Source organism: Jannaschia rubra (assembly GCF_001403735.1).
Classification (GTDB): Bacteria; Pseudomonadota; Alphaproteobacteria; order Rhodobacterales; family Rhodobacteraceae; genus Jannaschia; species Jannaschia rubra.
On sequence record NZ_CXPG01000016.1, the window covers coordinates 1 to 56,587 of the forward strand.

The window sequence follows — 56,587 nt, forward strand, 5'->3', positions numbered from 1 at the left end:
GCCGTAGCGCCATGCCAAACAGAACCTTCATCGTCAGGCATGTCTGGATGGCGGTATCGCTGTAGATCTGCTGTCGACCACGTTTGCCGGTCGGCGCAGCCTCCCAACTGATCTCGGGATCGAACCAGATAGTCAGTGAGCCCCGGCGCTTGAGCGCTTCATTGTAGGCGGGCCAGTTCCTGGTCTTGTAAGTCGGGGGTATGTGTCTGCTCATCCATCCCAGCTACCGCGCTGAATTCGCGAGATGAATCCCTCACAGGATTTGTGCAACAGAGCCGGATAGAGGGGAAAAGTTTAACGTTCTAGATAGGCCGGGCAAGCTTCGAGAGCAGGCCGGAGTAGAGAGGATCAAAGAACATACGATTCTCGTATTTGGAACTGATGATACACTAGAGATTTTCGGGTTTACCAAAGCTTCAAGAGCTGTTGAGCGAGAAGAAGAGCTTATTAGCGATCCGAAGTGTTCTCACGTGGTCTATGTTAGATCATCTACGCCTGCAATCATTAAGAACTCTTATAGAAATTATCTTACCAATCCAGCAGATTTTGTAAGACTGATGAAGGAGGGGCTGCAGAACGTTCAAACATCCAACTCCCCCGCAAACCGCGCATTCTCACTGATATACTGGAACCGCAGTTCCGGCTTCTTTCCCATCAGCCGCTCCACAAGATCCCCGGTTTCGCCCGGAGCGTCCTCGTCGACCGTCACGCGGATCAGCTTTCGGGTGGCGGGGTCCATGGTGGTGTCCTTGAGGTCTTTGTGGTCCATCTCGCCCAGACCCTTGAAGCGCGAGACGTCGATCTTCCCCTTTCCGCCCAGACCCTTGGCCAGCCAGAGGTCGCGTTCGGCTTCGTCAAGGCAGTAAACCCGCTTGGCCCCCTGCGTCAGGCGGAACAGAGGCGGGCAGGCGAGGTAGAGATGGCCCGCGTCGATCATTGGCCGCATCTGCGTGAAGAAGAACGTCATCAGGAGCGAGGCGATATGCGCGCCGTCCACGTCCGCGTCGGTCATGATGATGACCTTGTCGTAGCGCAGATCGTCGATGTTGAACTTCGTGCCGAGCCCGACGCCGAGCGCTTGCGACAGGTCGCTGATCTCCACGTTGGACGACAGCTTGCCCGAGGCCGCACCCAGGACGTTCAGGATCTTGCCACGAAGCGGCAGCAGAGCCTGCGTGCGGCGGTCGCGGGCCATCTTGGCGGAGCCGCCGGCCGAGTCGCCCTCGACGATGAACAGTTCCGTGCCATCGCGGTTGTTCTGCGTGCAATCGACCAGCTTGCCGGGCAGGCGCAACTTCTTAGTGGCCGATTTGCGCGCGGTCTCCTTTTCCTGCCGGCGGCGGAGGCGTTCCTCGGCGCGCAGGATCAGGAAGTCGAGGATGGCGCCCGCGGCCCTCGTGTCGCCGGCCAGCCAGTTGTCGAACCGGTCGCGGACCGCGTTCTCGACCAGTCGGGCGGCCTCCGATGTGGCGAGGCGGTCCTTCGTCTGGCCCACGAACTCCGGCTCCGCGATGAAGCATGACACCAGCGCGCAGCCCCCGGCGGTCAGGTCGTCGCGGGTGATCTGCGCGGCCTTCTTGTTGTTGGCAAGCTCGCCGTAGGCCTTGATGCCCTTCAGGATCGCGGCCCAGAAACCCGCCTCATGCGTGCCGCCCTCGGGCGTGGGCACGGTGTTGCAGTAGGACTGTATGAAGCCATCGCGCGAGGGCGTCCAGTTGATCGCCCATTCGACCTTGCCCGGCATGCCGAACCGTTCACGGAAATCGACGGTCCCAGCGAAGGCGGCGTCTGCATAGGTCGCAGCCTTGCCCAGCGTTTCCGACAGGTAATCGGAGAGGCCGCCCGGAAAGTGGAAGGTTGCGGTGGTGGGCGTCTCGCCGTCGTCGATCTCGGACTTCCAGCGGATCTCGACGCCCGAGAACAGATAGGCCTTGGATCGGATCGACTTGAACAGGCGGGCGGGTTTCAGGCGATGGCTGCCGAAGATCTCGGCGTCGGCGTGGAAGGTGGTCGTGGTGCCACGACGATTGGGGGCGGCGCCGATTTTCTGCACGGGGCCCAAGGGGATGCCGCGGCTGAACCGTTGTTCCCAAAGCTCCCGGTCGCGGGCGACCTGAACGATCATGGAATCCGACAGGGCGTTGACGACCGAGGCCCCCACGCCGTGCAGGCCGCCGGACGTCTGATAGGCCTTGCCCGAGAACTTGCCACCCGCGTGCAGCGTGCAGAGGATGACCTCCAGCGCGGACTTGTCGGGAAACTTGGGATGCGGGTCGATGGGGATGCCGCGTCCGTTGTCGCGCACCGTGAGCGAGCCGTCGGCGTGAAGCTCCACCTCGATGCGATTGGCGTGGCCGGCAACGGCTTCGTCCATCGAGTTGTCCAGAACCTCGGCCACCAGATGATGCAACGCACGCTCGTCCGTGCCGCCGATATACATGCCGGGGCGTTTTCGGACGGGTTCCAGGCCTTCGAGAACCTCGATGGATGAGGCGTCGTATTTCTCGGGCTCGGCGCCGTGGAGAAGGTCGTCGGGCATGCTGCTGCTCTATCTTGTGTGATCGGGGTGCAAGATAGGCCAGAAGCGGGAGCGGCGAAAGGGGGCGCGCCACGCGCGTCACGCCGGCAAGGATGCGCATGCCCTTTTTTGCCGGCCTTTCGTCCGGCGGACGGGAAGGCTAGGAAAGGCCCGCAAACCGGAGGTTCCATGCCACGTATCTTGTTGACCGGCGGAGCCGGATATATCGGCAGCCATACCTATGCCGCGCTTCGCGATGCAGGGCACGAGGCGACGATCCTCGACGATTTCTCGAACGCCGATCCGTCGGTCATTGACCGGCTCGGGCGACTGACGGGCGGTGAGGTCGATGTCGTGCGCGGGTCGGTGCTGGACCGCGACGTGCTCGACCGGACCTTCGCGTCGCGCACCTTCGACGGCGTGATCCATTTCGCCGCGCGCAAGGCCGTGGGCGAAAGCGTGCTGAAACCGCTGGACTATTTCGAGACGAACATCGGGGGGCTCATCACGCTGACGCAGGCGATGAAGGCGGCGGACGTCTGGCGCATCGTCTTTTCCTCCACCGCGACCGTCTACGGCGAGCCGGAGGTGTTCCCCATCTCCGAGACGGCGCCCCTGTCGCACACCTCGCCCTATGCGTTCACCAAGCTCACCTGCGAGAACATCCTGACGCAGGCCGCGCAGGCCGACCCGTGGGTCGTCGGCATCCTGCGATACTTCAACCCCGTGGGCGCCCATCCGACCGGTCTGATCGGGGAAGACCCGCAGGGCATCCCCGACAACCTTATGCCCTTCATCGCCAAGGTCGCCCTCGGCGAATTGCCCGAATTGCAGGTCTTCGGCGACGACTACGACACGCCGGACGGCACGGCCTGGCGCGACTATATCCACGTGGTCGACCTGGCGCGGGCGCATGTGCAGTCGCTGGACGCGCTGCTGGCGGGGCGGGCGCATACTCTCAACATCGGGACGGGAACGCCCGTATCGGTGCTGGAGATGCACGCCGCCTATCAGGCGGCCGTGGGCCGCGACCTGCCGTATCGGATCGTCGGGCGGCGGCCAGGCGATGTGCCGAAGCTTTACGCCGATCCGGCGCGCGCGCAGCAGGAATTGGACTTCCATGCCGAACACGGGCTGGAGGAGATGTGCGCGTCGAGCTGGAACTGGGTGCAGCGCCAGGCCGAAGGATGGCGCTTCAACAGCTGACCCGCAGGGTCAGGGCGCGCGTGCAGCCTCGATCGCGGGCAGGATCGTGTCGGTGGCCACGGACTGCGTGATCGGCCCCGCGAACCGCAGGCGCACGACGCCCTCGCCGTCGATCACGAAAGTCTCGGGCACGCCGGTGACGCCCCAGTCGATCCCGGTCCGACCTTGATCGTCCGCCGAGATCGCGGCATAGGGGTTGCCGAGTTCGTCCAGAAACGCCTGCGCGGCGTCGGAAGTGCCGTCGCGCGAGTCCTTGTAGTTGATGCCATAGACGGGAACGACCTCGGACAGGGCTTCGAGCTGGGGATGTTCCACGCGGCAAGGGACGCACCAACTGGCCCAGAAGTTCACGAGCTTGACCTGTCCGTCGGTCAGCATGGCGGGAGTGAGCGGCGTCTGTCCCGGCATGACCGACAGGGTCAACTGCGGCGCGGGTCGCCCGATGAACGCAGACGGAAGGGCATCTGGGTCATCGCGGTAGAGGCCGGATACGAAGAACCCGCCGAGCAGGGCAAACAGGGCCACGGGGATCAGGGCGAGCCATCTCATTTCTCGGCCTCCTCCAGCCTTTTGCGGGCGGCGCGGGACGCCAGTACGGATTGCAAGACAAGGCCCAGGATCAGGATGCCAGACAGCCCGTAGGCCAGCAGGATGTCGAAGGCGTACTTTCCCAGATCCATCACGCCAGCCGCTCCCGCGCGGCCAGCGCCTGGATGCGGCGGCGGCGGATTTCCGTGCGTGTCCGGACGAGCACCAGTGCGATGAACAACAGAACGAACCCTGCCAGCGACACCACCAGCGGCAGCCAGAACACGTCCGCGACGTTCTCTTCGGCATCCAGCGACAACGATGCGCCCTGATGCAACCCCTGGTTCCAGAAATGAGCAGCATAGCGGGACAACACCGCGAAGACCGTACCCACCAGGCAGAGGATCGACGTCAGGTCGGCCGCCTGATCGGCTGCCTCGATCGCGGACCAGAGGGCGATGTAACCCAGATAGAACAGGCCCAGGATCAGGAAGGCCGTCAGGCGCGGGTCCCATTCCCAATAGGTGCCCCACATCGGCTTGCCCCAGATCGCCCCCGTCAGCAGCGCCACGGCCGTCATCACGAGGCCTATGGGGGCGGCGGCACGCGCGGCAAGCGCGCTGACGTGGTGGCGGCGCACAAGCCAGATCAACGAGGCGACCAGCATCATGAACCAGGCGTTGATCGCGATGAAGGCCGAGGGGACGTGCAGGTAGATGATCTTGACCGAATACCCCATCCGGTAGTCTTCGGGCGTGAAGAAGAACCCCCAGATCAGCCCCGTCGCGCAAAGAACCGCCGCCGCCGTCCAGACCCAAGGCAGGACAGCGGTCGATGTCGCCATGAATCGGCGGGGGTTGGCGTATTCCCAGATTGACATGGAGGTGTCCTAAGTAGTCGGGGGCAAGGCGGCAAGCGGCCTCACTTCAGATTGATGCGCAATGCCGCGGCCGTGGCGAACGGCAGCAGGCCGATGCAGCCCAGCGTGATGCCGGCGAGCAGGGCCAGCGGGGTGGCAGGCGACAGGCCTTCGGCCCCACGGCGCACGACCTCGGCCCCGAAGACGAGAGTGGGGATGTAGAGCGGCAGGACCAGCAGCGACAGGAGGAGCGACCCGCGCCGCAACCCCACCGTCAGCGCCGCCCCGAACGTCCCGATCCAGGACAGGGCGGGCGTTCCAAGGAGGAGCGACAGCCCGAGCCATGGCACAGCCGGCGCAGGCATGAACAACAGAAGCGAGAGCGCGGGCCCTGCGATGGCCAGTGGTAGGCCGGTGGTCAGCCAGTGCGCCAGCGCCTTCGTCGCCGCCACGCCTTCGAGCGGCAGTGGCGCCGTGGCCAGCAGGTCCAGCGATCCGTCGTCGAGGTCGAGCGCGAAGATCCGGTCGAGCGACAGGAGGCAGGCGAGAAGCGCGCCCAGCCAGAGGATGCCGGGCGCGATGGGGGCCAGCAGGTCGGGCTGCGGTCCCACCGCCAGCGGAACCAGCGTGGCGAGGATCAGGAAGAAAGCGAGCCCAAGACCGAAGCCGCCCCCGGCGCGGATCGCAAGGCGCAGGTCGCGCAGGAGCAGGGCGATCATTCCACGGCCTCGGCGAAGGGATCGTGGGCATCGGGCGCGTGGCTTGCGGCGAAGCGCGACACGTCGAGCGTGGCCGCGCCCGGCAGCCCCAGGTCGATATGGGTCGCGATGACCGCGCTGCCGCCGCCGGCCAGATGCGCACCCGCGGCCGCCGCGAACCGCGCCACGTTGTCGGCATCGAGCGAGACCGTCGGTTCGTCCAGCAGCCAGACCGGCCGCCCGGTCAGCGGCAGGCGGGCAAGCGCGGCGCGGCGCTTCTGCCCCGCCGACAGGTCCGCCACTCTGCGCGACAGAAGGGGGGCCAGGTCGAAGGCGACCACGGCCGGCGCGATGTCGCGGGTGCCGAAGACATGCGCCCAGAACGTCAGGTTCTCGGCCACCGTCAACTGTCCCTTCAGGCCGTCGGCATGGGCCGCATAGGCGCAGAGGTCGGGCACGACCGATCCCGTCATCGGCGGCGTCAGCCCCGCCAGCGTTCGCAGCAGCGTCGTCTTGCCCGCCCCGTTCGCCCCGCGGAGGACGAGCGCCTCGCCCGCGCCCACGGCGAAGGTCACGCCGTGCAGAACGGTCGTCTCGCCGCGGCGGCAGGACAGGTCGGTGATGGTCAGCGTCATCCTGCCCCTCTAGCTGCCTCGACCGGGAAAGGGGAGGGGCCCGATCACATTGTATGCGATTGCATACCGGAACCCCTTGAACCGCGACGGACGTTGGGGCATGACCCTTTCAAGCATCCCAGCCATATCTCCGGAGACAGCCATGACCGTTCAAGTCGGAACCGATACAGCCAAGACCCGCCGCAGCCTGAACGCCGGCGGCGCTTCGGTCAGCTATTATTCGATCGCGGCGGCGTCCGAGGCCGGGCTGGGCGATTTCAGCCGTTTGCCCGCCGCGCTGAAGGTCGTGCTGGAGAACATGCTCCGGTTCGAGGACGACGGCCGTACGGTCAGTCTGGACGACATCAGGGCCTTCGCCGAATGGGCCGAAAAAGGCGGTCGCAACCCGCGGGAGATCGCCTATCGCCCGGCCCGCGTCCTGATGCAGGACTTCACCGGCGTGCCGGCGGTGGTGGACCTTGCTGCGATGCGCGACGGCATCAAGGCACTGGGTGGCGACGCTCAGAAGATCAATCCGCTCAACCCCGTGGACCTAGTGATCGACCATTCGGTGATGATCGACGAATTCGGCAATCCGCGTGCGTTCCAACACAACGTGGATCGGGAATACGAGCGGAACATGGAACGCTATCAGTTCCTGAAGTGGGGCCAGACCGCCTTCGACAACTTCCGCGTCGTGCCGCCGGGCACCGGCATCTGCCACCAGGTCAACCTGGAATACCTCGCCCAGACTGTCTGGACCGACAAGGACCAGAACGGTGAGGAAGTTGCCTATCCCGACACGCTCGTCGGGACCGACAGCCACACCACCATGGTCAACGGCGCCGCCGTCCTCGGTTGGGGCGTGGGCGGCATCGAGGCTGAGGCCGCGATGCTGGGCCAACCCATTTCGATGCTCATTCCCGAAGTCGTGGGCTTCGAGCTGACCGGTCGGATGATGGAGGGGACGACGGGCACGGACCTCGTCCTCAAGGTTGTCGAGATGCTGCGCGAGAAGGGCGTCGTCGGCAAGTTCGTGGAGTTCTACGGCAAGGGTCTCGACAACCTGCCGCTGGCCGACCGGGCGACCATCGCGAACATGGCGCCGGAATACGGCGCGACCTGTGGGTTCTTCCCGATCGACGGCGAGACGCTGCGCTATCTGGAGAACACCGGCCGCGACAAGGGCCGCATCGCGCTGGTCGAAGCCTATGCCAAGGAGAACGGCTTCTGGCGCGGCGACGATTATGCGCCGATCTATACCGACACGCTGAGCCTTGACATGGGGACAATCGTTCCCGCCATTTCGGGCCCCAAGCGGCCGCAGGACTTCATCGCCCTGACCGAAGCGGCAAGGGCTTTCGGCGAATACGTCAAGGGCATCCGCTCGGGTAAGGATGCGACGCCTCGCGCCGAAATTCGCTGGGAAGGGGAAGGCGGCGCGCCCGAACCGGTCGAGATTCCCGGCGACGAAGGCCACCACGTTCGTGGCAACGTCGAAAGCCCGGACGGCAATTACCAGCTGCACGACGGGTCGATCGTCATCGCCTCGATTACGTCCTGCACCAACACGTCGAACCCCTATGTCATGATCGGCGCCGGCCTTGTCGCCCGCAAGGCGCGGGAGCGTGGCTTGACACGGAAGCCTTGGGTCAAGACGTCCCTCGCCCCCGGATCGCAGGTCGTGTCGGCCTATCTGGAAGCGGCCGACCTGCAGGAGGATCTGGACGCCATCGGCTTCAACCTCGTGGGCTACGGTTGCACGACCTGCATCGGCAACTCCGGTCCGCTGGCGCCCGAGATCAGCAAGACGATCAACGATGCCGACCTGATCGCGACGTCCGTCCTTTCAGGCAACCGCAACTTCGAGGGCCGGATCAGCCCCGACGTGCGCGCCAACTACCTCGCTTCGCCGCCGCTGGTCGTGGCCTATGCGCTGGTCGGCGACATGAACGTCGATATCAGCAAGGCATCGCTGGGCAAGGACAAGGACGGCAACGACGTCTACCTCAAGGACATCTGGCCCACCTCGAAGGAGATCGCGGACCTGGTCGAGAAGACAGTCACGCGCGAGTCCTTCCAGGAGAAATACGCCGACGTCTTCAAGGGCGACGAGAGGTGGCAGGCGGTCGAGACACCCCAGTCCGAGACCTACGACTGGCCGCCGACCTCCACCTACGTCCAGAATCCGCCCTATTTCCAGAACATGGACCCGAAACCCGGCAAGATCGAGGACATCAAGTCGGCTCGTGTGCTGGCGGTTCTGGGCGACATGATCACGACCGATCACATCAGCCCCGCCGGATCGTTCAAGGAAAGCTCGCCCGCCGGACAGTACCTGATAGACCGGCAGGTCCCGGTGCGGGAGTTCAACAGCTATGGATCCCGCCGCGGCAACCATGAGGTGATGATGCGCGGCACCTTTGCCAACATCCGCATCCGCAACGAGATGCTGTCCGGTGTCGAAGGTGGTTATACCAAGGGACCGGACGGTGAGCAGACGTCGATCTACGACGCCGCCATGGCCTGGCAGGAGAAGGGCGTGCCGCTCGTGGTCTTCGGCGGTGAGCAGTACGGTGCCGGATCGTCGCGCGACTGGGCGGCCAAGGGCACTGCGCTGCTGGGCGTGAAGGCCGTGATCGCCGAGAATTTCGAGCGTATTCATCGCAGCAACCTCGTCGGCATGGGCGTCATCCCGTTCGAGTTCACCGGCGGCGATACCCGCACGTCCCTCGGCTTGACCGGCGAGGAGGAGGTATCGATCCTGGGTCTTGAGGACGTGAAGCCCCTGCAGGAGGTTCCGGCGACCATCAAGATGGCCGACGGGAGCGAGAAGCAGATCACGCTGAAGTGCCGGATCGATACGGAAGTCGAGATCGACTACATCAAGAACGGTGGTGTCCTGCACTACGTCTTGCGGAACCTGGCCGCGGCCTGATGCGGTCTGCAGCGTATGACGACGGGGCCCTGCGGGGCCCCGTTTTCGTGTCGGATGCGATTTTTACCGGACCTTAAGGAATTGGTCGCAATGTCCGGCTGAATGGCTTTCAAAATGGCAGACGGATCATGGCTCTGACGACGGAACAGATGATGCTGGTCGAACAGCGGGTGACGAACGAGAAGAAAAGCGCCGGTTTGGCATATCTGCTCTGGTTCTTCCTACCGGCTTTTGGGGCGCACCGCTTCTATCTTGGCTCGACCGGCGCGGGCGTCGCACAGTTGCTGCTCTTCTGGCTCGGTCTTTTCAGCAGCGTCATCCTCATCGGTTTCTTCCTGCTTGCGGTTTGGGGCATCTGGGTTCTGGTCGATGCGTTTCTCATTCCCGGCCTCGTCGACCGTGACGTCATGGAGCGCCGGCAGCGTATCGGACTGGACGTGGGACTGGCCGCACCTGCCTGACGGACGCCGTCGGTTCGTGATCGATATCGCACGCGGCGACGTCTGGCGAAACTGCGACATCGGAAATCAGGAAATCGGTGCCGAAAGGTGGACCTGAAATGTGGATCGAGAACGAGTCGGGGAAAAGACCGGACCGCAGGCCCGTACGCAGCAAGAGCCTTGGCGTGGCCTACGCCCTCTGGCTGATCTTGGGCGTCTTCGGCGCGCATCGCTTCTATCTCGGGTCGTTTCCCGTGGGGTTGGCTCAGGTCTGCCTCCTGATCCTCGCTCTCGTGACGCCCGGAGAGATCGAGGGACGCTTCGTCCTCTCCGTATGGGCCGTTTGCTATCTGGCCGATCTCTGGCGCCTGCCGCGCCTGGCGATGCTTGCCCGGACCGATCCGCTGGCCGTACCTCGTGACCGACCGGCGCCCCCGCCATCTGTGACCTTCACCAAGGGGTGATTGGCTGGGAGCCGGTTCAACGCGTAGATGGGTCAGGCTCTGTCCCTGTTTTGAACACGCTGGTTTTCATGCGCACATTGATCCTGTCTCTCATGGCCTCGTTTACCCTTGGCGGTGCGACCGCCTCTGCCGACCCTGTTGTAGTCGAGCTGTTCACGTCCCAAGGATGCTCGTCCTGTCCTCCGGCGGATGAGTTGCTGGGCGACCTTGCGGCGCGGGAGGACGTTCTGGCCCTGTCGCTTCACGTTGACTATTGGGACTGGATCGGTTGGTCCGACACATTCGCCAAACCCGCCTTCAGCGAACGACAGCGTGCCTACGCCGAAAACGTCAGGTCCAACGTCGTCTACACACCCCAATTCGTAATTGGAGGCATTGATCAGGTCGCGGGCGTATCCGGCATGAAGATGGCAGACCTGCTCGAGGTGCATGGGGCGGTGTCCAAGGACATGCTGCGCATCGCGTCCACGGCCGACGGGCGAGAGGTCGTGGCAATGCCGGGGCCAGGTGCCGGCGCCCTGATCCTGGTGGGCTACATTCCGGAAGCCACTGTCCGCGTCCTCGCAGGAGAGAATGCCGGTAAGGAGATCACCTATCACAACGTCGTCGTCTCTTGGGACGAACTGGCCGACTGGAACGGTGACGAAGTCTCGGTGCCCATCCCCCCTGCCGCGGCGGGACTTCGGCAAGCGGTGATCGCGCAATCCGCGGAAGACGGCCGTCCGGGCGAGATCCTTGGCGCCGTCCGCGTGGATTGACCGACGTTGCCTCGCAAGGATGCCAGCATGATACGCGCGATCCTGTTCGACAAGGACGGCACGCTTACTGATTTCCGTGCGACCTGGGAATGGTGGATGCCTGGCATGATTGCAGCGCTGGCGAGAGACAGCGGGTACGACCCGGTGGAGATCGGTGCGGCCTTCGGCTTCGATATGAAGACCGGCCGCATCCTTTCCGACGGCCTTTTCGTGACGGCGCCCGGTCACATCACAACGGCCCGGGTTGCCGAGCGGATCGGTTGGGAGGTTCACAGGCTTTCGGCTTGGCTGGCGCTTCGGTCGCGCGAAGTCCGGCAAGTTCCGGTGCCCGGCCTCCCCCGCCTGTTTGCGGAATTGCGAGAGGGCGGACTGGCCATTGGCGTTCTGACCAATGCTGACGAGAAGGAGGCCAGGCATCATCTGCAACAGATGGGATTGGCCCCCCTGGTCGATCGCCTGATCGGCTGCGACACCGGTTTTGGTGCGAAGCCCGACCCCGCTGGCGCTGCGGACTTTGCGGATGCCTTGGGCTTTGCGCGGAACGAGGTCGCGATGGTCGGCGACGGCCTGACGGACATGGCGGCCGCACTCGGCGCCGGCCTGTTTCCCGTGGGTGTGCTAACCGGTACGCTCGATCGCGCAACGCTATCGGCCCATGCATCGGTGGTTCTACCGGACGTCACCCATCTGACGGATTGGCTGATCGCACAGGGGATCCTGCGCGCCCGATCTTAACCCGATATTCAGGGCTGACTGCTTCAAAGACCTCGAGGGAAGCTGTTCCGGAGAGTTCAATGTACGGTCTGATCTGCAAGTCCCTCGAGGGGTTCGTTCGAGACAGGCGCGGCGCCGAAGCATGGGGGCGTATCGTCGCCCGTGCGGAACTTCCCTTCGAAACGTTCGAAGCGCTGCGCGTCCATGACAAGGAGATGATGTTGCGTCTGATAGCAGCCGCCGCACAGGAGATGCAGCGCGAAACGCTCGCTCTGATCGAGGACGTCGGCCATTGGATCTGCACTCATCCGCCGCTCGAACCGGTGCGGCGGTTGATCCGGTTTTCCGGTCGAAACTATGTCGATCTGATCCATTCGTTCGACGAAATGCAGGAGCGGGCGAAGCTTGCGCTGCCGGGCATAGACTTCCCGGAGTTCCTGGTGACCGAGGTAGGGCCCGGTCGGTTCGAGGTCGTTGCGCGGTGGGAGATGGCCGGTGCCGCCGCACTTCTCACGGGCATGTTCCGTGCGATGGCGGATGATTACGGCGCGCTGGCCCTTATCGAGACGACGGATTTCCGACGTGAGGACGGTCTCTCGATCGAAGTGATCTCCATCCATGTCATCGAACAGGCTTTCCAGGAACCCAAGGAATTCAAGCTGGGATTAGGAGTGTGAATACCGTCACGCTCCATCAGGATGTTTTGGACGGTATGATTCCGATGTCCATGGTCGTGGATCGGGCCGGGCTGGTCGTTCACGTCGGCCCGACCGTCGGCAAGATCGCCGCCGGCGTCGTGGGCGCGACTGTCGATCGCGCAGTCAGGTTTACCCATCCCACGCTCCCCGCGACTTATGATGCGATGATCGGGCATAGCGGGCGAAAGTTGCGCGCGGAATTGTTGACCGAGAGAAAGGTCGGACCCGGCGAAGAGCGTACATCCCTCCGGGCAATGGTGATCCCGCTGGTCAGTGGCCAGGCCATGATCAGCTTTTCACTCGGTGCGAATCCGGCCCCGGCGCTCAGCCGTCACTCGCTGACGGCCAAGGACTTTTTCGAGACTGATCCGATCGTGGACGTTCTCTACCTGATCGAAGCGCACAAGCTTGTCCTGTCCGAATATCGAAACCTGAGCGGGCGGCTTGAGGAAGCTCGCGTACTCGCCGAGGAGGACGCGGTGACCGACATGCTCACGGGACTGCGGAACCGAAGGGCGATGGACGAGCATTTGTCGCGGCTTGTCGGCAGGAAGGGAGCGCGCTTCGGTCTGATGCATCTGGACCTCGACTATTTCAAGACCGTCAACGACACGCTTGGTCATGCGGCCGGCGATCGGGTTCTGGCGGAGGTGGCCCGGATCCTTCGGGAGGAGGTGCGGCAGGGGGACCTGGTCGCGCGCGTAGGGGGCGACGAGTTCATGCTGGCATTCGACAATTGCGCCGATGTGGACATGCTTCGCGGCATCGCAGGCCGCATCATCTCGCGTCTGGAGATTCCAATCGACTGGGACGGACATGTCTGCCGTATCTCGGGCAGCATCGGCCTTACGATGTCGGGCTTTTATGACGAGATGGACACTGAACGTCTGATTCTCGATGCGGACAAGGCGCTTTACGAAGCGAAGCGGACGGGCAGGGGGCGGCTCGCCGTCTTCACTCCGGTTCAGTCAGGGACGACAGCGGGTGGCAATTGCTAGATCGCCAGTTGGACAGCGGAGATACGTCTATGCTGTCTCGCTGGAGCAACCCCCGGAAACGTGCCGAGGCATCGACATGGCGGCTTTGGGGCCCTTGGTCCGACCGGAAATTCCGATTTCCCTGTTCATTCGAAGAATGAAGTAACGCCGGACGGGAACGACGTCAATTCGATAAACGCGAAGCATGTCGGCGATATCGAAGCGTCAAGCGGGTGGCGCCGGCGGTTCACTCTCTGGCGGAATGTTTGGATGCGAAGACGGGCATTCCTCTTAAGGCTGAAATCCGACAAAGGGATTCTCCTCGCACTAAAAGTGTTGAACTCCACCGGAGGGCAGGTGCCCAAGCAACAGTTCGACTTGAGAGTTTCAAACACTTGTCGCCCGGGATACTGCAGGGGCAAGATGGCAACGATTCCAGCAGTTGACGCGTATGCCGTCACTGTACGGCCCTCGTATCTGACAGTCCTGCGAATGATGTGCTGAGTCAGGCCAAGATCGTCCCCGGAAATTCCGTTCCATCTCGTGCCGCAAAAGCCCAATTCCGGAAGGTAGCTGCCATCGACAGCGTGACATCATGTTCCGGATCGTGCGAGAGAAGGTAGTAGCCGAACCCTTCGAGCACTGTGACGTCCGACAGTCGGACAAGGTGCCCCTGGGCCAGATCGCTTTCGATCATGGCGGTGGGACATAAGGCGACGCCCTGGCCGGACAGGGCCGCCGCGCGCAAAAGGTTGAAGTCCTCGAAAACCGGGCCTTCGAACGTCGCGGGCGACGTGCTGCCGGAGCGGGAAAACCACGCGGACCATCCCGACGTGTCCGTGTCGTGCAGGAGGCCCACGTCGAGAAAACCCCGGCCGGGTGGGATCGTGCCGCCATATCGGTCGATCAGGGCGGGGCTGCAGACCGGCACGCTTGCGCCGGACAGGAAGCGCTCCGTCCGCATCCCGGTCAGGGCAGGCACCGTCGGGGCATAGACGAAGGCCAGGTGGACGGTGCTGACGTCGATCTCATGTCCGAAGAAGGAATAGACGATCCGCACGGGAATATCGGGATAGGCCGCCCGGAAGGCCGGAAGTCTGGGGATAAGCCAGCATACCGCCACGGACGGAATGGCGGCAATGACCAGGGACTGCGATTCGGATTGTGCCCGGGCGCGGTCGCAGGCCGCTTCAATGCCGCCCAGGGCCAGCGTCAGGTCGCGGGCGAGATCCCGCCCATGTGGCAGAAGCCGCGGCCGTGGGCCCCTGCGGTCGAACAGCGGCCGTCCCAGCCAGTCCTCAAGATGACGGACCTGGTGGCTGACGGCCGATTGCGAGACGAACAACGCTTTGGCCGCAGCCCCGAAGCTGCCGAGCCGTGCGACGGCCTCGAACGCCCTGAGCGCGGTGAGCGGCGGCTTCGGCATCTAATCCTCGCTGAAGATTTATTCATGTGGATCATGAAAAGCGGTCTTTTGACAAGGAAAATGACGTTGGGTCATTATTGAAAGGATCAGATACCCTCATATCGACAGGAGCTACCATGGAGCGCGAACGTCTTCAGAACTACGTCGGCAATGGCGACAAGGCTGTGCCGACCTTCACGCCCGCCGAAATGCGGCGTCGTCAGGACGCGATCCGGTCGCATATGGCGGATGCGGACATCGACGCCGCACTGTTCACCTCGTATCATTGCATCAACTACTACTCCGATTTCCTCTACTGCCAGTTCGGGCGGCGCTACGGCCTCGTCATCGACCAGGACCATGCCACCACGATCAGTGCGGGCATCGACGGCGGCCAGCCCTGGCGGCGCACCTTCGGCGACAACGTCACCTATACCGATTGGCGCAAGGACAATTATTTCCATGCCATCCGTCAGCTTGTCGGCAAGGCCAAGCGCATCGGGATCGAGTTCGACCATGTCAACATCGAGACGCTGAACCTGCTGAAGGAGGAGTTTCCCGGCATCGACTTCGTTGACATCGCTGCCGCGTCGATGCGCCTGCGGATGATCAAGTCCGCGGAGGAGATCGACCACATCACCGAGATGGCCCGCATCGCGGACGTGGGCGGGGCGGCCTGCGTCGAGGCGACGGCCGTTGGCGTGCCCGAGCGTGAGGTCGCGCTGCATTCGACGCAGACGATGATCCGCGAGATCGCCAGGACCTGGCCCCATGCCGAGATCCTGGACACCTGGACCTGGTTCCAGTCCGGCATCAACACCGATGGCGCGCACAATCCCGTCACCTCGCGCCGGATCGAGCGCGGCGACATCCTGTCGCTCAACTGCTTCCCCATGGTCGCGGGCTACTATGTCGCGCTGGAGCGCACGCTGTTCGCGGAGGAGGCGAGCGACGAGCACCTGCGGCTGTGGGAGTTCAACTGCAAGGTCCACGATCGCGGCAAGGAGCTTCTGGTGCCTGGCAAGAAGTGCTCGGAAATCGCCGAAGAGCTGAACGAGATGTATGCGGTCGAGAACCTGCTTCAGTACCGCAGCTTCGGCTACGGCCACTCCTTCGGGGTGCTTTGCCACTACTACGGTCGCGAGGCGGGGCTGGAACTGCGCGAGGACTGCGAGACGGTTCTCGAGCCCGGCATGGTCGTGTCGATGGAGCCGATGATCACCATCCCCGAGGGCCAGCCCGGCGCCGGTGGATACCGCGAACACGACATCCTGGTGATCGAGGACGGCGGCAACCGCAACATCACCGGATTCCCCTACGGCCCCGAGCATCTGATCGTAAAGGGCAAGGCCAAGGCCGCCTGACCGCGGCGACCCCCGGCTCCCGTTGCCGATCCTGAACGTCTTGCGGAGGAAGACGGTCAGGGCCAGGCACCGCTGCCGATCCTGCAATGACCAGCCGGGCGGTGTGACTGCCGCCCGGAGTCCACCGGCCCGATTTGGCCGGACCTGAAGTCACGCGCCGATCACGGGAGGACAAGCGCATGATGATATTCGATTCCTGGATCCTGAACTGGTTCGTCTGGCTGAATGCCGCGACGATCCTGCTCGCCCTTGTGATGTTCGTCGCGGGCGCGCTTCGAAAGCCCCGCTGACGGGCATTGGCGACCGGAGGGCCGCCCGGTGCGGTCCGCCCATGAGGAGGAGACACAATGGACGACATACTCTGGCTCAACTGGACCATCATGGCGATTTCCTTCGCGGTCCTGATCTGGCTCGGCTGGCGGTCGAGCACGATCGCCGAAGGCGACGACGAAAGCGGGTTCCTGATCGCGGGGCGGTCGCTCGGCCCGTTCGTGGGCGCTTCGACCATCGTTGCGACGGGCTTCTCGGGATGGGGCTTCATGGGCTCCCCCGGCGTGGCCTACGAGTTCGGGGCGACCGAGCTTCTGGGCAACTTCATGTTCGCGCCCGCCATGGTCATCGCGGTGCTGTTCTTCGCCCGCTACCTCGCCAGGCGCGCGCAAAAGATGAGAAGCTGCACCATTCCCGAATACGCAGCGCGGCTGCATGGCGACGGCAGCCTCAGCCGCTGGGTGCAGGGCGTCGCCGCGGTCATCACCATCGTGCTGCTTCTGGTGTTCCTGACCAGCCAGATCAAGGCGGTCGGCATCCTCGCCGCTGGTTGGCTCGACTTTCCGGAGGAATGGGGCGCAACGCTGATGATCTCGATCATCATTCTCTACACCGTGTTGGGTGGCCTGACGGCGGTCGCCTGGACGGATACGCTGATGCTCATGGGCATGTTGCTGGGCGCGGTCATCATCGCGACCCAGATCTTCGGCGACCTCTCACCCTTCGCCCTCGTCGAGCAGCTTCGCGCCATCGACCCCGCGCTGGTCGATCCGGCGACCGCGCGGCCCTACGGGGAGGCCAAGGGCTCGGTGTTCCTGGTGCTCCCTTATGCGTTCCTCTTTGCAGCGGTGTTGCCGTTCATGGCGGTCCGGTTCCTGGCTTTCCGCCCGGACGTGAAGTTCCACCACGCGGGCATGTTCGTGGCGCCCTTCGCCTGCATCCTGTCGATCATCCCGGTCGTGGGTCTCTACATGCGGGTCAAGATGCCGGGGCTGGAACATGCCGACCAGGCAATGCCGATCTACCTTGAGACGTTTCTGCATCCGGCCTCGGGCGGCTTCATCACGCTCTGCATCCTCTTCGCGATGAAATCGACGGCGAACTCGCTGCTCCATACCGTCGCTTCGGCTGCCTCGCACGACCTGCGCGTCGCGATCTTTCCCGGTCATCACGACCCGCGGTTGACCCTGAACATCAACCGTCTTGCGGTGGTCGTCTTCGGTGTCACAGGGCTCCTCATGATGCTGTTCGCGCCGCCCTTCCTTCTGTCGTTCCTCGGCATCCTGGGGACGGGCACGCTTCTGGCGACGCTGGTGGGGCCGGTCTTTGTCTCGTCCATCTGGCGCGGTAACGCCTGGGGTGCCCTCGCCGCGATGCTGGGCGGGTTCGTGACCTCGGGCGGGATGCTGCTGTTCACCGACGCGGGCTGGGTCGAAGGGCCGCTGATGGGATGCGTCATCTCGACCCTGCTCTACGTCGGGGTCAGCATGGCGACCTTCGGGTTGACCCCCCGGGTCGGCGTGACCGCCTGATCGCAGACAAGGGACAACGGCGGGGGCGGTCCGGCGACGGGCCGCCCCCGATCCGTTAAAGCAACATCGACGGCGCCGTCTTGCGCCGCCAGACCTCCGGCGTCTCGCCCTCCCGCTCCCGGAACACTCGGATCAGGTGCGAGGCGTCGCAGAACCCGGCCTCGGCCGCGATCTCGGTCACCGTCCGATCCGTCCGGTTCAGCAGGAACCGAGCGTGCGACAGGCGCACACGCAGGAACGCCTCGCTCGGGCTGAGGCCGAGGGCTTCCCTGAAGTGCCGTTCCAGCTTGCGCCGCCCTACGCCCAGGCGCTCGGCCGTGCGTCCGACGCTCGTGGCGCTGTCGAGGTTCTGCTGCGCATGCAGAAGCGCGCGACGGACCAGCGGATCGCGGGTCAGCAGCTCCAGCGGCAGGCCGGGCTGGGGGTCTTCCGCGGCCAGGGCTTCGTCGATGATCATGATGTGAAGGCTCTTGCGCGCGGCAGCACGGCCGATATGGCGGTCGACGAGAAACGCGGCCAGATGGGCCGAGCTCGCGCCACCGGAGCAGGTCAGCCGGTCGCGGTCCACGACGAAGACCTGGTCCGAGACCGGCTTGAGCCCCTCGAACCGTTCGAGAAAATCGTCGTGATGGAACCAGCTGACGCAGCAGCGATACCCCTGCATCAAGCCGGCATGATGCAGCACGAAGGCCCCGGTGCAGACGCCGATGAGGGGCACCTTGGCGGCGGCGCCGCGCCGGAGGAACGCCATCTCCTCGGGGCCGAGCGTCTCGGTCCCGTCGATCAGCCCGCCCACGACGACGATGTAGTCGAAGCGCGTCGGATCGCCCAGGCGCTCGTCAGGAAAGACGGCGATCCCGCAGCTCGATCGAAGAGGGTTCAACCGCGCCGACAGGACGCGCCAGCTGCACAGGATCGGACGGGACCGATCGCCTTCGTCCGCGGCCAGTCGCAGCACGTCCACGAAATTCGCGAAGGCGGACAACGTGAAGTCCCGCGTCAGGATGAAACCGACGTTCAGGCGCGGCCGATGGGGCGGTGTCTCGATGAGTGGCATGTCGCAATCCTAATGCGGAAGTGACGCATTGATCCAGCGGTTTCCGCAGCGGAAACGGCATTGTGACGCGGACCGAGAATCCATGAGGATCGCCATGACCCATTTCTCCGCCATGTCCCTGCTGAAGAACGCGCTGAACGGCCACAAGGGCTGGCGCGAGCAATGGCCCGATTCCGAACCCAAGAAGGAATACGACGTCGTCATCGTCGGCGCCGGAGCCCATGGTCTCGGCGCGGCCTATTATCTGGCCAAGGAGCATGGCATCACCAACGTCGCGGTTATCGACAAGGGCTGGCTGGGCGGCGGGAACACGGGGCGCAACACCACGATCATCCGCTCGAACTACCTCTATGACGAGAGCGCGAAGATGTACGACCACGCGCTCGACCTCTGGGAGGGGTTGAGCCAGGAGCTGAACTACAACGTCATGTTCTCGCGCCGCGGCGTTATGATGCTGGCCCACAACGTCCACGACGTGCAGAGCTTCCAGCGTCATGTCCATTCCAATCGTCTGAACGGCGTGGACAACCGCTGGCTGACGCCCGAGGAAGCCAAGAAGTTCTGTCCGCCGCTTAACATCTCCCGGGATGCGCGCTATCCGGTGATGGGCGCCGCGCTACAGATGCGCGCCGGGACCGCGCGGCACGACGCCGTGGCCTGGGGCTATGCGCGCGCCGCCGCCGCGCGGGGCGTCGACATCATCCAGAACTGCCCTGTCATCGCGATCCGCCGCGGCGTGGACGGTGCGGTCGAGGGGGTGGACACCGCGAGGGGGTTCATCCGTGCGCGCAAGGTCGCGGTGTCCGCCGCCGGCCACACCTCCGTCGTGATGCAGAGCGCGGGCGTCCGGATGCCGCTCGAAAGCTATCCGCTGCAGGCCCTGGTCAGCGAGCCGGTGAAGCCCTGTTTCCCTTGCGTCGTCATGTCGAACGCGGTCCACGCCTACATGAGCCAGTCGGACAAGGGCGAGCTGGTGATCGGATCGGGCACCGACCAGTACGTCAGCTATTCGCAACGCGGCGGCCTGCCGCTGATCGAACATACGCTCGCTGCCATCTGCGAGGTCTTTCCAATCTTCACCAGGATGCGGATGCTGCGGAAGTGGGGCGGAATTGTCGACGTGACGCCGGACCGGTCGGCCATCGTCGGAAAGACGCCGGTGAAAGGTCTCTACGTCAACTGCGGCTGGGGCACGGGGGGGTTCAAGGCCACGCCGGGGGCCGCGCATACGCTGGCCCATACGGTCGCGCGCGACGAGCCGCACCCGATCAACGCGCCCTTCACGCTGGAGCGCTTCACAACCGGACGCCTCATCGACGAGGCCGCCGCCGCGGCCGTCGCGCATTGAGGGAGGACATGCGATGCTTCTGATCCACTGCCCCTACTGCGACGAAACGCTGCCGGAGCTCGAGTTCGCCTATGCGGGCGAAGCCCACATCGAGCGGCCGAAGGATCCTTCCGCCCTGTCGGACGAGGAATGGCGCGACTTCCTGTTCATCCGCACCAACCCCAAGGGCACCCATTACGAGCGCTGGCGCCATGTCCACGGCTGCGCGCGCTATTTCAACGCCGCCCGCGACACCGTGAGCGACAAGTTCCTGACCACGTACAGGGCTGGCGAGGCCCGTCCCGATCTGGACCGCAAGGAGGCAGCGGAATGAGCACCTATCGCGTTTCCGGCAAAGGCCGCGTCAACCGCGGCGAGACGGTCCGGTTCACGTTCGACGGCACGTCCTACGAGGGCTATCGCGGCGATACCATCGCTTCGGCGCTGCTGGCGCATGGCGTTCATCTGATGGGCCGGTCGTTCAAGTATCATCGCCCCCGTGGCCCCGTGGCCGCCGGCACCGAGGAGCCGAATGCGCTGGTCGGCACCTCGCGCGGCAAGGGCCGGTTCGAGCCCAACACCCGCGCCACCGCGCAGGAGCTGCGTCGGGGCCTGACAGTCGAGAGCCAGAACAAGTGGCCGAACCTCAAGTTCGACGTGGGCGGTATCAACGACCGCATGTACATGCTGTTTTCGGCGGGATTCTACTACAAGACCTTCATGTGGCCCCGCAGTTTCTGGGACCGGGTCTATGAGCCGATCATCCGCGCCGCCGCGGGTCTGGGCCGCCCGCCCGAGGATCTGGACCCCGACCGTTATGCCTCGCGCTATCTGCACACCGACCTGCTGGTCGTCGGCGCCGGACCCGCCGGGATCGCCGCCGCCTTGGCCGCCGCCCGGGCAGGGGCCGAGGTGACGCTGATGGACGAGCACGCCGAGATGGGCGGATCGCTCCTGTCCGACCCGGACGTGACAATCGAAGGCGCCCCCGCCTGGGAGTGGCTGGCGACCCAACTGGCCGAACTGGACCGCCTGGGCGTGCGGCGGATGACGCGCACGACGGCTATCGGCTACTATCATCAGAACATGGTCGGGCTGTGCGAGAAGCTGACCGATCATCTGGACGATGTGCCCGCCGACGCACCGCGCGAGCGGATGTGGCGTGTCCGGGCGAACCGCGTGGTCCTGGCGCAGGGCGCGCTGGAAAAGCCGCTGGTCTTCGACGGGAACGACCGCCCCGGCGTCATGCTGGCGGGTGCGGCGCAGACCTATCTGAACCGCTACGGCGTCAAGGTGGGCGACCGGGCCGTGATCGTTACCAGTCACGACAGCGCCTATTACGCGGCCTTCGACCTCGCCGACGCGGGCACCCGCATCGCGGCCATCGTCGACACGCGCGACACCCCGCGCGACGACCTGGCGCAGGAGGCGAAGCGGCGCGGCATCGACCTGCTGGCCGGGCACACCGTCACCGGCACCTCAGGCCGGCTGCGGGTGAAATCCGTCCGCGTGGCCCGCGTCAGCGGTGGCAAGGTCACGGACGGGCGAGCCGTCGCCTGCGACTGTCTGCTGATGTGTGGCGGCTGGACGCCCAGCCTGCATCTGTTCTCGCATACGAAGGGCACGCTGAAGTTCGACGATGCGCTTCAGGCGTTCCTGCCGGACTATTCGGCCGAAGACTGTCACATCGCCGGCGCCGGTCGCGGCCTGTGGGGGTATGAGGCAACCTTGTCCGATGGCAATGCGGCGGGCGTGGCGGCGGCGGTGGCACTGGGGCACGAGGCACAGGAAAGCCGCATCGAGGTGCAGGGCGACCGCCCCGGCACCGGCGTCACCCACAAGGAACTGCCGACCGACGGCCAGCCCGGCCGGGCACGCGCCTTCGTCGACTTCCAGAACGACGTGACGGCCAAGGACATCCGGCTGGCGGTGCGCGAGGGCATGCGCTCCATCGAGCACGTGAAGCGCTATACCACCAACGGGATGGCCACGGATCAGGGCAAGATGTCCAACATCAACGGCCTGATGATCGCGTCGGACGCGGTGGGCAAGGCGCCGCCGCAGGTCGGTCTGACCACCTTCCGCCCGCCCTATACGCCCACGACCTTCGGCACCTTCGCGGGTTATCACCGCGGCGGTCATTTCGAGGTCACGCGCAAGACCCCCATCGATGCCTGGGCGGAAAGCCATGGCGCGGCGTTCGAGCCGGTCTCGCTCTGGCGCCGGGCGTGGTACTTCCCCAAGGCAGGCGAGGACATGGACGCCGCCGTCGCGCGGGAATGTGCCGCGACCCGCAATTCGGTTGGCATCTTCGACGCATCCACGCTGGGCAAGATCGAGGTACAGGGACCGGATGCGGTCGAATTCATGAACCGCATGTACACGAACCCCTGGACGAAGCTGGGGATCGGCCGCGCCCGATACGGCCTGCTGCTGGGCGAGGACGGGTTCATCCGCGACGACGGCGTGATCGGCCGGCTGGCACAGGATCTGTTCCACGTCACCACCACGACCGGCGGCGCCGCACGGGTGCTGACGATGATGGAGGACTATCTTCAGACCGAATGGCCCGACCTCGACGTCTGGCTCACCTCCACCACCGAACAATGGGCGACCATCGCCCTGAACGGACCGAACGCCCGTCGCGTGCTGGAGCCGCTGGTCGAAGGGCAGGACATGTCAGCGGAGGCATTCCCGCACATGTCGGTCGCCGAATGCCGCGTGGCCGGTTTTCCCGCCCGCCTGTTCCGCATCAGCTTCACGGGTGAGCTGGGCTTCGAGATCAACGTCCCCGCGCGCCACGGTCTGGCACTGTGGGAGGCGCTGATGAAGTCGGGCGCACAATACGACATCTGCCCCTATGGCACCGAGACGATGCACGTCCTGCGCGCTGAAAAGGGCTTCATCATCGTCGGTCAGGACACCGACGGCACGGTGACGCCCGGCGATGCGAACCTGTCGTGGGCCGTCGGCAAGAAGAAGCCCGATTTCGTGGGCATGCGTTCGCTGGCGCGCCCCGATCTGGTCGCGCCGGGGCGCAAGCAGCTCGTCGGGTTGATGACCGGCGACGGGAAGGTGAAGCTGGAGGAGGGGGCGCAGATCGTCGCCGACCCGAACCAGCCGAAGCCGATGAAGATGCTGGGGCACGTCACTTCGTCCTACTACAGCGCGGCACTCGGGCGGCATTTCGCCATGGCGCTGATCGAAGGCGGGCACGAGATGGAGGGACGGGAGGTCTATGTTCCCATGCCCGACGGAAACCACGCGGCGAAGATCACCACCACGGCCTTCTACGATCCCGAAGGCGAGCGGCTGAAAGTCTGAGGAGGACAGGACGATGACCAACCAGAAGCACGACTTCCCCTGGGTCACGATCGAGGATCTGGCCCCCGACGCCCGCTTCTCGCTGCGCGTGGGCGAGGCGGGGCGGGACCGCGCCGGCCTGACCCTAGGGCTGTCCCTGCCGACCGGCGTGAGCAATGTCGTCCGGCATGGCGAACGCGCCGTCGTCTGCCTGGGGCCCGACGAATGGCTGGTGACCGCGCCGGAGGGCGAGCGGGATGCCATCGTGGAGGCCTTCGCGACCATCTACGACCAGACGCCCCATAGCCTGGTCGAGATCTCGGACCGGGAACTGACGTATCGCATCACCGGTCCCGCCGCGTTCACGCTCATGACCATCGGTTGCCCGCGCGACCTGTCCCGGCTGACCCCCGGCCGCGCGGTCCGCACCGTCTTCGACGGCGCGACGGTGATCCTCTGGCGCGACGCCGAAGATGCGTTCCGCCTTGATGTCTGGCGCTCCTTCGCGCCGCATGTGCGCGACCTTCTGGACACCGGCCGCGCGGAGCTTGCCGCCGGCCTCTGACCGGAGATGCCTTCCGATGTGACGACGGCCGCCTCCGGGTAGCCGCCCCCCACCTCTTCGCCCCGAGAAAGGGAGAGTGACATGCTCGACAAGACCACCGACCGGATCACCGACATCGCCATCGCCGACGCCATCGCGCTGGAACTGGAACGTCAGCAGAGCCAGATCGAACTGATCGCCTCCGAAAACATCGTCAGCCGCGATGTCATGGCCGCGCAGGGCTCCGTCCTGACGAACAAGTACGCCGAAGGCTATCCCGGCCGCCGCTACTACGGCGGGTGCAAACATGTGGACACGGTCGAGGATATCGCCCGCGATCGCCTGAAGAAGCTGTTCGGCGCCGAATACGTCAACGTCCAGCCCCATTCCGGCGCGCAGGCAAACCAGGCGGTGTTCCTCGCGCTCCTCAAGCCCGGCGACAAGATCATGGGGATGTCGCTCGCCCACGGCGGGCATCTTACGCACGGATCGCCGGTGACCATGTCGGGCAAGTGGTTCGATGTCGTCTCCTACGAGGTGGAGGAGGACAGCCACCTGATCGACATGGAAAAGGCCCGCGAGATCGCGCTGGCCGAGCGTCCGAAGCTCATCATCGCCGGCGCCTCGGCCTATCCGCGTCACATCGACTTCGCCGCGTTCCGAGCGATCGCCGATGAGGTCGGGGCCTGGCTGATGGTCGACATGGCCCACTATGCCGGACTTGTCGCCGCGGGCGTCTATCCAGATCCGGTGCCCCATGCCCATGTCGTCACCTCGACCACGCACAAGACCCTCCGCGGACCGCGCGGCGGGATCATCCTGACCAACGACGCGGACCTGGCCAAGAAATTCAACTCCGCCGTCTTTCCAGGCAATCAGGGCGGGCCGCTGATGCATGTGATCGCGGCAAAGGCCGTGGCCTTCGGCGAGGCGCTGGACCCATCGTTCAAGGTCTATGCCAAGCAGGTAGTAGCCAATGCACAGGCACTTTCGGACACGTTGAAGCAGGGGGGGCTCGGCATCGTCTCAGGCGGCACCGACTGCCACATGGTCCTGGTGGACCTGCGCCCAATGGGTGTAACCGGCAAGGCGGCCGAGATCGCGCTCGAGCGGGCCGGCCTGACCTGCAACAAGAACGCCATCCCCTTCGATCCCGAAAAGCCCTTCGTCACGTCCGGCATCCGCCTCGGATCCTCCGCCGGCACCACGCGCGGCTTCGGCGAGGAGGAGTTCCGCAAGGTCGGAACCCTCATCCTGCGGGTGATCGAGGCATTGTCGGCCGACCCGGAGGGCGACGCCGAGGTGGAAAAAGCGGTCCGCGCCGAAGTTCGCGCGATCTGCGACGCCTTTCCGATCTACGGGTGAGTCCATGTTCATCTCGGTCTTCGAGGTCTTCAAGCACGGCATCGGTCCCTCGTCGTCGCACACGATGGGGCCGATGGTCGCCGCCGAGCGGTTTCTCGACGACCTGCGCGGTGCGGCGGAGCCGATCCCCGGCGGTGGTGCGCCCGCGTCGGTGAGGGTTTCGCTGCACGGCAGTCTCGCCTTCACTGGCAAGGGTCATGCGACCGACCGCGCCGTGATGCTCGGGCTGCTGGGACAACGGCCGGATACGATGGACCCGGACGCGGCCGACGACATGCTCGCGGCGCTGGCGGAAAGCCGGACGCTCGACCTGCCGGACCTGCCGCCGTTGGCTTTCGACCCGGCGCAGGATCTGGTCTTCGACTATGGCCCGGCCCTGCCGCATCACCCCAACGGCATGATCTTCCGCGCCTTCGACAAGCGCGGGAACCCGCATCAGACGCAGACCTACTATTCGGTCGGCGGCGGTTTCGTGATGACCGAGACGGAATTGCTGGCCGAGCGCGAAAGCAAGGAGCGCGGGGTCGCCCTGCACGACGCGAAGGCCGGGCGCAGCTATCCCTATCCCTTCGGCACGGCACGCGAGATGCTGGAGATGGGCGCGGCGGCGAAGCTCAGCATCGCGCAGATGAAGCGCGCCAACGAGGTGGCCGGGGGGGTCGCCGATCTGGACGCGAGGCTCGATGAGCTTGCTTTGGCGATGAACGGTTGCATCGACCGGGGGCTCAACCAGGAGGGTATCCTGCCGGGCGGGCTGAAGGTCCGACGTCGTGCCAAGGCGATCCGCGACAAGCTGGAGGCGGAGCGGTTCAGCAACCGCCAGTCGCCCCATGTCGCGAACGAATGGATGGGCGTCTATGCCATGGCGGTCAACGAGGAGAACGCCGCCGGCGGTCGCGTCGTCACCGCCCCCACCAACGGCGCGGCCGGGACCGTTCCCGCGGTGCTGCGGTATTGGCAGGACCATTGCGACGGCCTGTCGGACGATGCCCGACGCGACTTTCTGCTGACCGCCGCGGCGATCGGCGGAATCATCAAGGCCAACGCGTCCATTTCCGGCGCCGAGGTCGGATGCCAAGGAGAGGTTGGCAGCGCGGCTGCCATGGCGGCGGCCGGGCTTTGCGCCGCGATGGGAGGCAGCAATGCCCAGATCGAAAACGCCGCCGAGATCGCGCTGGAGCATCATCTGGGCATGACCTGCGACCCGGCCGGCGGGCTGGTCCAGGTGCCCTGCATCGAGCGCAACGCCTTGGGTGCGATCAAGGCGGTTTCAGCGGCCGCTCTCGCGCTGCGCGGCGACGGCACGCATTTCATGCCACTCGACAACTGCGTCGAGGTCATGCGCCAGACCGGTCAGGACATGAGCACGAAGTACAAGGAAACCTCCACCGGCGGCATCGCCGTCAACCTGCCGGAATGCTGACGTGGTGCGCAACCTGATCGTCACCGGGTCAGGTCGTCCAACCGAGGCCTGACCGCAGCTGTCGCCGGGTGCCTTGCCGACGAAGGCTGCAACATCCTCGACATCGGGCTGTTCAGAGACGAAGCCTCTGGCCGCTTCTTTCCATGGATGATCGTACGCAGCGAAACCGGGTCCGACCACAGCGGGCTTCGCACGGCCCTGGACGAAACCGGTAGATGCGTGTCGCTCTATTTGTCGATGCACCAGGCGGAGCGGCCGAGGCGCGTGATCGTTGCGGCTCCCCGCTTTGTGCACTGCCTAGCTGTTCAGTCCCGGCATTTGGTGGATCGGGTCGAGGATGGATCAATTGGCTCTGATGTCCAGATTGTGCAGATGGATCCGTAGGGCGTGAGACCTCCGAGAGTCCTACGCCATGCGGTCCCTGGAGGTGTTCCTGGTTTCGTGGACGCCTGCCTTGTTCAGTATTTTGCTGCCGTGTCTTGAATTCGACGGGCGACAGCATCCCGTTCGTGTGTTTGCGCTTGGGGTTGTCGAATGTCTCGATGTACTCGAACACGTCCTGCCGCGCGGCCTCTGGGGTCGCGCAGGCCCATGGCCGGATCCGTTCCCGCTCGAGAAGCTGGAAGAAGCTTTCCGCGACTGCGCTGTCATGACAATTTCCGCGTCGGCTCATGCCGGGTTCGAGATCGTGCTGCGACAGGAATGTTCTCCAGTCGTGGCTCCAGAACTGCCTGCCCTGAACTGGGTGAACCAAGACGGTGTCCTTGGGCTTCCTGCGGCGGACGGCCGTGAGCACCGCCTGTAAGGGCGAGCTCCGCTGTCATCCGGGGTTGCATCCAACGCCCGGCAATGGTTCGCCAGCAAACCACGAGAGGGGACCTCGAACTGGCGGTCCAGCCTGTTTTCAGCAGCGACCGCCGGCTTGCCGCCCTGGCCTTCGCCGGCAACCGATCCGGGCTGCGATCCCCGCGTGGCACGGCTTGCGAGCCTCGCGGTTCGGTGAACACGTCTCGCCTTGGGTCCCGTAGATCGTCATGCAGCTTGCGGTAGCCGTAGACCTTGCCGCTGTCAGGCCAGGCATCGCGGATCAGTGAAGTCTGCCGGGCATCTTCCCTGGCCCGCACGCCGAACTCCTCGCGATGCGCCTGAACAAAGGCGTACTTCATCGGAACTCCCGCGCGAAGTACGCGCTGGGCATCGTCCTCGGACCGATGGCGGACAAGCCTCGCCCTTTTTTCCGGGTATCGCGCTCCTCGATCGCCCGCGCCAGCTCGCGCTTCAGACGCCCGATCCCGGTATCCTTTCCACCATCGCCGGGTGACGTCGTCGCGAACTTCCTTTCCAGGCGGAGGGCGAATATGGACCTACCCCGAGCCGCCCCGACACCCCGCTGACCGGGCAACCTCGCTCGGTGATCCGCGCGACCGCATCCCGCTCGAACTCATCGCTGTCACGGCTCGTCCCCTTGTCGACCTCCCGACCTCAAAGTCAGGGGGCGAAGCGTCTGCAAATCTTGGGGCACTTCGGTCATCAGGTTTTCTTGTCCCTGGAACTCCGCTGATCAGGTCAAATGGGAAACGTCGAAATGGGTCGACCAGTATAACAAGACGCGTTTCCACAGCGCTATTCGCTACGTCACGCCTAAAGAAGCAGAGGAAGCCTTCCATGCAAGCTTGAACGCTGCGAAAAAAAGCAGCCTAATCATTGAACTAGAAACTCTCCCATAAATCCGGGGCGGATTTAAGTTAAGGAACGGTGGACTTCTTCCGCCACACCCTCGACGAGGGCGGTCAAGCCTGTCGCGATAGGATGTTGGCTATATCGCCTTGAAACGAAGCAAAAACCGCTAAAACGCGAGATTTCTATCTTCCTTAGCCCAATGAGTGAGTTGCGAGGAAAAATTTTCGCAGATCGGAGCGTCTCGACAGCGAGCGCCAACTTCAAAGACACCGCGAGAGGGGCGACCTGTCGCGACGATCACGGCAGCTCTGGCTTCAGTTGGGTCTCACCGGATAGAATGCGTTATCCTGCAGGGTCGCCCTTTTTTTTGGAACGCTCCGTGCAGCCGTACGGAGCGATCCCGCCGTCGGCGGAATTCGGAACGGTTTTGGGCATGGTTCTGCCGGCACGTGGGCGACAAGCGACCGGATGGCGGAGCGACCCCACCGTCAGGTGGCGAAGAGGGAAGACGTCGCGCAGACCCGGATCGAGGGGCCGGCATGTTGCCGTCCGAACCGTGACAGGAGATCGACCGACATGAAGAAGACACTACTGACCGCAACGACCATCGGCGCCGCGATGATGCTGGCCCAACCTGTGCTTGCCCAGGCCGCGTGGGATACCGACGGCGATGGCGCTCTGGGAGCGGAGGAATTCGTCGCGGGCTTCGGCTCGATGGGGACGTTCGCGAATTTCGATGCAGACGGCAACGGCCTGCTCGACGCGACCGAATGGGGCAGCGGCCTGACCGAGGTGGGTCAATACGAGAACATGGACCTCAACGGCGATGGCGGCGTGGACGAGGCGGAGTACAATGCGCTCCTGTTCAACCGCTACGACGCCGACGGGTCGGGCACGATCGACGCGACCGAACTGGGCACGATCGAGGCCGACATGACGCCGGGCGGCATGCTTGGCGGTTAGGCAGGGCATGGGGGCGGGCGACCGCCCCGATGCGCGCTAGACCAGGACCGATCCCTTGGCGTCGATGACGCCCTGGGTCCCCGCCTCGGCCATCAGCATCTCGTTGTGGGCTTTCCCCGACGGGATCATGGGGAAGCAGTTCTCGTGCTTCTCGACCAGGCAATCGAAGATCACCGGGCCGTCATGGGCGATCATCTCGGCGATGGCCTCGTCCAGATCGGCCGGGTCGGAGCAGCGGATGCCCTTGGCCCCGAAGGCTTCGGCCAGCTTGACGAAATCGGGCAGGGATTCAGACCACGAATGGCTGTAGCGCTCGCCGTGCAGAAGCTCCTGCCACTGGCGGACCATGCCGAGCCGTTCGTTGTTCAGGATGAACTGCTTGACCGGCAGGCGGTATTGCGCGGCGGTTCCCATCTCCTGCATATTCATCAGCCACGACGCCTCGCCCGCCACGTTGATGACGAGCGCATCCGGGTGCGCCACCTGGACGCCGATGGACGCTGGGAAGCCGTAGCCCATGGTGCCGAGGCCCCCGGAGGTCATCCAGCGGTTCGGGTCCTCGAAGCCGAGGTATTGTGCAGCCCACATCTGGTGCTGCCCGACCTCGGTGCAGATGTAGCGGTCATGCCCCTTGGTCAGCGCCTCCAGCCGAGCGACGGCATGCTGCGGCTTGATGGTCGGGCCATCCTGCCGGAACTTCAGGCAATCGACCGCGCGCCAGCCCTCGATCTTCTTCCACCACTTCGCCAGTCCGGCCGCATTGGTTTTCGACCCGCGCGATTTCCACAGCGCGAGCGCATCCTCCAGCACATGCGCCACATCGCCCAGGATCGGGACATCGGCCTTGACCACCTTGTTGATGGAGGATGCGTCGATGTCGATGTGCACCTTCTTCGACTGAGGCGAAAAGGCTGAGAGCACGCCCGTGATCCGGTCGTCGAACCGCGCGCCGACGTTGATCATCAGGTCGCAGCCGTGCATCGCCATGTTCGCCTCGTAAAGGCCGTGCATCCCCAGCATCCCCAACCACGCCTCGCCCGACGCAGGGTAGGCGCCCAGCCCCATCAGGGTCGAGGTGATTGGAAAGCCCGTTGCCCCCACGAACTCCCGCAGGAGCCGGGACGCGGCGGGCCCCGAGTTGATGACCCCGCCGCCGGTGTAGAACACGGGCCGCTCGGCCCGTTCGATGAGCTCAACCATCCGCTCGATCTCGGCCGCGTCCCCGCGCAGGCGGGGCTGATAATGCGAGGTCGCCACGCGCGTCTTCGGCACATAGCCGGCCGAGGCGAACTGCACGTCCTTCGGGATGTCCACGAGCACCGGACCGGGTCGGCCCGAGGTGGCGACATGGAACGCCTCGTGCAGGACGGCTGACAGGTCGGCGGTGTCCTTCACCAGCCAGTTGTGCTTGGTGCAGGGCCGGGTGATGCCGACCGTATCCGCCTCCTGAAAGGCGTCCGATCCGATCATGAAGGTCGGCACCTGGCCCGACAGGACGATGACCGGAATGCTGTCCATCAGCGCATCGGTCAGGCCGGTCACGGCGTTCGTCGCTCCCGGCCCGGAGGTCACGAGCGCCACGCCGATCCGGCCCGTGCTGCGCGCATAGCCTTCGGCCGCATGGACGGCGGCCTGCTCGTGGCGGACGAGGATGTGGCGGATCTTCTGCTGCTGGAAGATCGCGTCATAGATCGGCAGGACCGCACCGCCGGGATAGCCGAAAATGGTGTCCACGCCCTGATCCACCAGCGCCTTCACGACCATATCCGCCCCGGTCATCTGCTTGCCGCCCGTCTGCTTGTTCATCATTCCAAATCCTCCGGCCGTCCGCCTCTCAGTAAAAACCCTCCGGGGGGGGGATCCACCGGAGGGCGCATGGTCACCTTTATGGTCGCCGATCCCTCAGCCCATGCATCCCTGTCCGGTAATTACGAGAAGCGTGGTCATCCGCGTTTCCTTCGCACCTGCGCCATCCATACCGACCGGGCGTCGGGGGTCAACAGGCTGCGGCGGATAAAATTGCCGCAGGGGGATCAAATCTTTCTGATTGTTGCGTCACCTTGGGTGGCGACTCATAGAAGGTTGGGCAAGAACAGCACGATGCCGGGAAAGGCGACCAGCACGATCACCGTTACCACGTCCGCCACGAAGAAAGGCGATGCTCCGCGAAAGACGTCCTGCACTGATATGTCCATCCGCGCATCCTGCGCCACGCCCGCAACCACGAAGCAGTTAAGACCGATGGGCGGCGTTATCAGACAGAGCTCGGCCATCTTCACCACGATGATGCCGAACCAGATCGCGCATTCCTCGGTCGTCATGCCAAGGGCGCCCGCCTCGCCGCCGACCGCGCCATTGAGGGCCATGACGGCGGGAAAGGTGACCGGCAGGGTCAGGATCAGCATGCCGATCGCATCCATGAACATGCCCAGCACGACATACACCAGCAGGATGCACATCAGGACGACGTACGGCGAATAGGGCAGGCCGGCGATGAAGTCTGCGAAATGGTCGGGCAGTTTCGCAAAGCCCAGGAAGCGGACATAGATCAGCACGCCCCAGATCATCGCGAAGATGACGACCGAGAGCTTCGCCGCCTCCATCAGCGCGCCCTTCAGCTCCCGCCAGCGCATCCCCTGCCAAAGCGCCATGGCCAGCACGACGCCCGCGCCCAGGGCGCCCGCCTCCGTCGGGGTCGCCCAGCCGAAGCTGATCGAAAGGACGATGATGAGGACGACGAGAAGGATGGGCGCGGCGCCCGGCAGGCTCTGGAATCGCTGCTTCCAGGTGAAGCCGCCCACCGGTGGGCCCAGCGACGGGCGCAGGCGCGCCAGCCCCATCACCAGTCCGGCATAGATCACCGCGCTGACCGCGCCGGGCAGGAACCCCGCCAGCAGCAGCTTGCCCACGGATTGCTCCACGATGATCGCATAGATTACCAGGATCGCGCTGGGCGGGATCAGCGACGCCAGCGTCCCGCCCGCAGCAACCACGCCGGCCGCGAACCGCTTGTCGTAGCCGAGCTTCAGCATCTCGGGGATCGCGATGCGCGCGAAAACGGCCGAGGTCGCGACCGACGCGCCCGACACAGCCGCGAACCCTGCCGTGGCAAAGACGGTGGCCACCCCCATGCCGCCCGGCGTCCAGCCGATCCACCGTTTCGCGGCCTCGAACAGATAGCGCGTAAGGCCCGCATAATAGGCCAGATAGCCGATCAGGATGAAAGTGGGGATGAGCGACAGCGCATAGCTCGTCGTCTTGGAATGGGGCACCTGACCCACGAGCTTCGCCGCCGTGACGAGACCTTGGTCGAACCCCTGCTTCTGCATGAAGAACAGGCAGAGGCCGAGAAACCCGATGAAGGCCGCAGCGAAGGCCACTCGCACGCCGATGACCACCAGGATAAGGAGCAGGCCCGACAGCCACAGCGACATGTCGAAGACGTCGACACCCTCCAGCAGGGCCTTCATGTCGATCAGGTTATCCATTCCGGTCGACCCTGGCGCCTGCGACGGTCGCGGCTTCCTTGTTGGCCTGCTCCGCCGGATCCTCGATAAGCGGCACGGCCACGGGTGCCGGATCGGCCCGCAGGAATGCCCGCCCATAGGCCCAAAGCTGCAACGCCAGCCGCAGCCAGAGCACTGCCAGCGCGAAGGGGATGAGCAGCTTCGACGGCCAGAGCGGCAGGCCGATGTCGATGGTGCTGTCGTTGCTCCAGAGCGGCTTCGACACATCGAAGCTGCGATCGAAATGGAACCAGGTACCATAGATCAGCGCCGTTGCCATCAGGAGCATGAACAGCACCGACAGCCATTCCGCCGCCCAGAGCCTGCGCCCCGACAGACGCCCCACGACGATGTCCATGCGGATGTGCGCCCCCTCCCGCTGGGCATAGGCGAGGCCGAGGAAGGCGAAGGTCGCCATCAGCTGTTCGGTCCAGTCGACGAACCCCGGCACCGGCGCGTTGAAGACCGAGCGCCCCACGACATTCCATACAGCCAGGCAGACCAGTGCGAAGATCACGCAACCCGCCAGCAGGTTCAGAAGGCTCTCGAACCGGAACACGCTGCGGTCGATGCGCGACAGAAGGCTGTCGTCAGCCAGGACGGAGGACGGGGTGGACATGACGGTTCCCGGAGTTGCAAACGCCCCCGCCCATCATTCGGGCGGGGGCGGGAGGATCTACTTGCCTGCGGCCTTGGCCTCGGCCAGCGAGGATCTCGCCAGATCGTAGAGTTCCTGACCGGGCAGGCCCTGCGCCGTCATCTCCGCGATCCACGCCTCGTGAATGGGCTGTGCCTCCTCGGCCAGCCGGGCCAGTTCCTCGTCGGAGAACCGGACCTTTTCGATCTCCTTCTCCTCCAGAACGTTGTCCCAATCCTCAAGCAGCAGGGCATATTGATCCAGATAGTGCTGGATCGCATCGTCCACCGCGCCTTCCAGAATCGCCTTGTTCTCGTCCGACAGCGCCTCGTAGGCGTCGATGTTGACGACGACAGGGCAGTTGACGGTGCCCGGGTTCAGGTTCTCCGTCCACCAGTCGGCCACGTCGATGGTGCGGAACGACAGATGCGCGTGCTGCGCAAAGGATACGGCGTCGACCACGCCCGATTCCATAGCGTTGTAGGCTTCCGTCGCCGTGACCGACGTGGGCACCGCGCCCTCGGCCGCCAGAAGCTCACCTATGCCGCCGGACGCACGCACCCGCAGACCATCGAGCGATTCGACCGTCGCACGCGGCTCGCCGGTGCCGACCAGGTTGTACTGCGGCATCGGGCTGGTCATCATCAGGCGGGCGTTCCACTGCGCCATCTCGTCCTGCACCGCGGGGTGGGCATAGATCGCGCGGGCGACGGCCACTTCCTGCTCCAGCGTCTCGACCCCCATCAGCGGCAGTTCCAGCACGGTGATCGCGCGGTTCTTGTCGGGGTGATAGCCCGCGCAGAACTGCGCCATCTCGAAGGCGCCGATGCTGATGCCGTCCAGGTTCTCGCGCTCGTTCGACAGGCCGCCATAGCTGATGGCCATGGTGAAATCGCCGTTCGACCGCTCCTCGACCAGTTCGGCGATTTTCTCGATGTGTTCGGTGAACTCGCGCCGCTTGCCCCAGACGGACACGTTCCATTCCACGGCCAGCGCCTCGGTGGCGAAGGCAAGGCTTATGGCGGCGATGGACGCCGACGACAGATACTTCATGCGTTTTCTCCCTCCCGGACGGGGCTCCCTCCCCGTTTGAACCCCGAGACTAGCAGCGCAGGCGCGAAGATCGAAAGCGGAATATGCAACCGTTGTCCGACCGTTGTCCGTGAACCGGTTGCGGGGCGAACTTGATGCGGTCGTTCCAGCGTGTGTGAAAACCCGCACGGTTTCGCTATCCTTTCCGCTTGCCTGCCCGGGACGGTGCGTGGCACGCCCGGAGCCATGAACAGCCTTCGGGACAGGATCGCCTCCGGCGCGGTCACGCGCGGCATCTGGCAGAACCTTCCGGGGCCGGAAGCGGCGGAGCTTGCCGCGGCCGCGGGCTTCGACTGGATCGTGATCGACGGGGAGCACGGCGCCTGGGACCCGGGCTGCATCCGTCGCCGCCTCATCGCTGCGCCCGACGCCGTGGTCCGGGTGCCGGTGAACGAGGCGTGGATCCTCAAGCAGGCGCTCGACCTCGGGGCACGCACGGTGCTGGTGCCCATGGTCGACGACGCCGATGCGGCCCGAAAGGCCGTCGCCGCCTGCCGTTATCCGCCTTATGGCGTGCGCGGGATGGGCGCCTTCGTGGCGCGGGCCGCGATGTATGGCCTCGACCCCGGATACGTCGATCGTGCGGATGCCGACGTGTCGGTCTGGGTTCAGGCCGAAAGCCGGGCAGCCCTGGTGAACCTCGAAGCGATCTGCGCGGTGCCGGGCGTGGACTGCGTCTTTCTCGGCCCGGCCGACCTTGCTGCCGACATGGGCTTGACGACGGACGATCCCGCGCTGCTGGCCGCCCTGACGGAGGCCATCGCACGCATCGCCGCCCGCGGCATCGCGCCTGGCGTCTTCGCGGCCGACCCCGACCGCTGGGTCGCGGCAGGCGCGCGGGTGGTGTCGCTCGGCTCCGACGCGATGGTGCTGGCGCGGGGGCTGAAGGCGCTCCTGTGATCCTGTCGGCGCGCGGCATCTCGGCCCGATGGGACGCCTCGTGCGGCCATCTGCCCTCGCTGGTGATCGACGGCTCGTCGGTCCTCTGGTCCGCGCCCTGGCGCAGCGACCCTCGCGTTCAGGCGGACTCGGCGATCCCCATGGTCGACCGGCGGCTGGCCGGCACCTTCGTCTGCGCTCCCTTCGGCCGCGACGACGTCGATCATGGTCCGCCGCACGGGTTGTCGGCCAATGCGCCTTGGCGAATGACCCGCGCCGGGCCCGAGGCACTGACGGCGGTGCGGCGGTTGTCGCGGGGGCACGTCACGGCGCGGATCGCGTTGCGTAACGATCATCCGGTGCTTTATCAAACGCATATGCTCGATCTCGACCGGCCCTGCACCTTCGCGCATCATCCGATGTTCGCGCTGTCCGGCGGCGGCACGCTCACCGCCAACTGCCGCGCCACCCTGACCTTCGCGGCCGAGACGCCGGTGTTGCCACAGACCAGCCGCTGGGACGGGCTCGCGCCGGAGTTGCGTGAGTATCCGAAAGAAAAGGCCGAAGATTTCGCCACCCTGGTCGGCCCCATCGGCCTGGGTTGGACGGCCGTGGCGCGCCATGCCGAAGGCGACACCCTCCTGACCCTGCGTCGGGCCGAGCAGCTTCCGGTTACCAACATCTGGATCTCCAACGGCGCGCGCGGCGATCACTGGTCCGCTGTCCGCGGCCTCCTGGGAATCGAGGATGCCATCTGCGCAGGGGCCGGGGGCTTCGCCGCTGCGCTGACCGACAATCGCGTCAAGGCGGAGGGCGTCGCCACCGCTCTTCCGCCCGGCCGTCATGTCATCCCGCATGCCATCGTGCGGATCGCGGGCGTACACGAGGTGCGGGACGTCCGGCTCGGCAACGGCCATCTTGCCATTCACACCGACGGGGCGGACATGACCGTCCCCTTCGCTCAGGAGCATTTCAAATGATCCTCATCGACGCCGATGCCAGCCCCGTAAAGGCTGAGATCACGGAAATAGCAATTCGCCGCGACGTCCGTGCCATCTTCGTAGCGGGCAGCTATCTGCGTGTGGCCGACCATCCGCTGATTGCCTTCTTCGCGGCCGGTGACGCCTTCGATGCGGCCGACGACGCCATTGCCGAAGTCGCGCGTCCCGGGACCGTCACCGTGACGGCCGACGTCCTGCTCGCCGAGCGGGTGATCCGGGCTGGCGGCGCGGCGCTCGACCCGCGCGGGCGGGAGTTCACCGAGACGTCGATCGGGGACACCGTCGCCAGCCGCAACCTGATGCACGAACTACGGCCGGGGATGGAGGGGATGACCGGAGGGCAGGGGGGCGGGCAGCGGCCCTACGGCCCCCGCGACCGCGCCGCGTTCAAGAATGCGCTCGACCGCATTCTGACGCGGCTGGCCCGGACTTGAGGGCGCCGCGGCGCCCATCTTCGCTTTCCAGGATCCCCGCCCGGCGCAACTCCTAGCGGTTGCCACGTGCCACGAACCGACCGGCTTCGGCGGCGGCAAGGCGCAGGGCGCGGGACTTGTTTACCGTCTCCTGCCATTCGGCTTCCGGGTCGCTGTCGTGAACCACCCCGCCCCCGGCCTGGACGTAGAGCTTCCCATCCTTCACCACGCCGGTCCGCAGGGCGATGCACATGTCCATGTCGCCATTGGCCGAGAAGTAGCCGACGCCACCGCCGTAGACGCCGCGTTTTTCCGGCTCCAGCTCGTCGATGATCTCCATCGCGCGAACCTTGGGCGCGCCTGAAACCGTTCCCGCAGGCAGCCCCGCCAGCAGCGCCGACAACGCGTCCTGATCCTCCGACAGCTCCCCGACGACGTTCGAGACGATGTGCATGACATGGCTGTAGCGCTCGATCACAAAGCGTTCGGTCGGGCGGACCGTCCCGATCTTCGCCACGCGCCCCACATCATTGCGGCCAAGATCGAGCAGCATGAGGTGCTCCGCCAGTTCCTTCGGATCGGCCAGCAGTTCTTCCTCCAGCGCCTTGTCCCGCGCGGGCGTCGTGCCGCGGGGCCGGGTGCCGGCGATTGGCCGGATCGTGACCTCGGACCCGAAGACGCGGACCAGGATCTCGGGGCTGGCGCCGACGATCTGGAAGTCGCCCATGTCGAAGTGGAACATGAAGGGCGAGGGGTTCGTCCGCCGCAACGCGCGGTAGAGCGAGAACGGCGGCAGCGGAAAGTCGAAGGTCCAGCGCTGCGACGGCACCACCTGAAAGATGTCGCCCGCCGCAATGTAGTCCCGCGCCCGCTCCACCACCGCCTTGTAGGCGTCGGGGGTGAAGTTGCACATGGGTTCCATCAGGGCGAACGGCTCGGCCATATCGCGCGGCTGGGGCAGGGCGCGGCCCAGCGATGTGAGCGCGTCCTGCAGGCGTTCGGCGGCCTGCGCATAGGCGGCTCGCGCCGTTGCGTCACTCCGGTTCCAGACCGGCGCGACCAGGATCACCTCACCCTTCACGCCGTCCAGCACAGCCACCACCGACGGCCGCATCAGCACCGCATCGGGCAGGCCGAGCGTATCGGGGTTCACGTCCGGTAGATGCTCTACCAGCCGGATCATGTCGTAGCCGAGATAGCCGAACAGCCCGGCACAGGCTGCGGGCAGCCCGTCGGGCAGGTCGATGCGCGATTCCTCCAGCAGCGCCCGGATGGCGGCCAGCGGCTCGCCCGCGTCGGTCCAGGCGGTCGGGTCGTAGCGCGCGGCACGGTTCACGCGGCTCGCCGTGCCGCGACACTCCCAGATCAGGTCGGGCTTCATCCCGACGATGGAGTAGCGACCCCGGATCTCGCCCCCCGTCACCGACTCGAGGACAAAGGAGAACGGCTCCGCCTCCGCCAGCTTCAGCATCAGGCTGACGGGGGTATCCAGATCGGCGGGCAGGCGGGTCCAGAGGACCTGATTGTCGCCCCGGACATGCGCGGCCTCGAAGGCAGCGAAGTCGGGCGCGATCATCCCGCGCCGCCCAGTTGGGCCTGAACTCCCTGGACCGCCTGGCTGTCGACGGTGAAGCCGAGGTCGCCCTGGATCGCCTGACCATAGCTTTCAAACAGGTCCCCGACCAGTTCGCCACGGGTCCGTTCCACGACTGCATCGCGCAGCCGCGCGCCGTCACCTGCGGTCAGGTCGGCTGCGTTGATCGCGTCGAGCCGCACGACATAGGCCCGGGTGTCGTCGCCCTCGACTGCAAGGACCTCGCCGGGCTCCGCTTCGAAGATACGGTCGATCAGGGCGGGCGGCGTGTTCTCAAGCACGGCGTCGCGTGCGATGCCGGTCAGGACCTCGGGCGTCACCGCGATGTCGGCCGATGGGTCGCGCGCCAGTTCCTCGGCCCGTTCCGTCAGGCGCCTGCGCAGGGTGTCGGTCTGCCAGGCGGTCTCCACCGCGCCGCGCACCTCCTCAAAGGGCGGCACGGTTGGCGGCGTGACCCCGTCGAGCCGGACCGCAAAGAGGCCGCCGTCGGACAGGGACGCCAACTCTGGGAAGTCGCCCTCCTCGGCCGCGCGAGCGACCTCACGGAACTCCTGATAGGCGGCGATGCCCACTGCCTCGGCCGTGCCGGTCGGGTCCCAGTCGAATGTCGCGACCTCCATGTCGGTTTCGCCCGCAAGTTCCTCCAGCGTGGCCCCCCCGGCCAGCAGGTCGTCGATCCCGTCGCGGCCCGCGTCGATCCGACGCCGCGCGGCGTCGGCGCTGAACTCGATGGCAAGGTCGTCGCGCACGTCGTCGAAGGGGACCTCGGTCGGATCCAGGATCGCGTTCACACGGTAGAGCGCAGGCCCGAGCGGCGTCTCGACCGGGCCGGCGATGCCCGGCTGGTCCAGGGCGAACAGGGCGTCGGCCACAGCGTCGTCCACGTCGCTCCTGGCGACCTCTCCCTGATCCACGTCGTCGAGCGTCAGGCCGCGGTCGGTCACGAGCGCATCGAACGTGGTCTCGCCCGCCTCGATGGCGGCGCGGGCGGCCTCCGCCGCCTCCATGTCCGCGAAGGCGAGCCGTTCGGCCAGAACGCGGGCGGGTTGCCGGAACTCGGTGGCGCGCTCCTCATAGAGGTCGCGCAGGGCCCCTTCGTCCACCTCGATCCCGGCGGCGATCATGTCCGGCGTGACCCAGGCGTAGGTGATGGTGCGCCGCTCGGGCGTCTCGAACAGCTCCGGGTTCGCGTCGTAGAAAGCGGTCAGGTCGATCTCGGACGGCGCGGTGGGACCACCCGGCAGATCGGGAACGGTGACGGTGGCCAGCGTGACGTCGCGTGTCTCGGCGATCCAGGCGGCCATGCGATCGGCATAGGCATCGGGCACGGCGACCCCGCCCACCACGGCAGCCTGCAGGATCTCGCGCGCCACATCCTCGCGCACCGTCTGCTCATAGCGCGCTTCGTCGAGGCCCGCATTCTGCAGCGCACGAGCGTAATAGTCCCGGTCGAACGTGCCGTCGATGCCGCCGAAGGCCGGGGTTTCGCGGATGCGGCGGGCGACCTGCGCGTCGCCGGCCGACAGCCCGATCCGGTCGGCCTCGGCTGCCAGCGCCGTGCCGGCCAGAAGCCGTTCCATCACCTGCCGGTCGATCCCGAACAGCGCCATCTGCTGCATCGGGATCGTCTGTCCCGTCTGCTCCTGCAACCGCGCCTGTTCATTGCGGAGGGCGTCGAAATACTGCTGCGCGGTGATCTCACGGTCGCCGACGGTCGCGACGGTCGAGACCGACCGGCCGAACCCCGTAGCGCCGAAGCCGCCAAGCGCCAGGATCAGAAGACCCAGAACGATCCAGACGAGGATGTTCGTTTTCTTTTTCCCACGTTCCCCGGCCATGCGGCACCCCCATCCTGTCCGGTCGCGTTGATAGGGCGCGGGCGGGGTGGGGGCAAGCGGATCAGAGGCCCCGGTAGGTCACGCGCGCCAGCCGGTCGAACAGGGTGGCGATCCCGGCCAGGTCGGCATTGGCATAGGCGATCCGCAGCGTCGCCTCCGCCCGGCCCGACCCCCCCTCGGCCCGCGTGGGGCCGAACATCGTGCCGGGCAGCAGCAGAAGCGATGCCTTCCGCACCAATCTGCGGGCCACCGCGTCGCTCTCCAGCGCGAAAGGATGCGCCACATAGGCGAAATAGGCACCGCAGCCCAGCACCTGCCACTGCGGCAGGCTGGCGAAGCCCTGTTCCATCGCGGCGCGCCGGGCGAGGATCTCCGCGCGTTCGCCGGCTAGCCAGTCCGACAGGTTTTCCATACCCCAGAGCGCTGCGCGCTGCCCCAGACCGTTGGGACAGATCGTCACCGTGTCGAGCCATTTCTCGACCTGCGCCAGCCGCGCGGGCGAGGCGCAGATCGCGCCGACACGGTGGCCTGTCAAACGATACGCCTTGGAGAAGGAATAGAGCTGGATCAGCGTGTCGTCCCAATCGGGATCGGCGAACAGGTCGTGCGGTGCGGAGTGCCCGCCCGGCATCGCGGTCCGGCTGTCGAAGTCGCGATAGGTCTCGTCCACGATGAGGGCGAGCCCGCGCGACCTTGCCAGATCGCGGAAGGCGGAAAGGGTCTCGGCCGGATACTCCACCCCACCGGGATTGTTGGGGCTGACCAGGACGATGGCGCGGGTGCGGTCGTCCACCAGCGCGGCTGCTGCCTCGGCATTGGGCAGGAGGTCGGGCCCGGTTTCCAGAACGCGGATCCCGATGCCCTGCATGTCGAGCCACATGCGATGGTTGAAATACCACGGCGCCGGAAGGATCACGTTGTCGCCCCGGACGGCCAATGTGGCGATCGCGGCGGTGAACGCCTGGTTGCAGCCCGATGTGATGGCGACCTGATCGGGTGCGATGCGGCCCCCATAGGCCCGCGACCAGTCCGACGCGACGCGGGCGCGCAATTCCGGGATGCCCAGCACCGGACCGTAGAGATGCGCCGAGGCATCGCGCAGCACGATGTCGGCCAATGCCTGTCGCAGGGCCACGGGCGGAGGATCGGCCGGCGCCGCTTGGCTGAGGTTCAGAAGCGGGCGGTCGGGCGGAAAGCTCACTCCCTCGACCCACTGCCGCGCCTCCATCACCGGAGGCGAGAGCGTCGCGGCCAGATCGGGGTTCAGGTTCCGCATCGGGCGCCCCTTCGCGCGATCAGAACGGGATTTCGTCGTCCATGTCCGAGGGGCCGCCATAACCGCCCCCCTGATTGCTGCCGCCGTAGTTGCCGCCGCGGTCGTCCGAACCGCCCTGCGACCGGCCGCCGCCATAGTCGCCGCCACCCTCGCCGCCGCGGCCGTCGAGCATCGTCAGTTCCGACCGATAGGGGCGCAGCACCACCTCGGTCGAATAGCGGTCCTGACCCGACTGGTCCTGCCATTTGCGGGTTTCGAGCTGGCCCTCGATGTAAACCTTGGAGCCCTTCTTGAGATACTGCTCCGCCACGCGGACAAGTGGTTCGCTGAAGATGGCGACCGAGTGCCATTCGGTCCGCTCCTTGCGCTCCCCTGACGCCTTGTCGCGCCATGTCTCGGAGGTGGCGATCCGCAGGTTGCAGACCTTGCCGCCGTTCTGAAAGCTGCGGACCTCGGGGTCGCGCCCCAGATTGCCGATCAGGATTACCTTGTTCACGCTGCCGGCCATGCCGCACCCCCGTCTCTGCCCGAATCTGTCCCGGCACCTGAGCACCCGGGGGGTTAACTATCCATGAAGCTCGCAGAGGGAAAGGGGGCCGAAAAGCTTGGATTCGGACGTCCATTCGGTTAACGCTTGCAAGGCGCGAACGCCCCGCAACGGGGGCGACGGGCGAAAATGGGACAGACCGGGGAAATCATGTGATCCGATCAGCCATGCGCGCCTGCGCCTGCGCGACGCTTCTCGTCGCCGCGACCGCCGAGGCCCAGACCTTCTCGAGCCGCAGCCGCAGCGACCTGTTCTCCAATCAGACCGCCCTGATGGACCGCAGGCTGTCGAGCCAATACGCGGGCTCCGGCCGGCTTGCCCCCGCCGTGGCCGGAACACGGTCGCTCGGCGGGCAGGAGGTCATCCCCCGTTACAGCGGCAGCCAGCGGTCGGAGTGGATCGACCATGCCCGTGTCTCCGCCCGACGCCATGGCGTGCCCGAGGACCTGTTCCTGCGCCTGATCCGGCAGGAATCGGGTTGGAACCCAGGCGCCGTGTCGCGCAAGGGGGCCCTGGGCTTGACGCAGTTGATGCCTGCGACTGCCGCGACGCTTGGGGTGAACCCCAACGACCCGCGCCAGAACCTGGACGGCGGTGCGCGTTACCTTGCGCTGCAATACCGCAACTTCGGAAGCTGGCGTCTGGCGCTCGCGGCCTACAACGCGGGGCCGGGTGCCGTGCAGAAGCACAACGGCATCCCGCCCTATGACGAGACGCAGAACTACGTGGTGGCGATCCTGGGTCGCTGACAGCCATATCAAAAGGTTAGGGTGCGACGTTCATGTGACGCGGGCGTCATCGGCGCCACCTGCGGGACACGTCGCCACAGATTGCACTTGAACATTCGCCGGGTCGCTGGCTCACATCACGCAGGCGCACGGCCAAGACGCCGTGCACATGGACCTTATGGGAGGATAGACGATGGACCGTCGCTCGTTTCTGAGAACCGGCACGCTGGGTAGCACGGCCGCCGCCGCGACCGCGCTCGCCGCGCCCGCCTATGCGCAGGGCAACCGCACGCTGACCATGGTGACGAGCTGGGGCCGTGGCCTCGCCGGCGTGCATGACAGCGCGCAGTATGTCGCCGACCGGATCACCGCGATGTCGGACGGAACGCTGACCGTTGATCTGAAGTCCGCCGGGGAGCTTGTAGGGGCGTTCGAGGTGTTCGACGCGGTCACGTCTGGTCAGGCCGACATGTACCAGTCGGCCGATTACTATTTCACCGGCCAGCACCCGGCCTATCAGATGTTCTGCTCGCTGCCCTTCGGGATGACCCCCCAGGAGTTGAACAACTGGTACTACCACGATGGCGGATCGGACCTGCACAACGAGCTGGGCCAGATCTTCGGGCTAAAGTCGTTCCTGTCGGGCAACACGGGGCCGCAGCCGGGCGGCTGGTTCCGCAAGGAAATCAACTCCGTCGCCGATTTCCAGGGCCTTGCGTTCCGCATGCCGGGGCAAGGTGGCGAGGTGCTGGGCAAGCTGGGCGCGTCGGTCCAGAACCTGCCGGGCGCGGAGGTCTACCAGGCGCTGGCCTCCGGCGCGCTGGACGGGGTGGACTGGGTCGGTCCCTGGGCGGACGAGAAGGCCGGGTTCCAGGAGATCACCAAGTTCTACTACACCGCCGGTTTTCAGGAGCCGGGTCCGGCGCTGAGCCTTGCCTGCAACCTCGACGTCTACGAGGGGCTGTCGCCCGCGCATCAGGCAATCATCGAGCAGGCCGCCGTGGCCGCGAACACTTGGACGCTGTCGCTGTTCATGAAGAACAATGCCGCGGCCCTGAAGCGGCTGCAATCGGGTGGCGTCCAGGCGCTGACTTTCCCCGACGACGTCTGGGCGGCGTTCAAGACCGCATCGGAAGAAGTCTACCAGCAGTACATGGGCGATGAGCTCTACAAGAGGATCTTCGACAGCTATCAGGCGTCGATGCGCGACAGCGCCGCCTGGATCGAGACGTCGGAAGGCGCCTACACCCGGCAAAGGGACCGTCTGCTCGGCATCTGAGCATATCAGCCGTTTGACATGGCGGGGCCAGTCGTTACGGTCCCGCCACGCCCCCGGAAGCCGGGGCCGTCGCCCCGCCGGCACAGGCAGGCGGCCGACAAGGGACCAGGGGGACAGGATGGACCGTCGCGCATTTCTGAAGACTACCACGATGGGGGGCGCCGCCGGAGTGGCGCTCGCCGCGCCGGCCTATGCGCAGGGCAAGCGCACGCTGACCATGGTGACGACCTGGGGGCGGGGCCTTGCCGGGGTTCACGACGCCGCGCAGCGCATGGCCGACAACATGTCGATGATGAGCGACGGGCAATTGACGGTCGACGTCAAGGCTGCGGGCGAACTCGTCGGCGCGTTCGAGGTCTTCGATGCCGTCACCTCGGGTCAGGCGGACATGTACAACGGCGCCGACTACTATTTCGTGGGCCAGCATCCGGGCTATGCCTATTTCACCGCCGTGCCCTTCGGGATGACGGCGCAGGAGACGCTGAACTGGTACTATCATGCCGGCGGCATGGAGTTGCACGACGAGCTCGGTCAGATCTTCGGGCTCAAGGCGTTTCTCGGCGGCAATACCGGCGCGCAGTCGGGCGGCTGGTTCCGCGACGAGATCACGGGGCCGGAGGACTTCCGTGGCCTCAAGTTCCGCATGCCGGGTCTGGGCGGCCAGGCCCTGGGCAAGATGGGCGCGTCGGTCCAGAACCTGCCGGGTGCCGAGGTCTATCAGGCGCTGGCATCGGGCGCGATCGACGGCACCGAATGGCTGGGTCCCTGGGCCGACGAGAAGGCCGGGTTCCAGGAGGTTGCGAAGAACTACTACCCCGCCGGCTTCCATGAACCGGGCGCGGCGCTGTCGAACGCGATGAACCGCGACGTCTACGACAGCCTGACGCCCGCGCAACAGCGCATCTTCAAGGTCGCCTCGGGCGAATGTCACCAGTGGAGCCTGGCGCAGTTTCTGACCAACAACGCGCTGGCCCTGGGTCGTCTGGAATCGGCCGGTGTCACGCTGCGCGAATTCCCGCAGGAAGTGTGGGACGCCTTCGGCGCCGCTTCGCGCGAGGTGACGGAGGAGAACATGGGCGACGATCTGTTCGCCCGCATCCACAATTCGGCCACCGAATCCATGCGCGCGTCATCGCGCTGGATCACCCGGTCCGAAGGGAAGTACCGGGCCGAACGCGACCGCGTGATGGGCTGACCTGTCAACGGTCCGTCCCCCCGGGGCGGGCCATTCACCGCCGGGGCATCCCGGACCACGAGCCTTGACGGGGGACGTCATGCTTGAATGGATCGGCTGGTTCTTCGCGAACATCGCCCAGGCCTTCCTGAACGTCGGATACGCTGTGACGCATCCGGCGTCGTGGCTTGCCTGGACCGGCGGGCTCGACACGCCCGAGGCCGGGGAGTCGCTGATGCGACTGATCTATTATGGCGCGAGCGTCGAGTTGTTCTTCGTTGTGTTCGTCGTCTTCCTGCTCGTCACCGCCATCGGCGCGGCGTCGCGCCGATTTCTGTGGGGCACGGTGCGGGGGCTGGAGTTCGGGCTGAACTGGCTGGGCCGGATCGCGGCCTGGGCGGGGCTTCTGATGGTGCTTCAGCAGATCATGATCGTTTTCCTGCAACGCATCTTCCGCGTCTCGGAAATCAGCGTCGGGCCATTGGGCATGACCTTCACCCGCGACCTGTCGTGGTATTCGGAGGAGCTGAAGCTGTGGAACGCGATGATCGTCTGCCTTTGCGTGGGATGGACCTTCATCCAGAATGGCCATGTGCGCGTGGACCTGATCTATTCCGCCGTGGGTCACGGAACGAAGCGCGTGATCGACATGGTGGGCAGCGTCCTGTTCATGATGCCGGCGCTTCTGCTGATCTGGCTGTTCTCTTGGTTCTTCTTCTGGCGATCCATGGTCACGCCCGCCACATCGGCCAGCGACCCGCTCGACCGGCTGTTGATGAAGGCGCGCGCCGTGCGCTGGAACGTCGAGACCATCGGGTTCAGCCCCAACGGCTTCGATGCCTACTGGATGTTCAAGGTGCTGGTCCTGCTGTTCGTGGCGACCGCCTTCCTGCAGGCCTGCACCTTCTTCTGGCGAAGCTGGCTGGAACTGCGTGAGGGCGAGATGAGCGCCGGCCGCTATCTGGACCTCGACCGGATGGGCGACGATGAACGGCTGGCAGCCGACATTCACTAGGCGATAACGCGGGCAACGGCAGAACAACGCAGGCGCGGACCGCCTGAAGGGGACAGGGAATGCCATTCGGACTGGACGGGGTCGAGATCGGCCTGATCATCGTCTTTCTCTGCCTGTTCGCAGGGATCATGTCGGGGTTTCCCGTGGCCTTCGCCATCGCCGGCGCGGGCGTCATCAGCTTCGCGATCATCGCGGCGCTCGACAGCGCAGGCATCCTGATCCACCAGGCCATCGACACGTCATCGGCAGAATACGCGACGCTGATCCGCGACGGCGTCGCGCGCGAGGCGATATCCATCTTCCGCTATCCCGAACTGCCCCGCGCCGCCGAGGCCCTGTTCCCGCAGGGTTGGGAAATGGCAATGGACCGAAACATCGGCTTCATCGTCAACCGCATGAACGAGCGCGTGATCGCGGGCGCGTCCATCGAGACCCTGCTCGCCGTGCTGATGTTCGTGATGATGGGCATCACGCTGGAGCGGTCGCGGATCGCCAACGACCTGCTGACCACCATGGCGCGCGTCTTCGGCCCGCTGCCCGGCGGACTGGCCGTCAGCATCGTGATCGTGGGCGCCTTCCTCGCCGCATCGACCGGCATCGTGGGCGCGACGGTCGTGACCATGGGTTTGCTGGCGCTGCCGACGATGCTGCGGAACAACTATTCGCCCGAACTGGCAACGGGGGTGATCGCAGCTTCGGGCACGCTGGGGCAGATCATTCCGCCGTCCATCGTGATCGTGCTGCTGGGCACGCTGGCGGGCGACATCTATTCCACCGCGCAGGAGAACCGGGCGGCGATGGTCGGCTGCTCCGACGCGCTGACCTATCTGGGCGAGCCGGCCGTGGTGTCCGTCGGCACGCTGTTCCAGGCGGCGCTGTTGCCGGGCATCTTCCTCGCGTTCCTCTATGGCGCCTACGCGTTCGGCTTCGCGCTGCTCAACCCGTCAAAGGCGCCGGCGGTGCTGTTCGCGGATGCCCGGCCCACCTACACGACGCGGCGCGATGCATTGACGTGGTATCTGGCCGTGCCTGTCGCCATCGTCCTCGGCGGGGTGGCTCTCGGACTGGCCGGAGTGATCGGATCGCAGGACGTGGTCGTCAGCAGCTACAGCCAGGCGGGAGAGACGGCCAGCCTTCGCACCAACGTCAGCGAGGCGTGCCAGGCGGCGATGATCGACCTGCACGGCCAGGCCGCCTGGGACGCAGCCGTGGCGCAGCAGGCTACCATTGATGCCTCGGGCGGCGTGCAGCAGGCCCGCGCGCGCACGGCGGAGGAGCTCATCGAGGCCCGCAGCCTCGCCATCGGAGGCGCCGCGCCCATCGGGACCGGCGTGGCGACCCTGTTCCTCGGGCTGGGTCTGGTCCTCGCCGTGGCGCGGGGGGTCAACCCGCTGGCCGAAGGACGGCCGCTCGCCATCGGGGCAGCCGGCATCGTGCTGGCCTTCGCGGTCGATGTCCTGCTCCTCGGGCCGCTCGCCTCCTCCGGCCGGACGTTCCTTCTGCTGGCGATCCCCATGGCGATCACCGGCTATGGCGTCTGGTTCGCGGTCAAGCGGCTGGCCCGGAACGAACTCATCAGCGTGGTCTTTCCGCCCCTCGTCCTCATCGTCGCGGTGCTGGGCTCGATCCTGGGCGGCATCACCAATCCGACGCCCGCCGCCGCATTGGGGGCAGGCGGGGCGATCATGCTTGCCGCCTATCGCAAGCTGTCGGAGGAGGGGCGCGGCGGTGGCTGGATCCTGCTGTCGACCCTGGCCCTCGTGGTGATGATGCTGCTGGGCATGAACTTCGACCTGCGGACGGGGCTGGAGACGACTTCGGGCGGCGACAGGGTGGCGCTCGTCGTGGGTCAGGTCGCTTATCATGCCGCGTTCCTCGGGCTTCTCTACGCGTGCTGGGTTCTGCTGCGAACGGGGGTGCTGGGCCCCGTGGTACGCGAGACGGCCAAGGTCACGTCGATGGTCTTCACCATCCTGATCGGATCGCAGCTTCTGAATCTCGTGCTGATCTCCTTCGGCGGCGAACACTACATCCAGGATTTCCTGCGGTCCTACGATAATGAACTCACGGTCTTTCTGATCGTCATGCTGATCCTGTTCGTCCTGGGCTTCGTCCTCGACTTCCTCGAAATCATCTACATCGTGATCCCCATCGTCGGGCCGGTCATCTATGGCGGCACCTTCGACCCCAAGTGGGTGACGATCATGATCGCGGTGAACCTCCAGACCTCTTTCCTGACGCCGCCGTTCGGGTTCGCGCTGTTCTACCTGCGCGGCGTGGCGCCCGCGTCGGTGACCACAGGGCACATCTATCGCGGCGTGGTGCCCTTCGTCCTGATCCAGGTGGTGGGGCTGGCAATCCTGTGGCTGTTCCCGTCGATCGTGACGGTCGTGCCGAACCTGCTGCCGAACAACTGATCCCCTTGCCATGCGGTCCGCCGCCGATGCTGCGGGCGCACTTTCCCTCGGGCGGGCGGCGGTCTAGGTTCCGCCCGGCACCAATGCGAAGGAGAGATCGGCATGGCCGAGATCAAGGATCCCGAAAACACCATCATCATCGAGCTTAAGGACGGCCCCGTCGTCATCGAGCTTCTGTCCGACGTGGCCCCCGGCCACGCCGAGCGGATGAAGGAGCTGGCCCGAGCCGGCGCCTATGACGGCGTGGTGTTCCACCGCGTCATCGACGGCTTCATGGCCCAGACTGGCGATGTGGAGCATGGGCGCGATGCCGACAACATGTCGCGCGCCGGCACCGGCGGCAGCGACAAGCCCGACCTGAAGGCCGAGTTCAGCGGCATCCCGCACGACCGCGGCACCCTGGGCGCGGCGCGTTCCGCCAGCCCGGATTCGGCAAACAGCCAGTTCTTCATCAACTTCGCCGACAACCATTTCCTGAACCGGCAGTATACGGTCTATGGCCGCGTGATCGACGGGATGGAGCATGTGGACAAGATTACACGTGGCGAACCACCCGCAAACCCCGATCGCATGATCAGCGTCAAGGTGGCCGCCGATGCATAAGGTCATTCACGCAGCCGCCTTCGGCGCCTTCGCCCTGACGGCCCAGCAAGCGCTGGCCACCGGCCTCGAGATCGATGTCTCTGGCGAGGCCAACGGCACCATCACCATCGACCTGCTGGAGGATGTGGCCCCGGAGCACGTCGCCCAGATCACGGAACTGGCCGAGTCGGGGGCCTATGACGGCGTGGTGTTCCACCGCGTCATCGACGGCTTCATGGCCCAGACCGGCGACGTCCAATACGGGCGCGGAGGCAGCGACCTGAGCCTTGCGGGCACTGGGGGCAGCGACCGGCCTGACCTCGCGGCCGAATTCTCGGACCAGCCGTTTGAAGCGGGAACGGTCGGCATGGCCCGCTCTGCCAACCCCAATTCGGCAAACAGCCAGTTCTTCATCATGTTTGCGCCGGCATCGCATCTGGACGGGCAGTACACGGTGGTCGGTCGCGTGACCGACGGCATGGATGTCGTGAACGCGATCAAGCGGGGCGAGGGGGCGAACGGCGCCGTGACCTCCGACCCCGATGTGATGACGGACGTGCGCGTCACCGACTAAACCGGCAATTCACCACGACGAAGGGCCGCCCCAGCTTGGGGCGGCCCTTTCGCGTTCCGGCCTGACCGGGAGTTATTCCGTGACGGTCGCGGGAGCCACGACCTCCGGCTCATCCGTGGCACCGGGGATTTCCTCGCCCGGGCCAGACATCGTAACCAGAAAGACGACGAAGATGATCGCCGCAAAGACGAGGCCCGCCGCTATGCCGATGATCGGACCGAAGTGGCGGCGCTTTTGCTTCTCGATGTTGGTTTCGGGGGCGCTCATGCGGCGGTCCTCCTGTTTTTGCGTAAGGTTGTGCAGATACGGAACGCATGGTGCACGTCCCGGGTTCCGCAGGGTCAGGGGTCAGTCGGCCAACTTCACCAGCGCATGACGCTTGCGCCCCGCCGACAGCTTGACGGTCGCGGCGATCTGTTCGGCGTCGACCATCATCCCCGCATCGTCCAGCGGGGCATCGTTCAGACGCGCGCCGCCTTCTGCGATCAGGCGCTTTGCCTCCTTTCCCGATTTGGCGAGGCCTGCCCGGACAATCAACTGGACGACCGTCACGCCCTCCGCCGCCTCCTGTCGCGTGACGGTCGCCGTGGGCAGGTCGTCGCCCGCGCCGCCATGCTCGAAGACTTCCTGCGCGGTGGCCTGCGCGGTCTCGGCGGCTTCCCGCCCGTGCAGGAGGGCCGTCACCTCGTTTGCGAGGATGATCTTGGCTTCGTTGATCTCCGACCCCTCCAGCGCGCCCAGACGGTCGCATTCCGCCACCGGAAGCTCGGTATAGAGCTTCAGGAATCGCCCGACGTCGGCGTCGGTCGTGTTGCGCCAGAATTGCCAGAACTCATAAGGCGACAGCATGTCGGCGTTGAGCCAGACGGCGCCGTTCTGCGACTTGCCCATCTTGCGCCCGTCGGACGTGGTCAAGAGCGGCGAGGTCAACCCGAAGACCGCGTCGTCCAGAATGCGCCGTGTCAGGTCGATGCCGTTGACGATGTTGCCCCACTGGTCGCTGCCGCCCATCTGCAACAGGCAGCCATGACGGCGGTGAAGCTCCATGAAGTCATAGGCTTGCAGGATCATGTAGTTGAATTCGAGGAACGACAGCGACTGCTCCCGGTCGAGGCGGGACTTCACGCTTTCGAAGGACAGCATCCGGTTGACGCTGAAATGACGGCCCACGTCGCGCAGGAAATCGAGGTAGTTCAGCCCGTCGAGCCATTCGGCATTGTCCAGCATCAGCGCATCGGTCGGCCCCTCGCCGTAGTCGAGATAGCGGGCGAACACCTGCTTCATCCCGGCGATATTGGCGGCGATCTGATCGGGCGTGAGGAGGGGCCGTTCGTCGGCGCGAAAGCTGGGGTCGCCCACCTTGGTCGTGCCGCCACCCATGAGCGTGATGGGCTTGTGCCCGGTCTTCTGCAGCCAGCGCAGCATCATCACGTTGAGCAGGTGGCCGACATGCAGCGACGACGCCGTCGCATCATAGCCGATGTAGGCCGGAACCACCCCGGCATTCAGCGCATCGTCCAACCCCTGCACGTCGGTGCAGTCGGCAAGGAACCCACGCTCGATCATCACGCGCATGAAGTCTGATTTGGGGTGGTAGGTCATGTGGCTTCCGGTGCATTTCCGTAGTGTGCCCCGGCTTAACGCGGGGCGATGGCAAGGGGAAGCGCGATGGAACCGATCCGCGCATTGGGGGCGATGTCCGGTACGTCGATGGACGGGGTGGACGCCGCCGTGATCGTGACCGACGGCAAGGCGATAGAGGCCTTCGGCGAAAGCGCATACGTGGAATACAGCGAGGCGGAGCGGTCGGTCATCCGGCGTGCCATGGGCCAGTGGAAGGGCGATAAGGACGTCAACGCCGCCGCGAAAGTCGTCGAGGACGCCCATATTCGCGTGTTGGACGGCTTCGCGGACGTGCAGGTCGTGGGTTTTCACGGACAGACCTTGGCGCATGACCCCGCGAACCGGCGAACGCATCAGGCAGGCGACGGCGCGGCGCTGGCGCGGACGCTGCGCAAACCTGTCGTCTGGGATTTCCGTACCGCCGACGTGACGCTGGGCGGCGAGGGCGCGCCGCTGGCACCGGCGTTCCACCACGCCTGCGCCCGCTGGATCGGCGCGACGAAGCCGCTGGCGTTCCTGAACCTCGGCGGGGTCGGCAACCTGACGTGGCTCGACCCTGCGAAAGTGGTGGAGGAGGACGGCGCGCTTCTGGCCTTCGACACCGGGCCGGCCAACGCTCCGATCAACGACCTCTGCATGGATTGGCTGGGCCAGCCCTTCGACCGCGATGGTGAGCTTGCGCGTGAAGGTGAGGCGGACGCGCGGCTGGTCGCGGACCTCATGGGGCATCCCTACTTCTTTCGCATGCCTCCCAAGTCGCTCGACCGCGACAGTTTCCGTCAGGCGGGCGCGACCATCAACGCCCTGCCGCCTAGCCATGCCGCGGCAACCTGGGTCGCCGTCATCGCCGCCAGCGTGGACCATGCGCTGAGCCAATGCCCGACCATGCCCGACCGGCTGCTCGTGACCGGCGGCGGGCGGCGCAACCCCGCCATCATGGATGCGCTGGCCGCGCTGTCATTGCCCGTTGCCCCGGTCGAGGAGGTCGGGCTCGATGGAGACATGCTGGAGGCGCAGGCCTTCGCCTTTCTCGCCGTGCGGGTGCTGCGCGGCCTGCCGACCAGCTTTCCGGGGACGACCGGCGTCAGGGCGCGGGTGGGCGGCGGTATCGTTTCGCGCCCGGAAGGGCAGGTGGACGATCTGCCAACGAGTGCTAGACACAGACCGGACGGCCGGATAGCCAAGGCCCGTTAGCGGTAACAATACCCGAAGGAGCAGCTCATGGTCTCACGCACGATCCCTGTCGATAGCTTCGATCTCGTCTTGTTCGGGGCTACCGGCGACCTGGCCGGCCGCAAGATCCTGCCCTCGCTCTATCGGCGGTTCCTGGCGGGCCAGATGCCGGAGGATGCCCGCGTCATCGGCGCCGCCCGGTCCGAGATGGACGACGACGGGTTCCGGGACGTCGTACGCGCCGCCATCGAAGAATTCGTGGCGAAACCCATGCAGGACGCCGGCACGATCGACGCGTTCCTTCAGCAGTGCAGCTATATTCCGATAGACGCCAAGGGCGAGGGCGGCTGGAAGGAATTGAAGAAGTCCGTGCGCGACGATGTGGTCAAGGCGTTCTACTTTTCCGTCGCGCCCTCGATCTTCGGGCCGCTGGCGCAACAGCTGCGCAACCACGGGATCGCCTGCGAGAACTCCCGCCTCGTCGTGGAAAAACCCTTCGGCACCGACCTTGAGACCGCCAAGAAGCTGAACGCCGATCTGGCCGCTTCCTTCGACGAGACGCAGATCTACCGGATCGACCATTTCCTGGGCAAGGAAACGGTGCAGAACCTGATGGCCGTACGCTTCGCCAACGTCCTGTTCGAGCCGCTGTGGAACGAACGCTATGTCGATCACGTCCAGATCACCGTGGCCGAGACGATGGGCGTGGGCGGGCGCGGCAGCTATTACGACAAGTCCGGCGCCATGCGGGACATGGTGCAGAACCACCTGATGCAGCTTCTGTGCCTGACCGCGATGGAGCCGCCCAACCAGTTCGAGCCTGACCGTCTGCGCGACGAGAAGCTCAAGGTCATTCGCGCGCTCGATCCCGTTCCGCTCAAGCATGTCGTGCGCGGGCAGTACAAGGAGGGCGAGCATCCGTCCTATGTCGAGGATGCCGAAAACCCCGAGAGCCTGACCGAGTCCTTCATTGCGCTCAAGGTCGGCATCTCGAACTGGCGGTGGAAGAACACGCCGTTCTACCTTCGCACCGGCAAGCGGATGTCGCGCCGCTTGTCCGAGATCGTGGTCCAGTTCAAGGAAGCCCCCCATTCCATCTTCGAGAAGGACGACGGATCGACGGCCAATTCCCTGACGATCCGGTTGCAGCCGGACGAGGGAATCGACCTGTCGGTCACGATCAAGGAACCGGGACCGGGCGGCATGCGTCTGGTCAACGTGCCCTTGGACATGACGTTCGCAGATGCCCTGGGGTCGGAGGGAGCGGATATACCCGATGCTTATGAACGGCTGATCATGGATGTGATCCGGGGGAATCAGACCCTGTTCATGCGCGGCGATGAGGTGGAGGCTGCCTGGGCCTGGACGGATCCGATCATCGCGGCCTGGGAGGAAAAGGGCGACCGTCCGCTTCCCTATTCGCAAGGCTCCACCGGGCCGGAGGAGGCACAGATGCTGATGCACAAGGACGGTCGCCGCTGGCAACACCTGGAGGGATGACATGCAATGGCGCGAATACCCCGACCGTGAACTTCTTGCGATGGGCCTGGCCGATGCGTTGGCCGCGTCACTGAAATCCGCCCTGAACCTGCACGACACGGCCAGCTTCTGCGTGCCCGGAGGGTCGTCGCCGGGCGAGGTCTTCGCCACGCTGTCCGGCGTCTCGCTCGACTGGGGCCGGGTGCACGTGTTTCTGAACGACGAACGCTGGGTTCCCGAAAGCGACCCGCGGTCGAACACCGCACTGCTGCGACGGACCCTTCTGACGGGAAATGCGGCGGAGGCGGTGCTGGTGCCCATGGTCAACGACGCGCCTACGCCGGAGGCCGGCATCCCCGACCTCGTCGCGGGGTTCGAGGGCGAACTGCCCATCTCGCTTCTGCTGCTGGGAATGGGCCAGGACATGCATACCGCCAGCCTGTTCCCGGGCGGCGACCGGCTGGCGGAGGCGATGGCCGACGACGCCCCCCTTTTGGTGCCGATGCGTGCACCCCATGCGGATGAGCCGCGCGTGACGCTGAGCCGGCCCGTGCTGGCCGGGGCGATGGAGACGCATGTGCTGATCTTCGGCGACGACAAGCGTACGGCGGTCGAACGTGCGGAAGGTATGGACCCGATGCAGGCACCCATCGCGGCCTTCCTGCGCGATGCGACGGTGCATTGGGCCCCCTGACAGAGAGGCGAGCATGAACTTCTGGAATGGCATCGACCGGCTGCGCGGCATGACCGGGCAACGAATTACCGACCTTCTGGGCGACGCGGAGCGCAACGCCTCTCTGCGCGCGCAGGCAGGACCGTTCCTGTTCGACCTGTCCAAGACGTCGCTGACGCAGGAAGCACTGGACCTGCTGCTGGAGCTGGCCGCCGATGTCCCCAGCCGCCGGAACGCCATGTTCGCAGGCCAGCGGATCAACACGACGGAGGATCGCGCCGTTCTCCACACCGCCCTGCGCGGGACCGAACCGGTCCCGGTCGACGGGGAGGACGTTATGCCGGGGGTGCGCGAGACGCTCGACCGGATGCGCGCCTTCGCCGAGGATGTGCGCGACGGCACCTTCCGGGGCAAGGGCGGGGCGATCACGGATGTGGTCAACATCGGCATCGGGGGGTCCGACCTTGGGCCGGCGATGGCGACGCTGGCACTGGCGCCATGGCACGACGGTCCGCGCTGCCATTTCGTGTCGAACGTCGACGGGGCCGACTGGGCCGAGACGGCCAAGGGTCTGGACCCTGCGACGACGCTTGTGATCGTGGCCTCCAAGACCTTTACCACCATCGAGACGCTGACCAATGCGCGCACCGCACGGCACTGGATGGCGCAGGCCGTTCCCGACCCCGGAACGCAGTTCGCCGCCCTCAGCAGCGCGGAGGACAAGACCACCGACTTCGGCATCGACCCCACCCGCGTCTTCGGGTTCGAGGATTGGGTGGGCGGCCGCTATTCCGTCTGGGGGCCCATCGGCCTGTCGTTGATGATCGCAGTGGGGCCGGACGCCTTCGACGCGTTCCTGCGCGGCGCGCGCGAGATGGACGACCATTTCCGCACCGCGCCCCTGGCCCGGAACCTGCCGGTCCTGCTGGCCCTTCAGGGCATCTGGCATAATCAGGTCTGCGGTTATCCCACCCGCGCGATCCTGCCTTATGACAATCGGCTCGCGCGGTTGCCCGCCTATCTGCAACAGCTTGAGATGGAATCGAACGGCAAGGCCGTGACGCTCGCCGGCGACCCGCTGCCCGGCCCCGCGGGGCCCGTCGTCTGGGGGGAGCCGGGAACGAACGGACAGCACGCGTTCTATCAGCTGATCCATCAGGGCAAAACTCCGGTACCCTGCGAATTCATGGTCGCTGCGCGGGGGCAGGAGCCCGAGCTGGACCACCATCATCGCCTGCTCATCGCCAACTGCTTGGCGCAATCGGAAGCGCTGCTCAAGGGGCGCAGCCATGCAGAGGCACGGGCGATCATCGCGGACCGTTTTTCCGGCGAGGAGCTGGAGCGTCAGGCGGCACACCGGGTCTTTCCCGGCGACCGGCCGTCGACCACTCTCATCTATCCTGCGCTGACGCCCGAGGTTCTGGGTGGCATCCTCGCGCTCT

General features: G+C 65.7%; 51 protein-coding genes and 1 pseudogene (1 of these 52 cut by a window edge). 32 read left to right on the plus strand and 20 right to left on the minus strand.

The features are described 5' to 3' along the window. Together JAN5088_RS18230 and parE are read right to left on the minus strand one after the other, a co-directional pair. A partial coding sequence (locus JAN5088_RS18230) for a transposase (protein WP_199502148.1) occupies window positions 1–214 on the minus strand: 214 nt, incomplete at its 3' end. A gap of 366 nt (window positions 215–580) precedes the next feature. Continuing rightward, on the minus strand, window positions 581–2,539 hold the full coding sequence (gene parE, locus JAN5088_RS07865) for a DNA topoisomerase IV subunit B (protein WP_055682281.1): 1,959 nt from the start codon (window positions 2,537–2,539) through the stop codon (window positions 581–583). A 168-nt stretch (window positions 2,540–2,707) separates the two neighbouring features. On the opposite strand from parE, the gene galE reads away from it, so the two are divergent. Next, a complete protein-coding gene (gene galE, locus JAN5088_RS07870) occupies window positions 2,708–3,724 on the plus strand; it encodes a UDP-glucose 4-epimerase GalE (RefSeq protein ID WP_055682282.1) in 1,017 nt (338 codons plus the stop codon). Between the two features lie 9 nt (window positions 3,725–3,733). Here the strand turns inward: galE and JAN5088_RS07875 are convergent, their stop codons facing one another. From JAN5088_RS07875 to ccmA, 5 genes are read right to left on the minus strand one after another with little or no spacing between them, the layout of a single operon-like run. Then, the gene (locus JAN5088_RS07875) at window positions 3,734–4,273 is read right to left on the minus strand and encodes a DsbE family thiol:disulfide interchange protein (protein ID WP_055682283.1); all 540 of its coding nucleotides are present in this window, start codon (window positions 4,271–4,273) and stop codon (window positions 3,734–3,736) included. Next, window positions 4,270–4,404, minus strand: coding sequence for a heme exporter protein CcmD (ccmD, locus tag JAN5088_RS07880; RefSeq protein WP_055682284.1), 135 nt, complete (start codon window positions 4,402–4,404; stop codon window positions 4,270–4,272). The genes JAN5088_RS07875 and ccmD overlap by 4 nt, the downstream gene beginning before the upstream one ends. After that, on the minus strand, window positions 4,404–5,132 hold the full coding sequence (gene ccmC / locus JAN5088_RS07885) for a heme ABC transporter permease CcmC (protein WP_055682285.1): 729 nt from the start codon (window positions 5,130–5,132) through the stop codon (window positions 4,404–4,406). The genes ccmD and ccmC overlap by 1 nt, the downstream gene beginning before the upstream one ends. Window positions 5,133–5,173: 41 nt before the next feature. Next, window positions 5,174–5,830: a heme exporter protein CcmB gene (gene ccmB, locus JAN5088_RS07890; protein ID WP_055682286.1), complete on the minus strand. Its 657-nt coding sequence runs from the start codon at window positions 5,828–5,830 to the stop codon at window positions 5,174–5,176. Continuing rightward, on the minus strand, window positions 5,827–6,444 hold the full coding sequence (ccmA, locus tag JAN5088_RS07895; RefSeq protein ID WP_055682287.1) for a heme ABC exporter ATP-binding protein CcmA: 618 nt from the start codon (window positions 6,442–6,444) through the stop codon (window positions 5,827–5,829). Before ccmA ends, ccmB begins: the two co-directional genes overlap by 4 nt. Window positions 6,445–6,586: 142 nt before the next feature. Here ccmA and acnA point away from each other — a divergent pair, with 142 nt between their 5' ends. From acnA to JAN5088_RS07930, 7 genes are all read left to right on the plus strand, one after another. Next, window positions 6,587–9,361, plus strand: coding sequence for an aconitate hydratase AcnA (gene acnA / locus JAN5088_RS07900; RefSeq protein ID WP_055682288.1), 2,775 nt, complete (start codon window positions 6,587–6,589; stop codon window positions 9,359–9,361). Between the two features lie 128 nt (window positions 9,362–9,489). After that, a complete protein-coding gene (locus JAN5088_RS07905) occupies window positions 9,490–9,822 on the plus strand; it encodes a TM2 domain-containing protein (protein WP_055682289.1) in 333 nt (110 codons plus the stop codon). Between the two features lie 98 nt (window positions 9,823–9,920). Next, window positions 9,921–10,265, plus strand: coding sequence for a TM2 domain-containing protein (locus JAN5088_RS07910; protein ID WP_055682290.1), 345 nt, complete (start codon window positions 9,921–9,923; stop codon window positions 10,263–10,265). Between the two features lie 92 nt (window positions 10,266–10,357). Beyond that, window positions 10,358–11,023, plus strand: coding sequence for a DUF1223 domain-containing protein (locus JAN5088_RS07915; protein ID WP_267885372.1), 666 nt, complete (start codon window positions 10,358–10,360; stop codon window positions 11,021–11,023). Window positions 11,024–11,050: 27 nt separating this feature from the next. Continuing rightward, window positions 11,051–11,758 (plus strand): HAD family hydrolase, encoded by a 708-nt coding sequence (locus JAN5088_RS07920; RefSeq protein ID WP_055682292.1) that lies wholly within the window; start codon window positions 11,051–11,053, stop codon window positions 11,756–11,758. A gap of 59 nt (window positions 11,759–11,817) precedes the next feature. Beyond that, the gene (locus JAN5088_RS07925) at window positions 11,818–12,414 is read left to right on the plus strand and encodes a heme NO-binding domain-containing protein (protein WP_055682293.1); all 597 of its coding nucleotides are present in this window, start codon (window positions 11,818–11,820) and stop codon (window positions 12,412–12,414) included. After that, the gene (locus tag JAN5088_RS07930) at window positions 12,411–13,433 is read left to right on the plus strand and encodes a GGDEF domain-containing protein (protein WP_143115013.1); all 1,023 of its coding nucleotides are present in this window, start codon (window positions 12,411–12,413) and stop codon (window positions 13,431–13,433) included. Before JAN5088_RS07925 ends, JAN5088_RS07930 begins: the two co-directional genes overlap by 4 nt. Before the next feature lie 484 nt (window positions 13,434–13,917). On the opposite strand, the gene JAN5088_RS07935 is transcribed toward JAN5088_RS07930, so the two are convergent. Beyond that, window positions 13,918–14,838: a LysR family transcriptional regulator gene (locus JAN5088_RS07935; protein ID WP_055682295.1), complete on the minus strand. Its 921-nt coding sequence runs from the start codon at window positions 14,836–14,838 to the stop codon at window positions 13,918–13,920. 116 nt (window positions 14,839–14,954) lie between these two features. Here JAN5088_RS07935 and JAN5088_RS07940 point away from each other — a divergent pair, with 116 nt between their 5' ends. Next, window positions 14,955–16,181, plus strand: a complete 1,227-nt coding sequence (locus JAN5088_RS07940; RefSeq protein ID WP_055682296.1) for an aminopeptidase P family protein — start codon at window positions 14,955–14,957, stop codon at window positions 16,179–16,181. A gap of 347 nt (window positions 16,182–16,528) precedes the next feature. Beyond that, the gene (locus JAN5088_RS07945; protein WP_055682297.1) at window positions 16,529–17,983 is read left to right on the plus strand and encodes a sodium:solute symporter family protein; all 1,455 of its coding nucleotides are present in this window, start codon (window positions 16,529–16,531) and stop codon (window positions 17,981–17,983) included. Window positions 17,984–18,038: 55 nt separating this feature from the next. On the opposite strand, the gene JAN5088_RS07950 is transcribed toward JAN5088_RS07945, so the two are convergent. Beyond that, window positions 18,039–19,040 carry a GlxA family transcriptional regulator gene (locus JAN5088_RS07950; protein ID WP_055682298.1) on the minus strand — a complete coding sequence of 334 codons (1,002 nt, stop codon included), beginning with the start codon at window positions 19,038–19,040 and terminating at the stop codon, window positions 18,039–18,041. A gap of 94 nt (window positions 19,041–19,134) precedes the next feature. Here JAN5088_RS07950 and JAN5088_RS07955 point away from each other — a divergent pair, with 94 nt between their 5' ends. The 6 genes from JAN5088_RS07955 to JAN5088_RS07980 all read left to right on the plus strand — a co-directional run bounded on the left by JAN5088_RS07955 (window position 19,135) and on the right by JAN5088_RS07980 (window position 27,002). Continuing rightward, window positions 19,135–20,388 (plus strand): sarcosine oxidase subunit beta family protein, encoded by a 1,254-nt coding sequence (locus tag JAN5088_RS07955; protein WP_055682299.1) that lies wholly within the window; start codon window positions 19,135–19,137, stop codon window positions 20,386–20,388. A 13-nt stretch (window positions 20,389–20,401) separates the two neighbouring features. Continuing rightward, complete coding sequence (locus tag JAN5088_RS07960) at window positions 20,402–20,701, plus strand: sarcosine oxidase subunit delta (RefSeq protein ID WP_055682300.1); 300 nt, start codon at window positions 20,402–20,404, stop codon at window positions 20,699–20,701. Next, a complete protein-coding gene (locus JAN5088_RS07965) occupies window positions 20,698–23,691 on the plus strand; it encodes a sarcosine oxidase subunit alpha (protein WP_055682301.1) in 2,994 nt (997 codons plus the stop codon). The genes JAN5088_RS07960 and JAN5088_RS07965 overlap by 4 nt, the downstream gene beginning before the upstream one ends. Window positions 23,692–23,704: 13 nt before the next feature. Beyond that, entirely contained in the window at window positions 23,705–24,235 is a 531-nt protein-coding gene (locus JAN5088_RS07970) for a sarcosine oxidase subunit gamma (protein WP_055682302.1), read from the plus strand. Window positions 24,236–24,316: 81 nt separating this feature from the next. Next, window positions 24,317–25,579, plus strand: a complete 1,263-nt coding sequence (gene glyA / locus JAN5088_RS07975; RefSeq protein WP_055682303.1) for a serine hydroxymethyltransferase — start codon at window positions 24,317–24,319, stop codon at window positions 25,577–25,579. A gap of 4 nt (window positions 25,580–25,583) precedes the next feature. Beyond that, entirely contained in the window at window positions 25,584–27,002 is a 1,419-nt protein-coding gene (locus JAN5088_RS07980) for an L-serine ammonia-lyase (protein WP_055682304.1), read from the plus strand. Window positions 27,003–27,456: 454 nt separating this feature from the next. Here the strand turns inward: JAN5088_RS07980 and JAN5088_RS18235 are convergent. Next, window positions 27,457–28,418 (minus strand): annotated as a pseudogene (locus JAN5088_RS18235) (IS3 family transposase); the annotation flags it as partial. Between the two features lie 113 nt (window positions 28,419–28,531). Here JAN5088_RS18235 and JAN5088_RS19655 point away from each other — a divergent pair. Both JAN5088_RS19655 and JAN5088_RS07990 read left to right on the plus strand, forming a co-directional pair. Then, window positions 28,532–28,729: an integrase core domain-containing protein gene (locus JAN5088_RS19655; protein WP_143114760.1), complete on the plus strand. Its 198-nt coding sequence runs from the start codon at window positions 28,532–28,534 to the stop codon at window positions 28,727–28,729. A 529-nt stretch (window positions 28,730–29,258) separates the two neighbouring features. Then, window positions 29,259–29,645 (plus strand): EF-hand domain-containing protein, encoded by a 387-nt coding sequence (locus JAN5088_RS07990; protein WP_055682306.1) that lies wholly within the window; start codon window positions 29,259–29,261, stop codon window positions 29,643–29,645. Window positions 29,646–29,681: 36 nt separating this feature from the next. Here the strand turns inward: JAN5088_RS07990 and JAN5088_RS07995 are convergent, their stop codons facing one another. The 4 genes from JAN5088_RS07995 to dctP all read right to left on the minus strand — a co-directional run bounded on the left by JAN5088_RS07995 (window position 29,682) and on the right by dctP (window position 34,841). After that, on the minus strand, window positions 29,682–31,451 hold the full coding sequence (locus JAN5088_RS07995; protein ID WP_055682398.1) for an acetolactate synthase 3 large subunit: 1,770 nt from the start codon (window positions 31,449–31,451) through the stop codon (window positions 29,682–29,684). A gap of 266 nt (window positions 31,452–31,717) precedes the next feature. Further along, window positions 31,718–33,133, minus strand: a complete 1,416-nt coding sequence (locus JAN5088_RS08000; protein ID WP_082429890.1) for a TRAP transporter large permease — start codon at window positions 33,131–33,133, stop codon at window positions 31,718–31,720. Next, window positions 33,126–33,770 (minus strand): TRAP transporter small permease subunit, encoded by a 645-nt coding sequence (locus tag JAN5088_RS08005; protein WP_055682307.1) that lies wholly within the window; start codon window positions 33,768–33,770, stop codon window positions 33,126–33,128. The genes JAN5088_RS08000 and JAN5088_RS08005 overlap by 8 nt, the downstream gene beginning before the upstream one ends. Window positions 33,771–33,827: 57 nt before the next feature. Then, entirely contained in the window at window positions 33,828–34,841 is a 1,014-nt protein-coding gene (gene dctP, locus JAN5088_RS08010; RefSeq protein ID WP_055682308.1) for a TRAP transporter substrate-binding protein DctP, read from the minus strand. A gap of 225 nt (window positions 34,842–35,066) precedes the next feature. Here dctP and JAN5088_RS08015 point away from each other — a divergent pair, with 225 nt between their 5' ends. The 3 genes from JAN5088_RS08015 to JAN5088_RS08025 are packed head-to-tail and all read left to right on the plus strand — an operon-like array spanning window position 35,067 to window position 37,194. Further along, complete coding sequence (locus JAN5088_RS08015; RefSeq protein ID WP_055682309.1) at window positions 35,067–35,780, plus strand: HpcH/HpaI aldolase family protein; 714 nt, start codon at window positions 35,067–35,069, stop codon at window positions 35,778–35,780. Further along, the gene (locus tag JAN5088_RS08020; RefSeq protein WP_055682310.1) at window positions 35,777–36,739 is read left to right on the plus strand and encodes a hypothetical protein; all 963 of its coding nucleotides are present in this window, start codon (window positions 35,777–35,779) and stop codon (window positions 36,737–36,739) included. The genes JAN5088_RS08015 and JAN5088_RS08020 overlap by 4 nt, the downstream gene beginning before the upstream one ends. After that, window positions 36,736–37,194, plus strand: a complete 459-nt coding sequence (locus JAN5088_RS08025; protein ID WP_055682311.1) for a DUF188 domain-containing protein — start codon at window positions 36,736–36,738, stop codon at window positions 37,192–37,194. Before JAN5088_RS08020 ends, JAN5088_RS08025 begins: the two co-directional genes overlap by 4 nt. A 52-nt stretch (window positions 37,195–37,246) precedes the next feature. Here JAN5088_RS08025 and trpE read toward each other — a convergent pair whose 3' ends face one another. The 4 genes from trpE to ssb all read right to left on the minus strand — a co-directional run bounded on the left by trpE (window position 37,247) and on the right by ssb (window position 42,389). Beyond that, on the minus strand, window positions 37,247–38,749 hold the full coding sequence (gene trpE / locus JAN5088_RS08030; RefSeq protein ID WP_055682312.1) for an anthranilate synthase component I: 1,503 nt from the start codon (window positions 38,747–38,749) through the stop codon (window positions 37,247–37,249). Continuing rightward, window positions 38,746–40,605 carry a peptidyl-prolyl cis-trans isomerase gene (locus JAN5088_RS08035; RefSeq protein ID WP_055682313.1) on the minus strand — a complete coding sequence of 620 codons (1,860 nt, stop codon included), beginning with the start codon at window positions 40,603–40,605 and terminating at the stop codon, window positions 38,746–38,748. Before JAN5088_RS08035 ends, trpE begins: the two co-directional genes overlap by 4 nt. A 61-nt stretch (window positions 40,606–40,666) precedes the next feature. Next, window positions 40,667–41,881, minus strand: a complete 1,215-nt coding sequence (locus JAN5088_RS08040) for an aminotransferase (protein WP_055682314.1) — start codon at window positions 41,879–41,881, stop codon at window positions 40,667–40,669. A gap of 19 nt (window positions 41,882–41,900) precedes the next feature. Beyond that, window positions 41,901–42,389 (minus strand): single-stranded DNA-binding protein, encoded by a 489-nt coding sequence (ssb, locus tag JAN5088_RS08045; protein ID WP_055682315.1) that lies wholly within the window; start codon window positions 42,387–42,389, stop codon window positions 41,901–41,903. 194 nt (window positions 42,390–42,583) lie between these two features. On the opposite strand from ssb, the gene JAN5088_RS08050 reads away from it, so the two are divergent. The 7 genes from JAN5088_RS08050 (at window position 42,584) to JAN5088_RS08080 (ending at window position 50,197) form a co-directional block, all read left to right on the plus strand. Further along, a complete protein-coding gene (locus JAN5088_RS08050; RefSeq protein ID WP_370736407.1) occupies window positions 42,584–43,177 on the plus strand; it encodes a lytic transglycosylase domain-containing protein in 594 nt (197 codons plus the stop codon). A 172-nt stretch (window positions 43,178–43,349) separates the two neighbouring features. Next, the gene (locus tag JAN5088_RS08055; protein ID WP_055682317.1) at window positions 43,350–44,435 is read left to right on the plus strand and encodes a TRAP transporter substrate-binding protein; all 1,086 of its coding nucleotides are present in this window, start codon (window positions 43,350–43,352) and stop codon (window positions 44,433–44,435) included. Between the two features lie 118 nt (window positions 44,436–44,553). Next, on the plus strand, window positions 44,554–45,630 hold the full coding sequence (locus tag JAN5088_RS08060) for a TRAP transporter substrate-binding protein (RefSeq protein WP_055682318.1): 1,077 nt from the start codon (window positions 44,554–44,556) through the stop codon (window positions 45,628–45,630). Window positions 45,631–45,709: 79 nt separating this feature from the next. Further along, window positions 45,710–46,624, plus strand: coding sequence for a TRAP transporter small permease subunit (locus JAN5088_RS08065; protein WP_055682319.1), 915 nt, complete (start codon window positions 45,710–45,712; stop codon window positions 46,622–46,624). Between the two features lie 59 nt (window positions 46,625–46,683). Continuing rightward, window positions 46,684–49,041 (plus strand): TRAP transporter large permease, encoded by a 2,358-nt coding sequence (locus JAN5088_RS08070; RefSeq protein ID WP_055682320.1) that lies wholly within the window; start codon window positions 46,684–46,686, stop codon window positions 49,039–49,041. 102 nt (window positions 49,042–49,143) lie between these two features. Continuing rightward, the gene (locus tag JAN5088_RS08075) at window positions 49,144–49,644 is read left to right on the plus strand and encodes a peptidylprolyl isomerase (protein WP_055682321.1); all 501 of its coding nucleotides are present in this window, start codon (window positions 49,144–49,146) and stop codon (window positions 49,642–49,644) included. Then, a complete protein-coding gene (locus tag JAN5088_RS08080) occupies window positions 49,637–50,197 on the plus strand; it encodes a peptidylprolyl isomerase (protein WP_055682322.1) in 561 nt (186 codons plus the stop codon). The genes JAN5088_RS08075 and JAN5088_RS08080 overlap by 8 nt, the downstream gene beginning before the upstream one ends. Window positions 50,198–50,269: 72 nt before the next feature. Here the strand turns inward: JAN5088_RS08080 and JAN5088_RS08085 are convergent, their stop codons facing one another. Together JAN5088_RS08085 and tyrS are read right to left on the minus strand one after the other, a co-directional pair. Continuing rightward, window positions 50,270–50,464, minus strand: coding sequence for a DUF2273 domain-containing protein (locus JAN5088_RS08085; protein WP_055682323.1), 195 nt, complete (start codon window positions 50,462–50,464; stop codon window positions 50,270–50,272). A gap of 81 nt (window positions 50,465–50,545) precedes the next feature. Continuing rightward, window positions 50,546–51,799, minus strand: coding sequence for a tyrosine--tRNA ligase (gene tyrS / locus JAN5088_RS08090; RefSeq protein ID WP_055682324.1), 1,254 nt, complete (start codon window positions 51,797–51,799; stop codon window positions 50,546–50,548). A 66-nt stretch (window positions 51,800–51,865) separates the two neighbouring features. On the opposite strand from tyrS, the gene JAN5088_RS08095 reads away from it, so the two are divergent. The 4 genes in view from JAN5088_RS08095 to pgi are tightly spaced (at most 27 nt apart) and all read left to right on the plus strand, a layout consistent with a single transcriptional unit that may run on beyond the window. Next, entirely contained in the window at window positions 51,866–53,014 is a 1,149-nt protein-coding gene (locus JAN5088_RS08095; RefSeq protein WP_233489740.1) for an anhydro-N-acetylmuramic acid kinase, read from the plus strand. A 27-nt stretch (window positions 53,015–53,041) separates the two neighbouring features. Next, the gene (zwf, locus tag JAN5088_RS08100) at window positions 53,042–54,493 is read left to right on the plus strand and encodes a glucose-6-phosphate dehydrogenase (RefSeq protein WP_055682326.1); all 1,452 of its coding nucleotides are present in this window, start codon (window positions 53,042–53,044) and stop codon (window positions 54,491–54,493) included. Window position 54,494: 1 nt separating this feature from the next. Further along, a complete protein-coding gene (gene pgl, locus JAN5088_RS08105; RefSeq protein WP_055682327.1) occupies window positions 54,495–55,166 on the plus strand; it encodes a 6-phosphogluconolactonase in 672 nt (223 codons plus the stop codon). Between the two features lie 13 nt (window positions 55,167–55,179). Then, window positions 55,180–56,587 carry the 5' portion of a glucose-6-phosphate isomerase gene (gene pgi / locus JAN5088_RS08110; protein ID WP_074962551.1) on the plus strand. It continues 182 nt past the right edge of the window, so 1,408 of the gene's 1,590 nt are visible here — the first part of the coding sequence; it begins with the start codon at window positions 55,180–55,182; the stop codon falls past the right edge of the window.

Bases quoted from the DNA above. Each gene is read 5' to 3' on its own strand.
- JAN5088_RS08035 (WP_055682313.1), bottom strand. From the start codon at position 40,605: ATGGCCGGGGAACGTGGGAAAAAGAAAACGAACATCCTCGTCTGGATC.
- JAN5088_RS07970 (WP_055682302.1), top strand. From the start codon at position 23,705: ATGACCAACCAGAAGCACGACTTCCCCTGGGTCACGATCGAGGATCTG.
- trpE (WP_055682312.1), bottom strand. From the start codon at position 38,749: ATGATCGCGCCCGACTTCGCTGCCTTCGAGGCCGCGCATGTCCGGGGC.
- JAN5088_RS07950 (WP_055682298.1), bottom strand. From the start codon at position 19,040: ATGCCACTCATCGAGACACCGCCCCATCGGCCGCGCCTGAACGTCGGT.
- dctP (WP_055682308.1), bottom strand. From the start codon at position 34,841: ATGAAGTATCTGTCGTCGGCGTCCATCGCCGCCATAAGCCTTGCCTTC.
- ccmC (WP_055682285.1), bottom strand. From the start codon at position 5,132: ATGTCAATCTGGGAATACGCCAACCCCCGCCGATTCATGGCGACATCG.
- JAN5088_RS08065 (WP_055682319.1), top strand. From the start codon at position 45,710: ATGCTTGAATGGATCGGCTGGTTCTTCGCGAACATCGCCCAGGCCTTC.
- JAN5088_RS07960 (WP_055682300.1), top strand. From the start codon at position 20,402: ATGCTTCTGATCCACTGCCCCTACTGCGACGAAACGCTGCCGGAGCTC.
- JAN5088_RS07965 (WP_055682301.1), top strand. From the start codon at position 20,698: ATGAGCACCTATCGCGTTTCCGGCAAAGGCCGCGTCAACCGCGGCGAG.
- JAN5088_RS07940 (WP_055682296.1), top strand. From the start codon at position 14,955: ATGGAGCGCGAACGTCTTCAGAACTACGTCGGCAATGGCGACAAGGCT.
- JAN5088_RS07945 (WP_055682297.1), top strand. From the start codon at position 16,529: ATGGACGACATACTCTGGCTCAACTGGACCATCATGGCGATTTCCTTC.
- JAN5088_RS07905 (WP_055682289.1), top strand. From the start codon at position 9,490: ATGGCTCTGACGACGGAACAGATGATGCTGGTCGAACAGCGGGTGACG.
- JAN5088_RS07935 (WP_055682295.1), bottom strand. From the start codon at position 14,838: ATGCCGAAGCCGCCGCTCACCGCGCTCAGGGCGTTCGAGGCCGTCGCA.
- JAN5088_RS08085 (WP_055682323.1), bottom strand. From the start codon at position 50,464: ATGAGCGCCCCCGAAACCAACATCGAGAAGCAAAAGCGCCGCCACTTC.
- JAN5088_RS08075 (WP_055682321.1), top strand. From the start codon at position 49,144: ATGGCCGAGATCAAGGATCCCGAAAACACCATCATCATCGAGCTTAAG.
- JAN5088_RS07910 (WP_055682290.1), top strand. From the start codon at position 9,921: ATGTGGATCGAGAACGAGTCGGGGAAAAGACCGGACCGCAGGCCCGTA.
- JAN5088_RS07920 (WP_055682292.1), top strand. From the start codon at position 11,051: ATGATACGCGCGATCCTGTTCGACAAGGACGGCACGCTTACTGATTTC.
- JAN5088_RS08025 (WP_055682311.1), top strand. From the start codon at position 36,736: ATGATCCTCATCGACGCCGATGCCAGCCCCGTAAAGGCTGAGATCACG.
- JAN5088_RS08000 (WP_082429890.1), bottom strand. From the start codon at position 33,133: ATGGATAACCTGATCGACATGAAGGCCCTGCTGGAGGGTGTCGACGTC.
- tyrS (WP_055682324.1), bottom strand. From the start codon at position 51,799: ATGACCTACCACCCCAAATCAGACTTCATGCGCGTGATGATCGAGCGT.
- JAN5088_RS08080 (WP_055682322.1), top strand. From the start codon at position 49,637: ATGCATAAGGTCATTCACGCAGCCGCCTTCGGCGCCTTCGCCCTGACG.
- JAN5088_RS08070 (WP_055682320.1), top strand. From the start codon at position 46,684: ATGCCATTCGGACTGGACGGGGTCGAGATCGGCCTGATCATCGTCTTT.
- ssb (WP_055682315.1), bottom strand. From the start codon at position 42,389: ATGGCCGGCAGCGTGAACAAGGTAATCCTGATCGGCAATCTGGGGCGC.
- JAN5088_RS08060 (WP_055682318.1), top strand. From the start codon at position 44,554: ATGGACCGTCGCGCATTTCTGAAGACTACCACGATGGGGGGCGCCGCC.
- JAN5088_RS07955 (WP_055682299.1), top strand. From the start codon at position 19,135: ATGACCCATTTCTCCGCCATGTCCCTGCTGAAGAACGCGCTGAACGGC.
- glyA (WP_055682303.1), top strand. From the start codon at position 24,317: ATGCTCGACAAGACCACCGACCGGATCACCGACATCGCCATCGCCGAC.
- JAN5088_RS08055 (WP_055682317.1), top strand. From the start codon at position 43,350: ATGGACCGTCGCTCGTTTCTGAGAACCGGCACGCTGGGTAGCACGGCC.
- ccmB (WP_055682286.1), bottom strand. From the start codon at position 5,830: ATGATCGCCCTGCTCCTGCGCGACCTGCGCCTTGCGATCCGCGCCGGG.
- acnA (WP_055682288.1), top strand. From the start codon at position 6,587: ATGACCGTTCAAGTCGGAACCGATACAGCCAAGACCCGCCGCAGCCTG.
- JAN5088_RS07995 (WP_055682398.1), bottom strand. From the start codon at position 31,451: ATGAACAAGCAGACGGGCGGCAAGCAGATGACCGGGGCGGATATGGTC.
- ccmD (WP_055682284.1), bottom strand. From the start codon at position 4,404: ATGGATCTGGGAAAGTACGCCTTCGACATCCTGCTGGCCTACGGGCTG.
- JAN5088_RS08005 (WP_055682307.1), bottom strand. From the start codon at position 33,770: ATGTCCACCCCGTCCTCCGTCCTGGCTGACGACAGCCTTCTGTCGCGC.
- JAN5088_RS07915 (WP_267885372.1), top strand. From the start codon at position 10,358: ATGGCCTCGTTTACCCTTGGCGGTGCGACCGCCTCTGCCGACCCTGTT.
- JAN5088_RS07980 (WP_055682304.1), top strand. From the start codon at position 25,584: ATGTTCATCTCGGTCTTCGAGGTCTTCAAGCACGGCATCGGTCCCTCG.
- JAN5088_RS07990 (WP_055682306.1), top strand. From the start codon at position 29,259: ATGAAGAAGACACTACTGACCGCAACGACCATCGGCGCCGCGATGATG.
- zwf (WP_055682326.1), top strand. From the start codon at position 53,042: ATGGTCTCACGCACGATCCCTGTCGATAGCTTCGATCTCGTCTTGTTC.
- JAN5088_RS08015 (WP_055682309.1), top strand. From the start codon at position 35,067: ATGAACAGCCTTCGGGACAGGATCGCCTCCGGCGCGGTCACGCGCGGC.
- parE (WP_055682281.1), bottom strand. From the start codon at position 2,539: ATGCCCGACGACCTTCTCCACGGCGCCGAGCCCGAGAAATACGACGCC.
- JAN5088_RS07925 (WP_055682293.1), top strand. From the start codon at position 11,818: ATGTACGGTCTGATCTGCAAGTCCCTCGAGGGGTTCGTTCGAGACAGG.
- JAN5088_RS07875 (WP_055682283.1), bottom strand. From the start codon at position 4,273: ATGAGATGGCTCGCCCTGATCCCCGTGGCCCTGTTTGCCCTGCTCGGC.
- ccmA (WP_055682287.1), bottom strand. From the start codon at position 6,444: ATGACGCTGACCATCACCGACCTGTCCTGCCGCCGCGGCGAGACGACC.
- JAN5088_RS08095 (WP_233489740.1), top strand. From the start codon at position 51,866: ATGGAACCGATCCGCGCATTGGGGGCGATGTCCGGTACGTCGATGGAC.
- JAN5088_RS08040 (WP_055682314.1), bottom strand. From the start codon at position 41,881: ATGCGGAACCTGAACCCCGATCTGGCCGCGACGCTCTCGCCTCCGGTG.
- galE (WP_055682282.1), top strand. From the start codon at position 2,708: ATGCCACGTATCTTGTTGACCGGCGGAGCCGGATATATCGGCAGCCAT.
- pgl (WP_055682327.1), top strand. From the start codon at position 54,495: ATGCAATGGCGCGAATACCCCGACCGTGAACTTCTTGCGATGGGCCTG.